This window comes from Blautia hansenii, from assembly GCF_013304445.1.
In the GTDB taxonomy this organism is placed as follows: Bacteria; Bacillota; Clostridia; order Lachnospirales; family Lachnospiraceae; genus Blautia.
On sequence record NZ_JAAITA010000017.1, the window covers coordinates 1 to 57,671 of the forward strand.

Genomic DNA, 57,671 nt, shown 5'->3' on the forward strand with positions numbered 1-57,671 from the left:
AAAATGTAAAAGAATTTTCGATTCATGTGTTCTACTGTTCAGTTATCAAGGTTCCTGTCGTTTTGACAGCTTTGATATTCTATCATATCTCTTTCAGCTTGTCAAGAACTTTTTTAAAAAGTTTTTTCAGCCATTTGGCTGAGCTGTTCTTTTTTTCGACAGCCATACCAGATTATCACATCTGTATCGCTTTGTCAAGAACTTTTTAAAACTTTTTTATCGACCGAAGTCGTCTTTCAAAGTTTCTTTGTCGCTCACAGCAACTTTTATAGATTATCATATCTTCAATCGCTTGTCAACAACTTTCCAAAACTTTTTTTGTGACAGCAGAGCTGCCAGCGGAGAAAGAGGGATTTGAACCCTCGCACGGCGCGAACCGTCTACACCCTTAGCAGGGGCGCCTCTTCAGCCACTTGAGTATTTCTCCAACGCCTGAATAAGTAATTTATTCAATTTGCCTGCTCTATGTGAGCAAAATTGATTATACCTTACCAGACGCTTATCTGTCAATCACTTTTTTACTTTTTTTTTACTTTTTTATTTCTTTTTCTTTTTTTAATATCACTGTACCGAATTTATGCAGGGTTCCTCTATATTTTTCGCCCCAGGACGTGTACATTTCTGTTGAAAGTGGGAGTTCTATATCCTTGTCTGAAAAATTCTGTATGAAAATATAAACAGCTTTTTCATTCTCTCTGCTGCTGATTTCAATTTCCACAGGAATATCTTCCATAAAGAGAGGAATGTTACATTCCTTTACAATCTTTCTGTACAAGTCGTCATAAAACTGCTGTTCCATATCGGCACAAATATAGTATGCGTTGCCTTTTCCATAGTGATTTTCTGTCAATACAGGCATTCCCTTATAAAAATCTTCTCCATATACAAAATGTGCTTTTGCTCCCTGAAGCTTTACCAATTCACAGAGGTGTGTGCATTGGTATTCCTGCTGCATATTTACAGCCTCTGCAGGCTGTTTTCCCGGATTGCAGAACACGGCTCGGTTGGATTCCCAGTCATAGAGCCCGTCAATTTCCATGCTGCGCACTCCCATAACATCCATTAACCCATGCGGGGTTCCTTCCAGAAAACATAAGTCCGTGGAATCCACAATGCCGGACCAGTATGTCATAATAAACCGGCCTCCATTTTCTGTAAACCTGCGGACTTTCTCCTCAAATCCTGCGCGGAACATATAAAGCATAGGTGCAGCTACAATTTCATAACCCTCTAGTTCCTGCTCCATATCTATTACATCTACATCCAGTCCCAGTTTGCGGAACGCACTATACGATTTTTCTACCGTTTCTTTATAATACAATCCCTGATTTCGCGGTCCCTGGGCATTTTCCATGGCCCAGCGGCTCTCCCAGTCATATACAACAGCCACTTTTGCATAGGTATTACAGCCTGCAATTTCCTTTATCTTTGCCAGACTGTCTCCTACTTCTGTCACTTCTCTAAATACACGGGTATCCTCTCCCCCATAATGGTCAATGACTGCTCCGTGAAACTTTTCGCTGGAACCTCTGCTCTGGCGAAGCTGGAAATACAATACGCCATCCGAGCCATGTGCCACAGCCTGCATAGATGCCGCATGAAGCATACCCGGTTTTTTCAGCTTACTAACCGGCTGCCAGTTGGTTGCAGAGGGACAACTTTCCATAAGTAGAAAAGGTTTCTTCTGAATACTCCTCATAATATCATGCTGCATACCACTGTCCATAGCAGTAAGATATTCTGCTTTTTTATGCCACTGGGGATAATTGTCCCAGGAAATAAAGTCCACAGTATCTTTAAATTTATGGTAATTCAGCCCCTGGTAATCATACATCATATTTACTGTGGTTGGCTTATTGGAACCTGCGTCCCGGATAGCCTGAATTTCATGTTCTGTGAAATCAACGGTTCTGTCCGTGACAAAACGCTTCCAATCCAGATTTAGTCCGTGCAGGGCAGATTCTCCCCTGTCAGACGGACTTTCTATCTGTGAAAAATCCTGATATATATGACTCCAGAAAGTAGTTGCCCAAGCTTTGTTTAAGTTTTCAACCGTTTTATATTTTTCCTTCAGCCACTTGCGAAACTCTTCCTGACACAGAGGGCAGTGACATTCTCCTCCGTACTCATTGGAAATATGCCAGGCTATGACTCCCGGATGATTTCCAAACTGTTGTGCCAGCTTTGTATTGATGATTCTGACCTTTTCCCTGTATACGGGGGAGGTATAGCAGTGATTATGCCTTCCCCCGAACAGATTTCTGTGACGGTCTGCCTCTACCCGCAGCACTTCCGGATATTTATCTGCCATCCACTTTGGCCGGGCGCCGGAAGGTGTGGCCAAAATCACAGAAATATCATTTTCATATAACCGATTAATAATTTCCTGCATCCATGCAAAATGAAACTCCCCCTCATGAGGTTCCAAAACGGCCCAGGAAAAAATGCCCAGTGATACTTCGTTAATTCCTGCTTTTTTAAAATATGCAATATCTTTTTCCAGTATTTCCGGGAAATCCAGCCATTGTTCCGGATTATAATCACCCCCGTGAATCATTTTTCCGAACTGAACGTCTTTTTTCATAAATACTCCTATCAGATTCCCTTGAATCCAAACTTAAATTCCATCTTTTCGCTGACATTCAGCAGATATTCTTCATGTGTCTTAGCGCCCCAGCTGTCATCTCCGCCTACGCCCATCTGCTGTTTGGATACTCTTACCACCGTATAATGTACCTGCGGCAATTCAAAATCATGTCTGGCATTTTCCATTTCATGCGGTGTGTACGGAAGCGCAGAGAAATTCATACTGTCACCGGTGAAGAGCATGCCCCTTCCCTTCTTATCTGTTACAGAAGCCCAGCGAACCCCTGTTTTATTGCCGCATTCCTGTGGATTTAAGTATAAAGCCATATTATCCTGCACCTTATTTTCATAAATGCCCAGTTTTGCGCCTCTTCTTCTGTCCTCATAAGTCTCTTTCGGTCCCATACCGTACCAGGAAACATGGTCGTAATCCGCGTCAAGCTTAAATATTACGCCAAATTCCGGCATATCACCCAGTTCTTTGACCGGGTCATAGGTTAATGCAGTTTCAATATAGCCATCTGCATATACCTTATAGGAAAGCTGACATTCCGCTTCCGGTGTAGTTGGCATGAAATAGGTATAAGTTATCTGTGCATAATCTTCTTTTACTTCAATTTCCGGCATTTTACTATCCGGGTAACGTCCCTCTGAAGGTCTCTTGTGAGACAAATACAGGCTGGCCAGTTTCCACTGTCCATAGCGGGCAGGCATTAAACTTCCTTCGTCATTATCCGTTGGGGTTCTCCAGAAATTAGGCTTTGGAATCATTTTAATCATTTCCACGCCTCCATAACGGTAAGAAACCAGACCTCCGTTTAAGTAGGAAAACATCACTTCAAAGTTTTCTCCCCTGACACCGAAATTGTGAATGCTGCGGATAATGTTCATCTCGCCTCTGTGGGATTCCGCTTCTCCCTCTACTTTATAAACCGCTTCACCGAAAGCCACTTCATGTCCCCTCTTGGCCCAGAGTGTATCTTCTTTCAGAGTAAAGGAAACTGTGACCGTATACTCTCCCGGCAAGGTCTGTACCGGTACCGGAAGGACATAGATATCCTCACTTAAAGGCTCTGTATGGGTTTCCATAGGCACTTCCAAAATTTGCTTTCCATCTTTTTTGAGCATAACGGTACATTGGAAAGTATCTGTGTTTACAAACAGATTTTTATTGATAACCTTAACAGACTCCTTGTCTACCTGTGCAGTGATATTCTGATAGTTGAATTTGACCTCCTGCATTTTCGGGGAAGGATTTCTGTCCTTGCCATAAACAATACCATTTCCGCTGAAATTATAATCGCATGGATGCTCATCAAAATCTCCGCCATAGGCCTGGTATTCCCTGCCATAGCGGTCTTTCTTGTCAATAGACTGGTCAATATAATCCCAGATAAAACCGCCCTGATACAAAGGTTCCGTATCTGTCAAATCTGTATATTTGTGCATGGCCCCACAGGAATTTCCCATAGCGTGTGTATATTCGCAACAGATAAACGGCTTGCTTCTGTCTTTTTCCAGAAAAGCTTTGATGTCTTCCACTGTGGTGTACATCTGGCTTTCCATATCGCTGGTATCATTGTAACGCCTGTCATGCATAACCCCTTCATAGTGCACCAGACGAGTGGGGTCTTCCTTTCTGTAGAACTGGGACATCTCATAAATATCTTTTCCACCAAAGGATTCGTTTCCACAAGACCAGATGAGGATACTTGGATGGTTTTTATCTCTCTGGTACATAGAATTTACGCGGTCCAGCATCATAGAAAGCCATTCCGGTCTGTCACAGGGCACTACGCCGTCATATTCCCCGCTTCCCTCCTGAACAGTATCCCAGGAACCATGGCTTTCCAGATTGTTTTCTGCAATCATATAAAGTCCGTATTCATCACACAAATCATAAACCATAGTATCATTTGGATAATGACTGGTTCTGATGGCGTTAATGTTATTTTGTTTCATGGTGACAATATCTTTTACAACATCTTCCCTTGCAGCATGACGTCCTGTAAGAGAACTGAATTCGTGGCGGTTTACACCCTTAAAGACTATTCTCTTTCCGTTAAGCATCATAAGATTGTCTTTCATCTCAAAATGCCGGAATCCCACTTTCTGAGGAATCATCTCTTCCAACTCTCCATCTGTATTCCAAACCTCCAGAAGCAAATCATAAAGTACCGGTGTCTCCGCACTCCAGAGTTCTGGTTTTTCCACATTCATATGAAGAATTGTTTCCTGCTGCATTTCTTCTTCCAAAGTCTGCACAGCTTTCCCGTCCTTTGACAGAGTCAGGCGCACACGTCCTTCTTTAGATGCTTTGATTTTCACTTCCAAATCTGCCGCTGTATAAGTATCATTTAAGAATGTTCTGACTCTTAAATCTTCTACATGTACTTCCGGCACTGTGAATAAATACACATCTCTGTAAATACCGGAAAAACGGAAAAAGTCCTGGTCCTCGCACCAGCTGCTGCTGGTCCACTTAAATACCTGAGCTGCCAGCTTATTTCTGCCTTCTTTCATAAACGGTGTCAGATCAAATTCTGACGGTGTAAAACTGTCCTCACTGTATCCTACAAAAGAACCGTTCAGCCAAAGAGCCAGTCCGCTCTCCGCTCCCTGGAAAGAGATAAAGATTTTTTTGCCCTTCATGCTTTCCGGTACTTCAAAATATTTTACATAGCTGGCCACCGGATTAAAATGGGTGGGAATTTCTCCCGGCTTAATCTCTTCTCTTCCTTCCCATGGATACTGCACATTGGCATACTGAGGCACATCATAACCTTCCATCTGAATATGCGCAGGAACACGGATATCGTCCCAGGACAGACAGCAGTATTCTTCTTTTTCAAATCCCTGCACCGTGCTTTCATAATTCTTTGCATAGTGGAACTTCCATAACCCGTTCAGGCTATACTTAAAGCTTTCCTCCTGCTGCATCATAGCCTCGGCTGAGGAATAATATCTGTGGCTGGAATGTGCCGGCATACAGTTGTCTTTAAAATATTCCGGATTTTTCACCATGGAATAATCGAATCTGTTCATCTCATTTCCTCCTTGAATCGTGCGTAATTATAACTTTATTGTACCATTGATAAGGCTTTTGTTGTATGATATGTTTAGCTAAATAATATAACATTTTGAAACAGGAGATTCTTATGCCTATTTATTTCAGAAACACCCCTGTAAAACAGCCTTTCCTGTTTGATTCCATAGGATATGACTGGTATCAGGAGCCTATGAACCGTCCCAAGGGATATCCTCATTTTCATTACCTGCAAACCGAGCAGGGTATGGGACAAATACATATTCAGGGAAAACATTACACGCTGAATCCGGGAGAGGGGCTGTTTATCGCCCCTTTTGTGGGACATTCTTATCAGAGCATTTCAAAGGAAGAATGGCACACCTGCTTTTTTACTCTAACCGGAACTCTGGAAAGCAGTATCGGCAGGCTTTTGGACAACCAGCAGATTATTTGTGTCGAAAAAGAACTGGGAACTCTTCTGCGAAAGGAAATTGTCCGCATAGCGGGAAAATTTGAAACTCTTCCTGTAGATGCAAAATCCCTTTCTGTAGACTGTTACAGCCTTTTGATGCATTTCGTAGATGGCGGATACACCAAAGACTTGGAAAAAGAGGTTCTTTACAAACGTTATGTGGAGCCTGTGTTAAAGAGAATTGAAACAGATTATGCCTCAGAACTGACCATACAGGAATTAAGTCAACAGGTATATGTCACACCACAGTATCTCTCCCGTCTGTTTCGCCGCTTTCTGGACTGCTCTGCCTATGAATATCTGACAGCCTGCCGCATTAATAAAGCTAAGGAACTGCTGTTGACAGACAACAGCCTGGAGATACAGGAAATTGCCATTCGTACAGGATTTTCCGATGCCAGTCATTTCATTGCCATGTTTAAAAAGGCAGCAGGATTTACGCCCCGTGAATTCCGAAAAATTAACGGCTAAAAACAGGAAAGCGAAACCACAGTGTACAATCTGCGGTTCCGCCTTCCTGTTTTCTTTATTTTCCTTCATTCTCCTGAATGACTTTTTCAATGCGCCGTTTTACTTCTGCGGCAATCTCCACGGTCTTCATATCCTTGTACTCTTCATACAGCATAGGTTGCAGAATATGAACCTGTACCTTGATTTTCTCTATGGATTTCGTGTCAAAAGACTTGTAAGAGTCAATCAGAGCCACCGGAACAATGGGACATCTGGCTTTCGTAGCGCTTTTAAAGCTTCCCCCTTTAAATTCATGTACATGGTTGGGGTCCTTGGTCCTGGTTCCTTCCGGAAATATCAGGTAGTTCCTTCCCGATATAACTTCCTTTGTCACCTGCTGAATGACCTTCATGGACTGCCTTACATCTTCCCGGTCAATGGCATAGGCTTTCATACAGGCAAATACCTGCTTTAAGAACGGAATGTTCTGCACTTCTTTCTTCATGACCACAGAAAAGGGTCTGGGGCAGGCCTGCATAATGGCAAGCACATCAAACAGTCCCTGGTGATTCGGGAAAAGCATAAAGCCGTCCTCTTTCGGAATATTGTCCTGTCCATGAATGTCAATGACAATCCGTCCGCCCTTAATGGCGCGCCGGTCAATAAAACGAAGCATTTTATAACGCTCTTCCTCTGTATACTTCTCTACATGCCTTGCATAGTAACACAATTTAAACCACATAAAGGGCACCAGCAAAATGTTGTATGCCACCATAAGTAATATTCGTTTCACTGTCTTTCTCCCCTATCTGGACAATTCTTTAAACTTATTCTGCAGACTGTTCTCGTACTTTGGATTTTTTCTGATAAACGCCTCATATTCCTTTTCGTATTTCTTGTAGTCCTCTGTTTTCACAAATTCCTGATAATTTTCCCTGGATGCCTGGCTCATCTCGTCCGTCACATCTTTTGCCGGGACTGCATAATACTTCTTGTCCTTCTCCTTCACATAATAAAAGGACAGCGCCGGGACTTCCTGGATTTCTTTTTTTATCTCCACCTCATAATTGTACCAGACGTAAACCAGCTTTTTCTTATCTGCTGTTCCAAGAGTATCTGCTTTTTCAAATTTTACTTTATCTGCCTCATGGGCTTCAAAATACTTCATGTTGTAGTTCATCTCTTTTTGCACGGCGTCATCTGTCTTCTTATCCAAATCCAGACCAAAGCACTTTTTTACCGCCTCCCCATCTTGATTCTGATAAGCGCTGATGAGAGATTTCACTACCGCTTCCGGTGTTTTATGGCTGACCTTTGTACCGCAGCCTGCGAACAGAATTGCAGTACAAAAAACTGTCCCCAATACCAACCCTCTTATTTTTCTCATCTGTATACTCTCCTAACTTCTCCAATATCTGAAACTTCCTATTCCTGCACCGGTGTCTCCCCTTCTGTTTCCTCTGCAGGTGTTTCTTCCTCTTTCTCTCTGACCTTAGCAATACTTGCAACCGTAATATCATCTTTTAAATCCATCAGTTTCACACCGGAGGTAATTCTTCCCAGAATAGAAATTCCGTCACATTCCAGACGAATGATAATTCCCTCTGTAGTAATCATCATGATTTCATTGCCGCTGTTTACCGCTTTTACTCCGATGACATTTCCGGTCTTCTCCGTAATCTTATAGCACTTCACACCTTTACCGCCGCGGTTCTGACGGGTAAATTCCCCTATGGATGTTCTCTTTCCAAGTCCTTTTTCCGATACAATCAGCAGATAGTCTCCCTGACAGGTAAGCTGCATACCGATAACCTCATCATCCTCAATGAGATTAATACCTCTTACACCCATGGAAACTCTTCCTGTGCTTCGGACATCATTTTCATGAAAGCAGATACACTGGCCGAACTTGGTTACCAGGATAATATCCTTTTTGTTGTCTGTAAACTTCACTTCAATCAGTTCATCATCTTCCCGAAGAGAAATAGCTGCCAGTCCTGTTTTTCTCACGTTGGCATAGTCTTCAATCGGAGTCTTCTTCACCAGACCGTTTCGAGTCGCCATAAAGAGATAGCTTCCCGCCTTAAATTCCCGGATAGGAATAACTGCGCTAATCTTTTCATCCGGCTGTAACTGCAGCAGGTTGATAATTGCCGTTCCCCTTGCCGTACGGCTGGCTTCAGGAATCTCATAAGCCTTGATACGGTACACTCTTCCCGCATTTGTAAAGAACATGAGGAAGTGATGAGTGGTAGTCATCAGCAGTTCTTCAATATAATCGTCATCAATGGTGGACATTCCCTTAATTCCCTTGCCGCCTCTGTTCTGGCTGCGGAAATTGTCTACCGTCATTCTCTTAATATAGCCCAGTTTTGTCATGGCAATGACTGTATTTTCTCTTGGAATCAAATCCTCCATGGAAATATCAAATTCATCATATCCGATAGAAGTTCTTCTGTCATCGCCGTATTTGTCTGCAATGGTCAGAATTTCTTCCCGGATAACTCTCAGCAGCAGGTTTCTGTCTGCCAGAATTGCCTTTAATTCCTTGATTTTCATCTGCAGTTCGTTAAATTCCCTTTCCAGACGCTCACGCTCCATGCCGGTCAGCTGGTACAGACGCATGTTGACAATTTCCTGTGCCTGTACGTCGGAAAATTCAAAGGTTTCCATCAGAGTTTCCTTTGCTTCCACTCTTGTCTTAGATGCACGGATAATGCGGATAACCTCGTCAATTACATCCAGAGCCTTTAAAAGACCGGATACAATGTGGGCTCTTGCCTCTGCCTTATTCAAATCATACTGCGTTCTTCTGGTGACAACCTCTTCCTGATGTGCCAGGTAGTGTTTCAGCATTTCCAGAAGACTCATAACTTTAGGCGTATTGCCTACCAGCGCCAGCATAATTACGCCAAAGGTATCCTGCATCTGTGTGTGCTTGTAAAGCTGATTCAAAATGACATTGGCATTGGCATCTCTTCGCAGGGTAATACAGATACGCATACCTTCCCTGTTGGAATGGTCATTGATATCCGTAATACCGTCAATTTTCTTATCTCTTACCAGTTCTGCAATTTTTTCAATAAGTCTGGCTTTATTTACCATATACGGCAGTTCTGTGACAATAATCTGGCTCTTGCCGTTTGGCATGGTTTCAATATCCGTTACCGCACGGACTCTGATTTTTCCTCTTCCTGTCCGATAAGCTTCTTCTATGCCTCTTGTTCCCAGAATGGTTGCACCGGTAGGAAAATCCGGTCCCTTGACAATGGACAGAATTTCCTCTATCTCCGTCTCTCTGCCCTCTTCAATCTGGTTGTCAATGATTTTCACCACGGCCTGAATCACTTCCCGCAGGTTGTGAGGGGGAATGTTCGCCGCCATACCGACTGCAATACCGGAAGTTCCGTTTACCAGAAGGTTCGGGTATCTGGAAGGCAGCACCGTAGGTTCTTTCTCTGTTCCGTCAAAGTTCGGCACAAAGTCAATGGTATTCTTGTTAATGTCTGCCAGCATTTCCATGGAAATCTTGCTCAGACGTGCCTCTGTATAACGCATAGCCGCCGCACCGTCTCCGTCCACAGAGCCGAAGTTTCCATGACCGTCTACCAGCGGATAACGGGTAGACCAGTCCTGTGCCATATTTACCAATGCGCCGTAGATAGAACTGTCTCCATGAGGGTGATATTTACCCATGGTATCGCCGACAATACGGGCGCATTTTCTGTGTGGTTTATCCGGTCCGTTGTTCAATTCTATCATGGAATAGAGAATTCTTCTCTGTACCGGCTTCAGACCGTCTCGAACGTCAGGAAGGGCGCGGGAGGCAATAACGCTCATGGCGTACTCAATGTAGGATTCCTCCATTTTCTTCTGTAAATCTACTTCCTGAACCTTGTCAAAAATATTTTCTTCCATTTAGCTTCTCCTTATTGTTCCGGGTTATCAGATATCAAGATTCTTGGCATATTTCGCATTCTCTTCGATAAATTCGCGTCTCGGCTCTACCTTGTCTCCCATCAGGGTGGTAAAGGTCAAATCCAACTCAGAGGTGGAATCTTCATCCATGACAACACGCATAAGAATACGTCTTTCCGGGTCCATCGTAGTTTCCCAGAGCTGGTCTGCGTCCATCTCTCCAAGTCCTTTGTATCGCTGAATACTGCAGCCCTCCAGACCGATTTCAGACAGAATATCTGCCTGCTCTTTCTCGGTATAGGCATAGTAAGTCTTACGATTCTTTTCCAGCTTGAAAAGAGGCGGTTTCGCCAGGTACACATAGCCCTGCTTAATCAGTTCCGGCATAAAACGGTACAAAAACGTCAGCAGCAAGGTTGCAATATGAGCGCCGTCCACATCCGCATCCGTCATAATGATAATCTTGTGATAACGAAGCTTGGAAATATCGAAATCCTCATGAATACCCGTTCCAAAAGCGGTAATCATGGCCTTAATCTCCGCATTGGCATAAATCTTATCCAGGCGGGCTTTTTCCACATTCAGAATCTTACCTCTAAGAGGCAGAATAGCCTGTGTGGCACGGCTTCTGGCAGTCTTTGCAGAACCGCCTGCGGAATCACCCTCTACAATATAGATTTCGCATTTGCTCGGGTCTTTGTCCACGCAGTCTGCCAGTTTTCCGGGCAGAGACATACCCTCCAGCGCGGATTTTCTTCTGGTCAGTTCTCTGGCCTTTCTAGCCGCATCTCTGGCTCTCTGGGATAAAATAGATTTCTCCACAATGATTTTTGCCACGGACGGATTCTGTTCCAGATAAATTTCCAGCTGGCTGCTCACCACATTGTCCACTGCACCTCTGGCTTCGCTGTTGCCCAGTTTCTGCTTAGTCTGTCCTTCAAACTGCGGGTCTTCGATTTTTATACTGATAATGGCAGTAATTCCCTCCCGAATATCCTCCCCGGTGAGATTCTGCTCGCTCTCTTTTAACAGTTTGTTTTTTCTTGCATAATCATTAAAGGTCTTTGTAATGGCATTACGGAATCCCATAATATGAGTTCCGCCTTCCGGCGTGGTAATGTTGTTTACAAATCCGTAAGTGTTTTCCGTATAGGCATCGTTGTGCTGCATAGCCACTTCTACCATGACGCCGTCCTTGTTGCCCTCAAAATACAGAATATCCTCATACAAAGGGGTTGCACTTCGGTTCAGATACTGTATAAACTCTTTGATACCGCCTTCATAGTGAAAAACCGCCTGGATTTCTTCTTCCTCCCGCTTGTCTCTGGCAATGATTTTCAATCCCTTTGTCAGAAACGCAAGTTCACGGAAACGGTGCTTCAAAATATTAAAGTCAAATACTGTTTCCTCAAAAATTTCCGGGTCCGGATGGAAGGTAACCATAGTTCCGGTTTTCTCCTTTTCACACTCTCCTACCACCTGCAGGCTGTACATGGTTTTGCCCCGCTCATACCGCTGTCTGTAAACCTTTCCCTCATTGTAAATGGTAACCTCCAGCCAGGTAGACAGCGCATTTACAACAGACGCACCTACCCCGTGAAGACCGCCGGATACCTTATATCCCCCGCCGCCGAATTTTCCTCCTGCGTGAAGAATGGTGAATACAACTTCAACAGCCGGAATTCCTGCTTTATGGTTGATGCCTACCGGAATTCCCCTGCCGTTATCAATAACGGTAATGGAGTTATCTTCATTGACAGACACATCGATAGTATCACAATACCCTGCTAAAGCCTCGTCTACTGCATTATCTACAATTTCATAAACCAGATGGTGAAGTCCTCTTGAAGATGTGCTGCCGATATACATACCTGGTCTTTTTCTTACGGCTTCCAGACCTTCCAGAATCTGAATCTGGTCCGCGCCGTATTCTGTCTTAATTTCTGTACTCATGCATTTCCTCCTGTTTTCCGGTATTCACCGGTGATTTGGCGGTTTACGGACAATAAACATTTCCCTCAACCACTTTAAATATCTTATTTATGTGAAATCTTCTGTCAATAAAATCGTCCAGTCCCGTACAGGTTATCATCGTTTGCACCTGGCTGATACTGTTCAGAAGATAGTTCTGCCTGTTAGAATCCAACTCGGACAATACATCATCCAAAAGAAGAATTGGCATATCCTTGATTTTTCTTTTCACCATATAAATTTCAGAAAGCTTCAGAGAAAGCGCGGCTGTCCGCTGCTGCCCCTGAGAACCGTATTTGCGGATGTCCATACCGTTTATCTTTACACACAGGTCGTCTCTGTGGGGACCTGTAGAAGTCATCTTAAAACGGCAGTCTTTTTCCCGGTTTCCGGAAAGCTCTGAAAGAAAATGTTCACTGTCTGTACTTGGCTCATAAATCAGTTCAATTTTTTCCTTTCCGCCGGTAATCTTGCTATGTATTTCCTCAATAATGCCGTTCATCTCATCTAAAAAGGCTTTCCGCCCCTCAATCACTGCGCTGCCGTAGCTTGCCATCTGCTCGTCCCAGACCTCCAAAGTTGACATAAGAGACGGCTGAAAAGAAATATCCTTCAACAGCTTATTTCTCTGATTCAAAATCCGATTATAGCTGGAAAGGTTGGACAGATACAGTTTATTAAGTTGACATAATTCCAAATCCATGAACCTCCGGCGTTCACCTGGACCGTTTTTAATAATATTTAAGTCCTCCGGTGAGAAAAACACCAGATTCAGAATCCCAAAAAGCTCCCCGGCCTTTTTAATGGGAATCCCGTCAATGGCAATTCCCTTGGCCTTTGTCTTTTTCAGATGCATGTCAATTCTCCGGGAAATCCCGTTTTTGTTCACATACATACGGATATGGGATTCATCCGAGTCAAACTTTATCATCTCTCTGTCCTTGCTGCCTCTGTGAGATTTTGTGGTTCCGCACAGATAGACAGCTTCCAGAATATTGGTCTTTCCCTGGGCATTGTCCCCATAGAAAATATTGGTTCCTTTATCAAAATTCAGCGACAGCGTTTCATAATTTCTGTAATTCTTCAGCTCTATTGATTCGATATACATAGGCCACCCTTACTGCTTCCAACTATTTTATAATTTTTACTTCCTGCCCCTGGTAAGAAAGCACGTCTCCATCGTAAAGTTTGCGTCCTCTTCGGGTATCCACTTCGCCATTTACCAGAACTTCTCCGTCCTGAATGACATATTTTGCTTCCACCCCGTCCTGCACCAGGTTTGCGGCTTTCAAAGCCTGACCTAATTTAATAAATTCATCGCGTAATTTAATAGTTTCCATGTGTACTCCTTTTATCTGCTCACGGCATTGAAGTTAACCGGAAGAATCAGGTAAATATACTGCTGATTATCGTCCCGGATAAAGCACGGAGCCTTGGCATTCATCAGATAAATGCTGACCTCCTCATCATCAATGACCTTCAGTGCGTCAATCAAAAACTTAGGGTTAAAGCCAATCATAATGTCTTTTCCCTCTTTTTCAATGTCAATGTCCTCTTTCATGGAACCAACCTGAGAATCAATCTGCAGTTCCATCTGTCCATCCTGAATGTTAATGATAATCGGTTTTTTATCCCCTTCTTTTACAAACAGAGTGGCACGGTCAATACAATCTAAAAATTCTTTTTTGTTAATTTTTACTTTTGTTTCATAATCACTGGAAAGCATCTGGTCTACCTTGAAATACTCCCCTTCAATCAGACGGGATACCACCTTTGTGTCATCAAACTCAAAGAGAATGTGGTTGGCAGACAGATAAATATCTACCATATCTTCCAGTTCTCCGGATAAAATCTTGCTGATTTCGTTCAGTGTTTTTCCCGGAACTACTACCTTACGGTTTTCACATTCGTCCTGCAAGCCGATTTTCCGGATAGAAATGCGGTGTCCGTCCAGAGAAATTACCCGCAGCATATTGTTTTCAATCTGGAAAAGCTCTCCGGTCATCAGCTTATTGTTCTCATTTACTGCAATAGAAAAGATAGTCTGACGGATAATTTCTTTTAAAGTAAACTGTGAAACCCGTATACAGTCATTCTTTTCAATTAAAGGTAAATAAGAAAAATCTTCTCCTGATTTTCCGGGAATATTGAATTTTGCTTTTTCACAGGTAATGGTAGCATTTAATTTTTCATCTGTTTCAATGGTAACATCATTATCCGGAAGCTTGCGGACAATTTCAGAAAAGATTTTTGCATCCAGTGCAAGGATACCTTTTTCCAAAACCATACCCTGAACACGGGTTTCGATGGCAAGTTCCATATCATTAGCCGTCAGTTTGATGTCATTGGTTGCTGCATCAATAAGAATACATTCCAGAATGGGCATAGTTGTTTTTCCTGGTACGGCTTTCATGACAATGCTGACACTTTTTTGAAGTTCAGATTTTGGGCAAATTATTTTCATGTGTGAATAACTTCCTTTCTGTGTGAGGTGGTTAAATATAAAAATAAATGAATAACAAATCCGTAGTAATCGCCGTAGGGGCTGTGAATATGTGAATAAGTCCCGAAACCCGTGAAAATACGGGCTTTATGGGTATGGATAACTTTGTGGGTTCATGTTGAAGTTCCAGTGTAACGGCTGTTGATAAAAATGTGGGTAAAAAACCGTAAATTTTTTCAACAGAGTTGTCCACATATAATTCACACGATATTCACTTTACGTTGTGGATAAAGTTCAGGTTATTTTGAGGGGTTTATTTTCTTCTGTAAAATATCAATAATTTCTTTGGTGGATTCGGAGGTTTCCAGTTCCGCCTCGATTTTATTAATACCATTCATAATTGTGGTATGGTCCCTTCCTCCCAGGACTTTACCGATATTTTTCAGTGTGACTTCTGTCATATGACGGCATAAGTACATCACAATCTGCCGTGGAAATACGACTTTGGAATTTCGTTTGTTGCCGGTCAGGTCAGCAGGAGATAAGTCAAAGTGTTCTGCCACAATATCAATGATAAGTTCAGGGGTAACGATGCGCTTCTGATTAGGAGAAATAATATCTTTTAATACTTTTTCAGCTAAAGGCAGATTGATTTCGCTTTTTTCCAGATTGGCGTAGGCCATAATTTTGTTTAAAGCGCCCTCAAGCTCACGGATATTGGATTTTATATTTTTGGCAATGTATTCGATGACCGCATCGTCTATCTGATAACCGTCCAGTTCTTCCTTTTTCCTTAAAATCGCCATTCTGGTTTCATAGTCAGGAGAGGAAATATCTACAATTAAGCCCCATTCAAACCGGGAACGGAGACGATCTTCCAGGATTTCCATATCTTTTGGCGGCTTATCTGAGGATATGATAATCTGCTTTTTCGCACTGTGCAGCGCATTGAACGTGTGGAAAAATTCTTCCTGTGTAGATTCCTTTCCTATAATAAACTGAATATCGTCAATGAGCAGAACATCGATGTTCCGATATTTTTCCCGGAACTTGGACATAGTGGAATTATTACCATTACGAATAGATTCAATCAGTTCGTTGGTAAAATATTCACTGGTGACGTAAAGTACTTTGGCGTCGGAATTCTGCTGCAAAACATAGTGGGCAATGGAGTGCATTAAGTGGGTTTTTCCAAGACCAACCCCTCCGTAGATAAACAGCGGATTGTAGGATTCCCCCGGAGATTCCGCTACGGCCACGGACGCGGCATGTGCCATCTTGTTGTTGTTTCCTACCACAAAGGTGTCGAAGGTATAGCGGGGATTTAAGTTGGCTTTTGCAATATTTTCGTTGTGGTCAATGGGATTTGCCACGGCTTTTTCCTTGATTTCTTCCTCAATTTCATCTGGCAGAATAAAAGAAATTTCAAAATTTTCCCCAGTAGCTTCTGCAATCGCTACTTTTAAAGGCAGGAGATACTTCTTATTAATATAATCCAAAGCAATATTTTGGTTATTAATGTTGATAGTGACCACATTTCCCTCTACTTTATAAACCTTTAAGGGCTTCAGCCAGGTGGAAAAGGAAATATCGGACACATCATGTTCGACCTTAATCATATTTAGAATCTCTGACCATTTTTCCTGAATTATGTGCATTTTCAATTCTCCTAAATCGTATTATATGCCGGTTTTCAAACACAAAAATATATGATTGACTGATTACTTCATTCAATCATAGGCAAAAAAAAGTATTATTATCTATATAATATAATAAAAAACCGTTTTTATCAATGAAAAGTTGAAGAGAAATAGAAGAATTACGGCATTGGAGACGATGTGGGTATGTGGATAAGTGTATGGATACTATTAATATAGGAAGAAATATTCTGGTGAGTGTGAAAAAATTGACAAAATGTGGGCATGTTTGTATGTGGATAGAAATGTGTGGATAATGAGGATTGTCTAAAAATAAAAGATTGTGGAAAACCTGCAATGTGAAAAATGTGTATAAGGTAAAAAACAGAATCCACATGTCGAAAACCGTTGAAAAATAAGGCTTTTTAAGATTTTGGAAAAGGAGTATGTGAATATATGGTGAGAGTTATCCACAAGTTATCCACATTTTGTGGATAAACTTACGTAAACTTAAAAAATGTGAATAAGTCGGTGTATAAAAATATGGATAAAATTAGTTAAAAGAAAAAATTCGTAAAAGTCTGTGGAAAAGAAGTGGAGAGATGTGGACAACTGAAAAAAGAGAGAAATACACAGAAAAAATGCCAGAAAAACCGCAGAAATAGAAAGAAAGGCTTGACGAACACCGACTTTATGAATATAATTGAAATGATGTTTTATCATGCATAACTAGAGGTGACATCTGAATTAAACAATATCGGAAAGATGTCCATTAATATAAGGGAGGTGCCTTGAATATGAAAATGACATTTCAGCCAAAGAAAAGACAGCGTTCCAAAGTTCACGGATTCAGAGCTAGAATGAGCAGTGCTGGCGGAAGAAAAGTTTTAGCTGCTAGAAGAGCAAAAGGAAGAAAAAAATTATCAGCATAAGACCGCAGACATGTGGTCTTTTCTTCTCTTTGCGGTAAAGGATAGGGTATGAAATATTCGGAATCATTAAAAAAGAACAGAGATTTTCAGCTGGTTTATAAAAGAGGAACATCATTTGCGAATCGTTATCTGGTTATGTACATTAAGGAAAATCAGCTGAATCGTAACAGACTTGGTATATCTGTAAGCAAGAAAGTGGGAAATAGTGTAGTAAGACATCATTTGACACGATTAATCAGAGAGAGTTACCGTCTGAATGAGGAAAAATTTTGCTGCGGATATGATATAGTAGTTATTGTCAGAGTAAGTGGAAAAGAGCAGGGGTTCCATTCTTTACAGAGTGCCTTGCTGCATTTGGGAAAACTCCACAAAATAATGAGAAGTGAAGAGAATGAAAAAAATATTAATCATCTTGATTAAAGGATATCAGAAATATTTGTCGCCGCTTAAAAGCACACGCTGCCCTTATATTCCCACCTGTTCGCAATATGGGTTGGAGGCTGTTGAAAAATACGGAGCGCTCAAAGGGGGGCTTCTGGCAGCATGGAGAATTTTAAGATGTAATCCCTTTTCAAAGGGAGGGTACGACCCGGTGCCGTAGAGCACCGAAAGAAAATAGAAGGGTGACAAAAACAGAAGGAGGAAACTGTTTTGGGTGTGTTACTGACTAAGAGTACCATGCCGATTGTAAACTGGGTAGCAGAAGTGCTGGGCTGGCTTATGAACGGCATTTATAGTATCGGAGTGCATAATTTAGGTCTGTGTATTATTATCTTTACACTGATTATCTATGCTTTTATGACTCCGCTTCAGATAAAACAGCAGAAATTTGCAAAAATGAATGCGGTTATGTCCCCTGAATTGCAGAAAATTCAGAAAAAATACAGAGGAAAAAAAGATCAGGCTTCTCAGATGAAGATGCAGGAAGAGACTATGGCCATTTACGAAAAATATGGCGTATCTCCAACAGGAAGCTGTCTGCAGATGTTAATCCAGATGCCGATTTTCTTTGCTTTGTATCAGGTTATTATTAAGATTCCGGGATATATAGGCGGAATTAGACATGTCTTTGATGCAGCTGTTGCAAATATTACAGAGGTAAAGGGATATTCTCAGATTATCCTGGACTTTGTACAGGAACACGGCATTAAAAATGCCTACCTGCCATTAGAAGGAACGTTAACGAACAATCAGGTCGTAGACTTTTTATATGCACTGTCTCCCTCTCAGTGGGACCAGCTTGCAGATGTAAATAAATTCCAGGGCTTTGCTGATGTGTTGAATCAGGCAGCAGATAAACTGCATCCCATGCAGAATTTCCTGGGTCTGAACATTGCGGACAACCCATGGGCGCTGATTCAGTCCGGATGGAATTCTCATAGCTATGTGTTGATTTTTGCAGCAGTGCTGATTCCGGTGTTGGCATGGGCGACCCAGGTTCTGAACATGAAGTTAATGCCGTCTGCAGCAAGCACCAGTGACAACGGAGCTGCGTCCTCCATGGAAGCCACTATGAAGAGCATGAACATGATTATGCCTTTATTTACAGCATTTATCTGTTTCACATTCCCGGTTGGTATTGGTATTTACTGGATTATAGGTGCGGTTATCCGAAGCGTGCAGCAGGTTGTAATTAACAGACATTTGAATAACATGGATATGGACGAATTTATCCGTAAAAACAAAGAAAAAATGGATAAAAAGCGTGCCAAGAGAGGGGTTACTACCCAGAACATCAGTCAGCAGGCAAAGATGAGTGTTCGTAATATTGAAGAGCCAAAAAGAAAGACGATTACAGAAAAGAGCAATTCTGTGAAAAATACATCAGGCTACAGCACCTCTGTACCGAAGACAAAGCCGGGCAGTCTGGCATCCAAGGCGAACATGGTGGCACAGTTTGATGAGGCGCACAAAGGAAAAAAGAAATAAGGTAAGGGGGAAAGAAGATGGAATTCAAAGAGTTTTCCGCAAAAACTGTAGACGAAGCGATTACAAAGGCAAGTCTTGAATTTGAAACATCGAGTGAAAATCTGGAGATTCAGGTAATTTCTGAGGGTAAGACAGGATTTTTAGGCTTTGGTACAAAGCCGGCGATTATTAAAGTGAAAAGAAAAGAAATCCCGGTAAAAACCACAGAAGAAAAGAAGGAAACAAAAAGAGAAGTAAAAAACGCTCCTGTAAAAGAAGAGAAAAAAGAGACTGTTGTGAAGGAAGAGGCGCCTGCTAAAGAGCCGGAACGTGTACGGGAAGAGAGAAAAGCAGTGGTAAGAAGCGAAGAAGAAATTGCGGAAATCAAGGCTGAAGCTGAGAGATTCCTTACAGGAGTATTTAAAGCCATGGAACTTCCGGTAGAAATTAAGATGCAGTACAAAGAAGCGGAAGGCAATCTGGATATTGAATTTGTTGGAGAGGATATGGGAATCCTCATCGGTAAGAGAGGACAGACTCTGGATTCACTCCAGTACCTTACAAGTCTGGTAGTCAACAAAGGCAGACAGGGATATATCCGTGTGAAGCTGGATACAGAAGACTACAGAAACAGAAGAAAAGAAACGCTGGAAAATCTTGCAAGAAGCATTGCCTACAAGGTAAGAAAGACCAGAAAGACTGTATCTTTAGAGCCTATGAATCCATATGAGAGAAGAATTATTCACTCTGCACTGCAGGGTAACCGTTATGTGGAAACCTACAGTGAAGGAAATGAACCTTACCGTCATGTGGTAGTAAAGTTAAAAAACAGATAACAACATACAGTAAAACATCATTATTCTAGGTGAAAGCGTGAATAAGAAGGGTTATCCCTGCGCTTTTGCCTGGAATATTTTTTTAGGAGGGATTTTATGACAGATACCATAGCAGCAGTTGCTACGGCCATGACTGCGTCAGGAATCGGAATTATCCGTATGAGCGGGCCGGACAGCCGGAAGATTGCCGGTAAGGTATACCGCTCGAAAGGTGGAAAGAAAAGGATAGAAGAGGTGTCTTCTCACACCATAAATTATGGTTTTATCTGTGACGGGGAGGAAACCATAGATGAAGTTCTGGTCATGGTTATGGACGGTCCCAGAAGTTATACAGGAGAGGATACCGTGGAGATTGACTGCCATGGCGGTGTGCTGGCCATGAAAAGAGTGCTGGAAACCGTGGTGAAGTACGGGGCCAGACCGGCGGAGCCGGGAGAGTTTACCAAGAGGGCCTTTTTAAACGGCAGAATGGATTTGTCCCAGGCGGAAGCCGTCATTGACGTCATCAATGCCAAAAACGAGTATGCGCTGAAAAGTTCCCTGGGGCAGTTAAAGGGAAACATTCAGAAGGCCATTCAGGAAATCCGAGAGAGGATTATTTTTCAGATTGCCTATATTGAATCTGCCCTGGATGACCCGGAACACATCAGTATAGACGGGTACGGAGAGACGTTGGGAAAAGAAGTAGAACTTCTCAAGGAAAGACTGCAGCAGCTTCTGCAGACGGTACGGGAAGGGAAACTGATGAAAGAGGGAATTAAGACCGTAATTCTGGGGAAACCCAATGCGGGAAAATCTTCTCTTTTAAATATATTGGTGGGGGAAGAAAGGGCCATTGTCACGGATATCGCAGGCACAACCAGAGATATTCTGGAAGAAAGCATTGTGCTGCACGGCATTTCCCTTCGCATGATTGACACAGCGGGAATCCGCAGCACAGAAGATGTGGTGGAAAAAATCGGTGTGAAAAAGGCCATTGAATATGCAAAAGACGCGGATTTGATTCTGTATGTGGTGGATTCTTCTGTGCCGTTAGATGAAAATGACAGGGAAATTCTCGAGCTTCTGCAGGACAAACGCGCCATTGTTATTTTGAATAAAGCAGACCTTGATCCGGTGGTCACAGAGGACATATTGAGAAAGAAAACAAAGCATGCAGTAGTGTCCATTTCAGCAAAAGAAGAAGAGGGAATTGACCTTCTGGAACAACAGATGAAAGACATGTTTTTCGATGGGGAACTGTCCTTTAATGATGAGATTTATATTACCAATGTGCGTCACAAAGCGGCTCTGGAAGAGGCAAAAAGAAGCCTGGAACTTGTGGAAAACAGTATTCAGATGCAGATGCCGGAGGACTTTTTCTCCATTGATTTGATGAATGCGTATGAGGCGCTGGGCAGTATTATCGGAGAATCTGTGGGCGAGGATTTGGTGAATGAAATTTTCTCCAAATTCTGTACAGGCAAGTAAAACAAAGGAAAAATATAGAAAGGATAGGGACAGGAATGAGTGTATTAGAAGAAAATTATGACGTTGCCATTGTAGGGGCCGGACATGCCGGCTGTGAGGCGGCTCTGGCCTGTGCAAGGCTGGGACTGGAGACGATTATGTTTACGGTCAGTGTGGAAAGCATTGCGCTGATGCCCTGTAACCCCAATATCGGAGGAACATCCAAGGGACATCTGGTGCGGGAAATTGACGCGCTGGGAGGAGAGATGGGCAGGAATATTGACAAAACATTTATTCAGTCCAAGATGCTGAATGTGTCCAAAGGGCCTGCGGTACATTCTCTTCGGGCTCAGGCGGACAAGCAGGAATACACCAGAGAAATGCGGAAAACTTTGGAAAACACAGAACATCTCACCATTCGTCAGGCAGAGGTAACGGAGATTTTGGCACAGGATGGCAAAGTACAGGGAGTGAAGACCTATTCCGGCGCCCGGTATCATACAAAGGCTGTGGTGCTCTGTACAGGAACCTATTTAAAGGCCAGATGTATTTACGGTGATGTGAGTAATTATACAGGGCCAAACGGATTGCAGGCGGCCAATTATCTCACAGATTCCCTGAAAAAACTGGGTGTGGAAATGTTCCGTTTCAAGACAGGAACACCGGCTCGAATTGACAGAAGAAGTGTGGATTTTTCCAAAATGGAAGAGCAGTTTGGAGATGAGAAAGTAGTTCCGTTTTCTTTTTCAACCAACCCGGAAGACGTACAGATTGAGCAGGAATCCTGCTGGCTGACCTATACCAATGAAAAAACCCACGAAATTATCCGGAAAAATCTGGACCGTTCCCCTTTGTATTCAGGTATGATAGAGGGTACCGGTCCCAGATACTGCCCGTCTATTGAGGATAAGGTTGTAAAATTCGCGGATAAAAACCGTCATCAGGTGTTTATTGAGCCGGAGGGACGTTACACCAATGAAATGTATGTAGGAGGTATGTCCAGTTCTTTGCCGGAAGATGTACAGTATGAGATGTATCATTCCGTGCCGGGGCTTGAGCATGCGAAAATCGTGCGGAATGCCTATGCTATAGAGTATGACTGCATCAATGCCAGACAGCTGTATCCCACACTGGAATTTAAGAACATCAAGGGCCTGTTTTCCGGCGGTCAGTTTAACGGAAGTTCCGGATATGAAGAAGCAGCGGCTCAGGGTCTTGTAGCCGGTATAAACGCGGCTATGGAGGTATTGGGAAAAGAGCAGATGATACTGGATCGTTCCGAGTCTTATATTGGTGTGCTCATTGATGATTTAGTGACAAAGGAAAACCATGAACCTTACCGTATGATGACCAGCCGGGCTGAGTACCGCCTGCTGCTGCGTCAGGACAATGCGGATTTGCGTCTGCGGGAAAAGGGATATCAGGTGGGACTGGTCAGTCAGGAACAGTATGATTATATTCAGTGGAAGAAAGAAAAAATTGCAGAAGAAGCAGAGCGCATGGAACATGTGCATGTAGGAGCAGTAAAAGAGGTGCAGGAGCTTTTGGAAAAATACGGAAGCACACCGCTGAAAAACGGAATTTCCCTGGCAGATTTAATCCGAAGACCGGAATTGACTTATGACATTGTGGCGCCATTTGATAAAAAAAGACCGGAATTGCCGGATGATGTAAGAGAACAGGTCAACATCAACATTAAGTATGACGGCTATATTAAGCGGCAGTTAAAGCAGGTAGAGGGATTTAAGAAGCTGGAAACAAAGAAACTTCCGGAAGATATGGATTATGATGCTATCAGTGGCCTGCGTATTGAGGCCAAACAGAAATTAAAAGAATACCGTCCGGTTTCCGTGGGACAGGCTTCCCGTATTGCAGGAGTGTCTCCGGCAGATATTTCCGTGCTGCTGGTTTATATGGAAACTTACAGACGAAACAGATAAGGAGACCTATCATGAATTATGATTTAACCCTTCTGAAACAGGCATGTGAAGAATACAAAATTAGCCTGACAAGTGAGCAGGAACAGCAGTTTATACAGTATTACGAGCTTCTGACAGAGTGGAATAAAGTAATGAATCTCACGGGAATTACGGAGTTTGAGGAGGTTTTGGTAAAGCATTTTGCGGATAGTCTGTCCATTGCAAAGGGACTGGATATGGAGAAAATTCACACCTGCATTGATGTGGGGACAGGAGCCGGATTTCCTGGAATCCCTCTGAAAATTGCATTTCCGCATTTAAAGGTGACGCTGCTGGATTCCTTGAATAAACGCCTGAATTTCTTAAATGAAGTTATCAGCCGGCTGGGACTTGAAGAAATCGAAACCGTTCACGGGAGAGCAGAGGACGGAGCACGCAGGGCAGAACACAGAGAACAATATGATTTGAGCGTGTCCAGAGCCGTATCCCGTCTGGCGTCCTTATGCGAGTATTGTATGCCTTATGTGAAGGTAGGAGGAGTATTTGTATCCTACAAAGCAGAAAAGGCGTCAGAAGAGCTTACAGAGGCCAAAAAAGCCATATCCGTACTGGGCGGAAAACTGGAAAAGGAAGTGACCTTTCAGCTTTGCCGGACCGATATGGAAAGAGATTTGATTGTTATTAAAAAGGTGAAGAATACCCCGAAAAAATATCCGAGAAAAGCAGGAACACCTACAAAAGAACCTATCTTATGACAAAAAGTGAGCATGCTCGATTTTTACGGTTAAGCATGCTCACTTTTATACGAAAAATCATTTCTGATTTCACAGAAAAAACACATTCTCGTCTAATTTTTATCACAAATTCCCCATAGAATAAAAAAGTCAAAGTAGCTTTATTGCGCTTGTACATAAATCAAAGGAGGGACAGTTTTGATTGAGGTAAGAAATCTAGTCAAAAAATACGGCAGTCATATGGCGGTAAATCATTTGAATTTTACCATAGAGAAAGGGAAAATTTACGGTTTTCTCGGTCCTAATGGTGCGGGAAAGTCCACAACCATGAATATGATTACCGGATATATTGCGTCTACAGAAGGAGAGATTCTCATTGACGGACACAATATATTGGAAGAACCGGAAGAGGCAAAGAAAAAAATCGGATATTTGCCGGAAATTCCACCGCTTTATGTGGATATGACAGTCAGCGAATACTTGAAATTTGTAGCTGAACTGAAATCAATACCAAAGGAGAAGAGAAGCGGAAATATCAATGAAGTTATGTCAACTACAAAACTGCAAAGTGTAAAGGACAGACTGATTAAAAATCTTTCCAAAGGATACAGGCAGAGAGTGGGACTGGCGCAGGCTCTTCTGGGTTATCCGGAAATTATTATTTTAGATGAACCTACCGTAGGTCTGGACCCGAAACAGATTATTGAAATCAGGGATTTGATTAAGAGTCTGGGAAATAAGCATACCGTTATTTTGAGTTCTCATATTCTTTCTGAGGTCAGCGCAGTATGTGATCATGTGCTCATTATAGACAAGGGAAAACTGGTGGCCAGTGACACACCTGAAAATTTGAGCAAGGTTATGGCAGGGGCAAATTCTCTGGAGCTTACGGTGAAGGGAAAAGAAGAGGTCATCCGAAAGGCTCTTGATATGGTAGAAAATATTGAAGAGCTTGTCTACCACCAGTCCATGATAAAAGACGCATGTGACTTTACAGTGAAGATTGCCGGAAATCAGGATATGAGAGAGAATATATTCTTTGCCCTGGCGGAAGTGAAATGTCCAATTCTGAAAATGCAGTCCAGTAATATGAGTCTGGAAGAAGTATTCTTAAAACTGACAGATGATGGAAGAAGCATCAGTTCGGAAGTGGATGAGATGTTTGAAGCGGATACTTCGGAAAATCTGGCAGAAGATAGCGATGCTGAGAGCGGAAAAGAGGAGGAGAAATAGTATATGCTGGCAGTTTATAAAAAAGAATTGAGAGGGTATCTTACCTCCATGATTGGATATGTGTTTGTGGCGTTTATTTTGTTAATACTGGGCATTTACTTTACTGCCTATAATCTGCAGTATGCAAGTCCGGATTTTGGCGCTACACTGAATTCTGTAACCTTTATCTTTTTGATTATTACACCGATTTTGACAATGAAAATACTGGCTGAAGAGAAAAAAAATAAGACTGACCAGCTTCTTCTGACAGCTCCGGTATCAGTTTGGAAAGTAGTTTTAGGCAAGTATCTCAGCATGGTTACCATGTATTTGATTCCGGTAGTGATAGCAGGTTTTTATCCTTTGATTATGGGAAGATACGGTACGGTGTCCTATGCAATGGCTTATACAGCGCTTTTGGGATTTTTCTTTCTGGGATGTGCACAGATTGCCGTAGGAATGTTTCTGTCTTCTGTGACAGAAAGCCAGGTGATTGCTGCAGTTCTTACTTTTGGCGTTTTGTTTTGCAGTTTTATGATGGATGGCATTACCAGTTTCTTTTCTGATACGGCCATAACTTCTATGATGGCCTTTCTGGTGTTAGTGATTATTCTGGGTGTGATTATTTACCAGATGACAAAGAGTGTCGTCCTTTCTGCAGGGGTCAGTGGGGTTTTGGCGGTAGTCACCCTGGTGGTTTATATTATAAAACCAACGGTTTATTCAGGACTGATTCAGAAAGTGCTGGGACTTCTAGCGATATCCAATCAGTTTGATAATTTTGTAGGCGGTATTTTGGATATGACAGGTATTCTTTATATGTTTTCCGTTATCTGCATTTTTGTATTTCTGACCATTCAGTGTATACAAAAACGGCGTTGGAGCTAAGGTAAACTTATTTTAGAGGAAAGGAAATGCAGATATGAAGAAAATAAATTTGAAAGAAATGATAAGCAGCTACAGGGAACAGAGAAAGCGAAATAAGAAGCTTTTGAAGCATGGAACCTATAGTATGGCGGTAACAGCCGTGGTAATTGCCATTGTTGTGGTTTTGAATCTGGTTGTGCAGGAAATTCCCTCCAAATACAGAGAAATTGATTTGAGCAGCCAGAAGTTATATACCATAGGCGAACAGACGGAAAAGATTTTAAAGAACCTGAAAAAGGATGTAACTTTGTATTACATTGCCCAGGACGGCACAGAAAGCAGTGATATAAAAAATCTGTTGGAAAAATATGAGGAAGGCAGCAAGCACATTACAGTAGAGCAAAAAGACCCGGCTGTATCTCCTAAATTTGCTTCTCAGTATACTTCTGACAATATCAGTAATAACAGTATTATTGTAGTATGCGGAGATAAGAGTAAGGTTGTAGATTACAGTTCTATGTATGAGACATCTATCAATTATCAGACCTATTCACAGGAAGTTACGGGATTTGATGGAGAGGGCCAGCTTACAAGTGCCATTAACTATGTAGTATCCGATAATATGCCGGTTTTATACAATTTGGAAGGCCATGATGAATCCTCTATGAGTGAAACTATGAAAGAAACCATAGAGAAGGCAAATATTGAAATTAAGTCTTTAAATCTGCTTTCAGAAGAAGCTGTCCCGGATGACGCAGAGTGTCTGTTTATCTTTGCTCCGGCAACAGATTTGACGAAAGAAGAGGCAGATAAGATTATTTCTTATTTGGAAAATGGCGGGAAAGCATTGATTGTTTCTAACTATACGGATGAAGATATGCCGAATTTTGAATCCGTATTGGAAAATTACGGTGTTCAGCCTGTAGATGGCATTGTTTTAGAAGGAAATACGGATAATTACGTTTCCCAAAATCCATATTATTTGCTGCCAAATATCGAAAGCGGTGAGATTAATTCTGAACTTTCCTCACAGAGCAGATACGTGCTGGTACCTCTGGCGCAGGGGATTAAAAAGGCCGATAATATAAGAGATACCCTGAATATCAGCAGCATACTGACAACTTCCGACAGTGCTTATTCCAAGACAAATCTGAAAGATATGGATACTATGGAAAAAGAAGACGGAGATATTGATGGTCCATTTGATCTGGCTGTGTCTATTACCGAAAAAGTAGGAGACGATAAGGAAACGCAGATTGCTTATTTTGCTTCCGCTTCCATTTTCAATGACAGTATAAATTCAATGGTTTCAGGAACAAACTATGAACTGCTGTCTGCTTCTCTGGCATGGATGTGCAGCACAGATGACAGCAATCAGATTTCGATTCCAAGTAAATCTTATGACACGACGACACTGACTGTGCCTACAGCAGATATTAACTTCTGGAGCATTTTTGTAACCGGTGTGCTTCCGGTATGTACCCTGTTAATTGGATTTGGTATCTGGATGAAGAGGAGAAAACAGTAATATGAAAAAAAAGAAAAAAGGACTTCTGGCAGCAATTGTTGTTCTGGTTGTTCTTGTAGGCGTATATGCAGTAATGCGTGTGGCCATACCGGATGAAGACCAGTCCACAGACACAGAAGAAAGCAAAGAAACAGCATTCGAGGAAGATGCAGCAGATATTACCAAATTGAAAATACAGTCAGGAGAAAACACATATACGTTTACTCATGAGGACGATACCTGGAAATATGCGGATGATGAAAATTTTCCATTAAGTGAATCACAGTTTTTAAATATTGTGTCTAGCATTACCTCCATTTCTTCCACAAGAGAACTGGAAAAAACGGATAATTTGGCAGATTATGGACTGCAAAACCCGGAAGTGCAGGTGGTTGTGACCGATAAAGATGGAAAAGAAACAGAACTGAAGTTCGGTGATGTCAACGATTCTGTGTCCGGCTGCTATATGAGTAAAAGTGGAAGTGATACCATTTATTTGGTGGATTCTTCAGTAAAATCCGGTCTTCAGTTTAAAATCACAGATTTAGCAGATAAAGAAGAGATTCCGTCTATTACGGCTTCTACAATCAAAAATGTGGAAATTAACAGTAATGGAACGGTGCAGACGTTGGAAACCAATGATGCATCAGAAACGGGTTGGACTTATAAAGACCGTGATGGAAATACTACGGCCGTAGATAGTTCAAAAGTGGGAGAATATATGAATAATTATTCCGGTGTTTCATGGAATGATTTTGTTACTTACCGTACAGATAATCTTTCAGAATATGGACTGGATAATCCGACTACCATTACTGTGAATTATCAGGTGACCGAAACAAAAGAAAGCTCTGATGAAGATACTGATGATGAAAGCAAGAGCAGTTCGGATTCTTCTTCAGATGAAACAGAACAGGTTACTGTAAATAAGCAGGCTGTGTTCTTAATTGGTAAGCAGGATACAGAAGGTAATTATTATGCAAAAATGCAGGACAGCAAATATATATACACACTTTCTGCTGATAAGGTAGAGAGCATGCTCAATATAAATCCAGAAGACTTGGTAAGCAGCCTGGTAGCAGATTATTCTTTTGCTGATTTGGACAAAGTAACATTTGTAAGAAACGGACAGACTTATACTGCTGTCAAGAAAGAAATTGAAGTGGAAAAAGATTCGGATGATAAAGACAGTAGTGATGACAGTACAGAAACAGAAACAAAGTATTACGTCAATGATAAAGAAATTGATAAGACAGCATTTTCTACATTCTTTAGTACAGTGACCTCTATGGAATGGCAGGAACAAAATCAGGGCATTCAGGCAGAAGGGACACCAGATATTACCATCACATTTGAAAAAGAGGGAGGTATCAACAATACAGTAGAGTATTATGCATATGATGCCAACTTCTATTTAGTCAAAGATTCAAAAGGCAATGAAATGATGGTAAATAAAATGAAGGTAAAAGAAATGTTGGATGCCTTTGATTCTATGATAAAAAACTGGGAAAGTGGAGAAACAAAATAAAGAAATACTTTAAAGAGTGTAAGACTTGAAAAAGCAGCCCCAAATGTTTCACGTGAAACATTTGGGGCTGCTCTTATATAGAAAAGAACTAAGTTACAAATAAATTTTCAAGGTTTCTGTAAACTCCTGTGGAGTTTCCAAATGTGGAAGGTGTTTTGCGCGTTTCATTTTGCATGTTTCGATTGCCGGGTTTAATTCTATATAATCGGAGGCAATTTCTTCACCTTCTGGTTCGGTTTCTCCGGTAAGAATTACAATACTCTGGTTAATACATTTCAGTGCATGAATAATGCTATTGTTGGTATACAAACCACAGAGACTGGAAAGAAGATATTTAGCACTTCCTAAATCCTTATGTGCGGTTTCATAGTAAGTGTCAATCAGTTCCGGTGTAGTATGGAAAGGATTGTATAAGTATTTTTCTGTAAAAAGTAATTGCACGTTGCTCTGGCTGGTTTTCATATTATATATCAGGGTGCTGAATACAGGAATTTCCAATAAGAATTTATACAATTTACTTCGTTTACCAGGCGCTTTATTTAAACTTGCTAAAGAAGGTGGATTAATCAAAATCAATTTACCAAACAAGTCTGATTCGCTGTGGCAGGCCAGCAATGCAAAGGAACTGGAATATCCGCAAACGGCAATGTCTGTTTTTTCATGAATTACATTCTTAATGAAGTCACAAATCAATTGTACATATAAATAATTGGTATAAGTGATTTTGGGTTTTTCTGAACGTCCGCAGCCCAGTAAGTCTAAAGCATAGACAGTGTGCTCTTTTGACAATTCATCAATCACCTGGCTCCATTCATAGGCAGAACTGTAAACAGTTAAGTCATGAATTAACAAAAGCGGAGAACCCTGTCCTTTTTTTTGATAATAAATATTACCAAATCGCCAATTATAAAAATTCTTGGCAGAAGATTTCAGTAAATTTTTTAAGACAGCGGTAGCAAAGATGACACGATTGATAACATAAATAATGCCGGTCGCCAAGGTAAAAAGTATACTTATAGTTAATAGTTTATGCTTATTTTCTTTCATGAAACAGTGCACCTCCTGATGAATTTATATGAATATTATAAAGCATTTGGCTCGATTATACAAGAAAAAGTGAGAGAATACAAAATATCACACAAAATGTTTCACGTGAAACATTTAAAAAATATATTTTTAAGAAGTGTATTTAAAAAATACATAAAATTAATGTTTCACGTGAAACATTGGTATGGCAATCAAATGGGAAAGGTGCTATAATAAGTTTTGAAATATTACACATAAAGATACTCATCATAATAAGGGGAAATTTAAGTGGGAAGAATTATTGCAATCGCAAATCAAAAAGGTGGCGTAGGAAAATCAACTACAGCCATCAATCTTTCTGCATGTCTTGCAGAATTAAATCAAAAGGTGCTGCTTATTGATATTGACCCACAGGGGAATACAACAAGCGGTGTAGGTGTTGATAAGGATAATGCAGAAGCAACACTTTATGAGTTATTGGTAGGAGAGTGCGAATTAAAAGACTGTATTGTTGAAAACGTGTACGAAAATCTATCACTAATTCCCTCAAACGTTAATCTTGCCGGCGCAGAAATTGAACTGGTGGGAGTGGAAGGCAGAGAATACCTGCTGAAAAATCAGATTGATACTATTAAGGATAAGTATGATTTTGTTATTATGGATTGTCCCCCATCGTTAAACATTTTAACTATCAATGCTATGACCACGGCAGATTCAGTGCTGGTTCCTATCCAGTGTGAATACTATGCTTTGGAAGGTTTGACACAGTTGATTCATACGATTGAACTGGTTCAGGAAAGGCTAAATTCAGAATTGATTATTGAAGGCGTTGTATTTACCATGTATGATGCAAGAACAAATTTATCTCTTCAAGTTGTAGAAAATGTAAAGAACAACTTAAATCAATCCATTTACAAAACCATTATTCCGAGAAATGTCCGTCTGGCCGAGGCACCCAGTTATGGAATGCCGATTAACCTCTATGATACGAAATCTGTAGGTGCAGAGAGTTACCGGCTTCTGGCTGAAGAGGTCTTAAATAGGGAGGAAGAAGAATGACTGTGAGAAAAGGAGGATTAGGAAGAGGGCTTGACGCTATGATTAGCGAGACAGCAGTTAAGCCCAAGACGGCAGTGACAAAGAAAGCGGCTGTCCGGACAACTAAGGTGACTAAAAAAGACACAGAAGAGAAAGTGAAAGAGGAAGGTTCTGTGCTGATTGTTAAAATGACACAGATAGAGCCCAATCGAAGCCAGCCGCGAAAACAGTTCGACGAAGACGCACTTTTAGAATTATCAGAATCCATTAAACAGTTCGGTGTGCTGCAGCCTCTTTTGGTTCAAAAAAAAGGCGATTATTATGAGATTATTGCAGGAGAGAGAAGGTGGAGAGCCTCCAAACTGGCAGGACTCAAAGAGGTTCCGGTGATTGTCAAGGATTTTTCAGAGCAGGAAACTGTGGAAATTTCATTGATTGAAAATATTCAAAGGGAAAATCTGAATCCGATTGAAGAAGCGGCTGCCTATAAGAGACTTATGGAGGAGTTTCATCTGAAACAGGATGTAATTGCAGAACGGGTGTCCAAAAGCAGAACTGCAGTCACCAATTCCATGCGTCTTTTGAAGCTGGATGAGAGAGTACAGCAAATGCTGGTGGACGAAATGCTGACCACAGGACATGCCAGAGCGTTGCTTGCCATAGAAAATAAGGATGAACAGCATGCAGCGGCTGTAAAGGTCTTTGATGAAAAGTTGAACGTAAGAGAAACGGAAAAACTGGTAAAGCTTTTGTTGAATCCGGCAGAGCCAAAGCCGGAAAAAGAGAAAAATTTTGCAGAAGATTTGGTTTACGAACAACTGGAAGAAAAAATTAAAGGGATTATAGGTTCAAAGGTAGCCATTCGCAGAAAAAATCGCGACAAAGGAAAAATAGAAATCGAATATTATTCACAGGAAGAATTGGAACGAATAGTAGAACTTTTGGAAACTGTAAAGTAAAAGGAGCGGTAAAATACATATGGAGAAATTCGTAAGCAGTCTTCAGTCCTACTCCGGTATTTTGTTACTTATGCTTTTAATAGTTGTGGTTATACTATTAGTATGCGTGTTTAATTTATCATTAGGGCTTAACAGACTGAGCAGAAAATACGCTATCTTTATGAAAGGTAAAGATGCACAGTCTCTGGAAAAATTGTTTAAGAGAAAATTTGAATTAATTGAAAAACTCACAGTGAATTCAGAGATAAATGCAGAAAATATTGCAAAGCTGGAAAAAATGCAGAATATGATTCTGGACAAGTATGGAATTGTAAAATACGATGCATTTGAAGATATGGGCGGGAAGCTGAGCTTTGTATTGGCTATGTTGGATAACAATAATACCGGATTTTTATTGAATGCCATTCACAGCCGGGAAAATTGTTTCCTCTATATTAAAGAAATTGTAAACGGGGAATCTTATGTAGCACTCAGTGATGAGGAAATTCAGGCGTTAAAGAAAGCTGTAAACTTTGGTATCGAAGAAAATGAGTTCGATATATAAGTGAAAACTGAAAAGGAGATTAAAAATGTTAGATATTAGATTTTTGAGAGAAAATCCAGAAGTGGTAAAACAAAACATCAGAAATAAATTCCAGGACAGCAAACTTCCATTAGTAGATGAAGTTATGGAACTGGATAAGAGAAATCGAGAGATTAAACAGGAAGTAGAGGCATTAAGAGCAGAGAGAAACAAGATTTCCAAAATGATTGGCGGTCTGATGAAGGAAGGCAAGAGAGAAGAGGCAGAAGAGGCTAAGAAACAGGTAACTGCTAATGCAGAAACCGTAGAAAAACTGTCAGCAGAAGAAAAAGAAGTAGAAGAAAAAATCAAAACGATTATGATGACAATTCCAAATATCATTGATCCGTCTGTACCAATCGGAAAAGACGACAGTGAAAATGTGGAGGTGCAGAAATATGGCGAGCCGGTTGTGCCGGATTACGAAATTCCGTATCATGCAGATATTATGGAAAGTTTTAACGGCATCGACCTGGACAGCGCAAGAAAAGTAGCGGGAAATGGCTTCTATTATCTGATGGGAGACATTGCGAGACTTCATTCCGCAGTGATTTCCTATGCGAGAGACTTTATGATTGACCGTGGATTTACTTACTGTATTCCTCCGTACATGATTCGCAGTGATGTGGTTACAGGCGTTATGAGTTTTGCAGAAATGGACGCCATGATGTATAAAATTGAAGGGGAAGATCTGTATCTTATTGGAACCAGTGAACATTCTATGATTGGTAAATTTATTGATACCATTATTCAGGAAGAGGAGCTTCCGAAAACTCTGACCAGCTATTCTCCATGTTTCCGTAAGGAAAAAGGCGCACATGGCCTGGAAGAGAGAGGTGTGTACAGAATCCACCAGTTTGAGAAACAGGAAATGATAGTAGTATGTAAACCGGAAGAAAGCCCAATGTGGTTTGATAAATTATGGCAGAATACCGTGGATTTATTCCGTTCTTTAGATGTTCCGGTAAGAACTCTGGAATGTTGTTCTGGAGATTTGGCTGATCTGAAAGTGAAATCTGTAGACGTAGAGGCATGGTCTCCAAGACAGAAAAAATATTTTGAGGTGGGAAGCTGCTCGAATCTGGGAGATGCTCAGGCCAGAAGACTGAAAATCCGTGTCAATGGCAAAGGTGAGAAATACCTGGCACATACACTGAATAATACAGTAGTTGCGCCACCGAGAATGTTAATCGCTTTCCTGGAAAATAACCTGCAGGCAGATGGCTCTGTGAGAATTCCGGAAGCATTGAGACCATATATGGGCGGTAAAGAAGTCATTACACCAAACAAATAGATGGAGGTGCAGATTGCACAGTTATTTAAAAGCAATTGGTTTTTCTGATATTACGGATAAGAAAAAGCTGGACCAGATTCTGAAAGAAGTCATTCATACTTATGACGAGAAAATTGTCGTTGAGGATGGAAAACATCATTTGTTTGCAGAATTGTCCAAAATGTTCGGCTGTGATTTTGGGATTACAGTGTGTGGGGAATACGATGAAAATAATGAATTCCAAATGGAATATTATTTTCCGTATTTTCGAGGCACAGGCATTACCCTGCGTGAGCAGGTGAGCATTGAAAAGCATGCAGGGAAAGAATCCTTTGCCGGCGCATGTGATGATATGCGGATAGGTGTTACCATTATCTTCTATCTGCAAAATGCAGGAGAGTATCTGACCCAGCGGGGAAGAGGAAATTTTGCTTCCGGGGGGATGTACAACGTGACGCTGTCCGGTCTGGCGAAGAAGGGAACCATTCTGCTTCCGGTGTGGAAACAGGAGGGACAGGAATCTCAGAGCCGGATAGATGCAGCCAACCGGGGACGCCTTATTGCAGCGGCCAAAAACGGAGACGAGGAGGCCATGGAAAGTCTTACAATAGAAGATATGGATACTTATGCCATGATTTCCGGAAGAATCGAAAATGAGGACATTTACAGCATTGTAGATACATATTTTATGCCCTATGGAATGGAATGTGATTTGTACAGTGTTATGGGGGAAATCCTGGAATGTTCCAAAATGCGTAATCAAAGGACAGAAGAAACCGTTTGGGAACTGCGGATTGCCTGCAATGATGTGGAACTGGATATCTGCATCAATGAAAATGATTTGATGGGGATTCCTGAAGTGGGAAGACGATTCAAGGGCATTGTGTGGCTGCAGGGATATGTGGAATTTGATATGATGTAGGAGAGAAAGGGAGTGCAGACAGGTGAAGTGCTGTGCTTCCTTTTTGCTATGGAATAAAAAACGGGAGCACAGCAGCACGCAGAAGGATATGTAAAACAGTAGAAAAAATTCCTTGAAAAAGGAGGGAAAGTATAGTATCATAGATTAGTAAAGGAAGACAGAAATCAATACTATGTTCTCTTAGTTAAATGGATATAACAAGTGCCTCCTAAGCACTAGTTGTGAGTTCGATTCTCGCAGGGAACGTTTTGATATACTAAAGTGGAATGGATAGCAATGAATGCTTATTCATCTCCACTTTTTTGTTTCTGGAAATTATAGAAGAGGGCTTTTGGTCTATGGAAGTGATAATCCGGATGCAAATGTTCATGCGCTGTAAAGTAATAAAATAATTTAAAGAACAGACGCCCAACTATTCCGAATATTGCATTCATTGAGTTATTGAAAAATTTGCAGCATGATATTGTCATGAAGGTGATAGATAGGTAGTTGCGAAACGAGTACGTAATCTTGATTCCAATAAGGCAAAAATCTGGCATAGCCTGTCTTTCAGGAGGTGTATGTAAAAAACAGAATTTCAGGACATGAAAACAAAACAGATAGGGCTATCTGCTGATAAATGAGTATGAATCGCAGGTATTTACGCAATCAAAGGCCTTAAGCTGCGGATATATTGATGCTTGTACAGTTTGTCAGCGACCATTACAGTAATGAGCTGGGTAATTCCGGCGAGAAGCAGGTCGGCATGAAGCGTTTTCTCATTCTGCGTTTTACGCCCGGCAACACAAAAACTGTTTTTGAAATGGTTAATCGATTTCTCAACATTTACTCTGACTTTATAGGTGGAATCCCATTTATCTGTACCGCGGACTGTACCAGGATAGGCACGAAGATTCTGTTCCGGATAAATGTAAATCATTCTTCCACAGGAAGAAGTGGTACATGGATGATCACAGTGGCATATGCGTTTCGATTTCTTTGTGGCGCTGTCCCATTTCCATTTCATTTTGGGGCATACGAATTTTATGGTCGGAAGGCCACAGCGCAAATGGGATTTGCTTCCTTCACGCTTCAATAACTTCTCGGAATCTCAATGAATGAGATTCTAACTGGAAATTGACAACTAAATATCGTACAGGAAAAGAAATTTGAGAAAAATGGACATAAATATTGGACATAGTGGGAACTATGCCTTGAAAAATTTTATGGTGTCGTTTAAGATATCATTATTAGGCGGCGAATCCTAATAATGATTTTTGAAATGCCTCGACTGATGGCATTTCCCAGGCATCAAGATGTTGGAGCATCATGATGCCGTAGAGGCGGCAGTACCACATCTTCGTAGAGCGGTGCCTGCCGTCTTCTAATTTATAGTCCTCTTTCTCACGCTTGTTGGAGCGTTCCACGGAAGTCCTTCCGTCATATTCCCTTTTCCATGCTGTACTGTCTCTTGGAGCCAGACTACTTCCAAGGACAGTATAAAGAACGTTTGCAAGGATGATAAATGGATAAAGTATAAATAAAGCATAAGATAATTCCAGGCGGGGAGAAAGAGGGCGAAAACAAAATACAGACAATGAAATAATCTGCGGATTGTTCAGAAATAGAAAGAATAGAATTTAAAGAAACGCATAAAAAATACGGAAACAGAGAAAAATATTGAAGAAATCAATGCTTTGTGGTATCGTTATAGTCATAGCATATAGTGTGGAATGATGGTTGTAAGGAGAAGAATAAAGATGAGAAGACTGATTGTTCGTTTGTCATCATTACAATTGACAAGTATTAAAAATGTAAAAAAAGGCACTATATATATGCCGAATACTGTAAACAAAATTTTATCAGCGGATAAAGCAGAAATACTGGGAATTTACGGACAAAATGGTTCGGGAAAAACAGCGGTTGTTGATGCATTGTATTTTTTACAAAAAGTAATGATAGGAGCCGATCTTGATCAGTCATTAGAAGATTACATGGACATGGATTCCGATACTGCTGAAATTTTTGCAGATTTCAATATTTTTATGGATAGTATCGTGTTTGAAATAGGATACAGATTAAGTCTTAGCAGAAAAGAAAAAGAGGTCGTTATCAGTCGGGAAACATTGAGTGCTGCAAAGAATGAAAATGGAATCAGAACAAATAAGACTGTATTTATGGATTACCAAAGAGATCAAACGAATGTTATTTTTAAACCACAGAAAAGACTAGATGAAGTTCTGGAAGAAAATAAAGAAATAAAAACAGATTTAATTGTAGCGCGTAAGATGGCAGAGAAAAGTAACTGCTCTTATATTTTTGGTGAAAGCAGTCGGGAAATATTCTGCAGAGAATATGAAAATGGATTTCAACAATTTTCAGCTATTATTTCTTCTTTGTTTGAATTTGCTTTGAAAGATTTATTTGTGATTCGCAATACGCATTCAGGAGTGATTTCCGCTAATTTCGTCTTGCCGATGGCATTTCGGATTGAAAATGATAACATGGGAGCAAAAGGGGATTTTACAGTATCTTTGACAGAACCAATTTTAGTGGACGAGGAAAGAAAAAATCTGTTAGAGACAATTGTTGAACAGATTAATATTGTGTTATACACAATCATTCCAGGACTGCAGGTAACGATTAAAAATTATGGGAAACAATCGTTGAATGATGGTGAAGAAGGATGGAAGCTGGAATTAATGTCAAAGCGAGAGGGCATGAAAGAGATTCCAATCAGAATGGAATCAGAGGGAATTATTAAAATCATTTCCATTCTGAATGCACTCATACAGGCTTTTGGAAATCCTTCAATCTGTCTTGTGATTGACGAACTTGATTCCGGAATTTTTGAATATATGTTGGGAGAACTGCTGGACATTTTCAAAAAGAGTGCAAAAGGACAGCTGATTTTTACATCACACAATCTACGTGCACTTGAAATGATTGATAAGGAAAGTATTATGTTTTCCACTACGAATCCGAATAATCGCTATATTCATATGAAGAATGTAAGAGAAAGTAACAATCTTCGCAATATGTATATCAGAAGCATTACATTAGGTGGTCAATCAGAAGAAATTTATGAAGAAACTGATAGTTTAAAAATTGCCAGAGCATTTAGAAAAGCAGGGCGGGGTGTCCGCGATGAATGAGAAAAAAGTAATTGCAGTCATTGTAGAAGGACCGAGTGACGAGGCTGCATTGGGATCCATCTTAAAAGAATATTTTTCGAGTGAAGAGATTCAGTTTGTAGTAGTTCATGGAGATATCACAACAAAGGATTATACATCAACAGATAATATACTTTCCAAGATTAACAATTTAATTGAATCAGTAAAACAAAAATACGGGTACAAGATAGAGGACTTTTTAAAAATCATACACATTGTTGATATGGATGGAGCTTTTTGCAATGATGCGATTGTAGAAAAAGATGTTGAGGGAGTCCACTATTATCTGGATCGTATAGAAACGAAATATCCGGATTATTTAATCCGGAAGCATACTCAAAAAGCAGAAATATTATCAAAATTATATTCTTCCGGGAAAATCAATGGTGTCAGCTATAGAATCTATTTTAATTCTTGTAATTTGGAGCATGTTCTTTTCAATGAATTGAAAGATTTCACAGATGATGAAAAGGCAGATATGGCGGATGATTTTGCAGAAAAGTTTGAAGGTAAGGTAGAGGATTTTATTGCATTTATTTCTCAAGAAGATTTAATTGCTCCGGGTACTTTTAAACAAACCTGGCGATTTATTGAAAAGGAAAAACATTCATTAGAAAGATTTACGAATATGCATTTGATTTTTAAGTGATCTAATGCTGCGAGTTTCTTACGAGTTTTTTGTGAGATAACTCGCAAGAAAACTCGTAAGAAAGTAATACTACCTAGATTATTTGCGGTGTTCCTATTTAGAAGGGAGAATGCTGGCATGATTTATATGATATGAAAAAAAGATAAGTAAGTTAGACTTGAACCATGGGCATATAATCCAATACATTTTTCAAATGATAGTGTGGGGGATAGTCTTTCAGTTGCATTATCTTTTAGTGGAAAAGAAGATGAAAGAATAGAGGAAGCAGTAGAAGAACTAATAGAAAGGGAGTTAGAGAAATAATGGTTACAGGATTTGAAGACCAATATGTAATTATCGGAGGTACAGCATGTGACTTAATTATGGAAAATGAAGAACTTCCGTTTCGTGCCACAAAAGATATAGATATTGTTTTGATTGTTGAATCCATAACAGAGGAATTTAGAAAGCAGTTTTGGAAATCTTTTAAAGCAAAAGCATAACTGGATTTGAAAGAACGTAAATCAAAAGGACAACCTGTTGACAGTAAAATATTAAAAAACATAAACATGATGTGTTTTGACGGGGACAGTTGATTACTGCAGATACAAGGCAAATACTCAGTAAGGAAATTTTAAAATATATAAGGCGCTTCCTTTCACACATGGAAGAGGAAGAAAATCAGGAAGTCTTAAAAACAGATGCTGAAATAGTACTCATATTTAATAGGAAGAAACTCTACGCAACAAAATATGTAAAAAAGTGTTGTAAATTGTATTTTTCTGTTGTAGAAGCAGGAAGTTTATGGTATAGTATAAGCACTAAAAGGCATTAATTCATAGGAAATTGCTTGAAAAATTGTAGACACTGTAATGATTGTAATTGTATGCCGACGCATGTATCGTCGGCATATTTTTATGTGAGGAAACAAATTGTGAAAAATGCCCTCCCTGGTATGTAAAATTTAGGTAAAATTTCCGGGGGGGGGTATTTGTGTATACAAATAATTATAAAGGGGGAAAAATGAAGAAAATAGACATTCACAGTCACATACTTCCCGGTTTTGATGATGGTTCTTCCAGCGAAGCAGAAAGTCTTCGGATGCTGAAAATGGCGGCAAAGCAGGGAGTGGAAGCGGTTATTGCCACACCTCATTATTCTGCAGAATACTGTCATAATAGTCCGGAAACAATTCGCCGTGCATGTGCAGAGCTGGAGGCGAGAGTCAGAGAGAAAATCAATCCTGCGTTTCGTATTTATCCAGGGCAGGAAATTATGTATACACTGGATATACTAGAAAAGCTGGAAAGGGGAGAGATTCTTACCCTGGCGGGAACTTCTTATGTATTAGTAGAATTTATGCCATGGGTACCTTATTCGGATTTGTACAGATGTGTCAGAACCCTGATGACGCAGCATTACCGTCCTGTTATCGCCCATATCGAGCGCTATGGTGCGCTTAGGGAAAAGGGAAGAGTGGAGGAGTTGACAGAAATCGGCGCTTTGATGCAGATGAACTATCGGAGAATCGGTGGAAAATGGTATGAAGAAACAACCAGATGGTGCAGGAAGATGCTGAAAGATGAGAAAATTCACTTTCTGGCAACAGACATGCACAACACAAAAGCACGGAAACCCAGCACACAGGGGGCAGAAGTGTGGATGGCAAAACATTTGGATAGTATATATATGAAAAAGCTTTGTTATAAAAATGCACTGAAGCTTATCAAACAAAATACACAGAGGAGAGAGAACGACAAATATGGAAAATATGCATGACGATGAAATGGAAATTGATTTAAGGGAAATATTTTACGCACTAAAGAAAAGAATTTTCATGATTCTGGCCGTGGGGCTGCTGTGTGGATGTTTAAGCTGTGTGTATACCAAATTTTTTATGACGCCGGTCTATACATCTACGTCAAGCATGCTGGTACTTACCAAAGAGACTACCCTGTCATCCCTTGCGGACTTACAGATGGGCAGCCAGCTTACGAAAGACTATACCGTACTGACCACAAGCAGGGAAGTACTGCAAAAGGTTATTGAGAATCAGGAACTGAACATCAGCTATAAAGCACTGAAATCCTGCATTACTTTGGATAACCCCACAGATACCCGTATTTTGAACGTGTCTGTGACTTATCCTGATGCAGAGAAGGCAAAAGCTATTGTAGATGAACTTGCCAACGTGGCTTCCTCATACATTGGAGATAAGATGGAAGTCATTCCGCCTAAGATTATCGAAGACGGTGAAATTCCTACCGTACAGACAAGCCCCAGCATGAGCCAGAATACCATGCTTGGTCTTCTGGCCGGACTGATTTTAAGCGCAGGTATTGTGGTCGTGATTACGATTATGAATGACAGCATTAAGACAGAAGACGATATTGAAAAATATCTGGGCATTTCCACCTTGGCTGTTGTACCGGACAGAAAAGATTACATTGGAAAAAAGAAAAAAAGTAAAAAGAAGAAGAGCAGCAAAGGAGGGAGAGCATAATGGAAAATAGTGTTATGATGAGGGACCCGAGAAAGTCCAACTACTATTATGAGGAGTCCATAAAAACACTGCGTACCAATATTCAGTTTTCCAGCAAGCAGGTGAAAACCATTCTGCTGACAAGCTGTTATCCCAATGAAGGAAAAAGTGATGTCGCCTTTTCTCTGGCAATGGAAATGGGAAAACTGGGGCAGAAGGTCCTTTTGATAGACGCAGATATCAGAAAGTCTACCTTTATAAATAAGTACCGTGTAAACGAAGCGGTAAACGGATTATCCCAGTACTTAAGCGGTCAGGTGGAATTACAGGACATTATCTACCACACAAACTTTCAGAACATGGATATGATTTTTGCAGGGCCTACGGCTCCCAACCCTTCGGAGCTTCTGGGAGATGCGGACTTTACAGAATTGCTTCGTCAGAAAAGAGATGATTATGCCTACATTTTCATCGATACACCGCCGGCAGCCAGTCTGATTGACGCCACGGTTGTGGCAAAAAACTGTGATGCCGGAATTCTGGTTATAGAGAGTGAAGCCATCAGCTACAAAGCGGCGCAGAAGGTAAAAACGCAGATAGAGCGAAGCGGCTGTCACCTTATCGGTGCGGTTCTGAATAAAGTAGACATGAAAAAGGGAAGATATTACAACTCCTACAAAGGATACTATAAGAAATAACTTGGCAAGGAGTGCAAGAAGTGTTTGATTTTAATAACAAGGAAAAGAAGTGGAACATTATTTTCATGGCGTTCTGTGTGATTCTGGTAGTTCTCCTGGCAGGAATGCTGATATGGAGTAAGAAAACAGAAGCAGCAGAAAGCAAAAGACTGCAGGCCATTGCAGCAGGAAAGAAAGAGGATACCGGAAACAAAGCAGAGGACGGACAGAAGAAGACAGAAAGTACAGAAGCGGAAAATACGGAGACAGAAGAGGCGTCCAAAGAGAACCCGGAAGGCATTGTATGCTGGGGGGATGATTTGATAAATGGAGAGCCGTCTGCAACGTATTCTTATAAGGTAATTTTGCAGCAGCTTCTGCAGGAAAAGGGATACAGCCTTCCGGTACAGGACAAAACGCTGCAGGGCGCAAGTACTTTGTCCATGATGACCATGGCAGGCGTACCGGCAGACCAGGTACAGCAGTATATTACAAAGCATCAGGAAGCAGCAGCAGGTGCAGAGCTTGCCATTACCGAGACGGGAATTCGGGATTTGACACCAGAACAGACCAACCGGACAGATTTGCAGTGTATTCCTGTGATTTGCATGGGATATTACGGAGGCTGGAATCATGATCCTGCAGAACTGGCAGAACAGCAGCAGAAAATTCTGGAGACCTTTCCCGATAAAGAGAAATTTATCATCATTGGGACAATGCCCATGGACGGCAGTGTAGATGCGGCAACTCTTGATGCTGCACTAAAAGCAAAATGGGGAGAACATTATATCAGTGCAGCAGAAGTGACAACTTCACCTTCCTCAACCTATGAAGCTCAGGCAGAAATTGCACAGGCTGTGCTTGATAAGCTGGAAGAGCTGAAATACATACAAAGAGAAGGATAAAAAATGAGCAGAACCGGAAAAAGACGGAAACGACAAGTGAAAAAGTGCCTGACAGCGCTGATTGCCGTGCTTGTTCTGGGAATTATAGGGACAGCGGGGTTTGGAATATGGCGCAAACAACACGCAGTACAGGAAGCGGAAACAGAATATGCAGCAGAGACAGGAGAGGCAAAGACAGCTACTTCAGGTTCTGTTACTTATGAAGGAAAAGAATATAAATACAATGACCATTTGAGTAACTTCCTCTTTATGGGCATTGATTCCAGAGAAAAAGTGGAAACTACCACCGGACAGGCCAATGCCGGACAAGCAGATGCCATTTTTATCATATCCTGGGATCGGGTGGAACACAAAATGAGTGTAGTGTCCATTCCCAGAGATACCATGGCAGAGATAGAAGTCTTTGACCAGAATGGAGACAGTCTGGGAACCACCACAGATCACATCAATCTGGCTTATGCATATGGAGACGGAAAAAATGAAAGCTGTGAGTTGATGAAGCAGGCAGTCTCCAAGCTCCTTTACGGTCTGCCCATACAAGGGTACTGTGCCTTGAACATGGATGGTATTCCTACCTTAATTGAAGGAATCGGCGGTGTGACGGTCACGGTTCCCAATGACAGTCTGGAGGAAAAAAATCCAGAGTGGAAAAAGGGAGCAGAGGCAGAACTCACCCCGGAGAATGCGGAAACCTTTGTCCGTTATCGAAATATTGAAAAAGACCAGAGCGCCATGGAACGTCTGGAGCGTCAGATGGCATTTTTGGAAGCATATGGAAACAAAGCCACAAAGGTTTACAGCAAAACGCCTTCTCTGGTAACAGAACTCTATGAAAAATTAAACGACTACATGGTCACCAATATTGGCACAGACCAGTATGTAAAGATTTTGCAGGATTTTGCCTCCGATGCAGACCGGGAAACCTGGAGTATTCCGGGGGAAGGCGTAAGCGGCGGCGAATTTGATGAATATCATGTCAATGACCAGGAACTTTATAAGCTGATGATACAGCATTTTTACAAAGAAGCAGAATAGGAGGGCATATGAAAAAGAAAAAAATTATTGCCTTTGTATGCCTTGGACTGGGTATTCTCTGCGGGATTGTAGGACTCTATAAATATATGGAAGAGAAAAATGCCGGCAAAGAATACGAAGATATCAAAAAAGAAGTGGTAAAAGAAGAAACACCGGATACGGAAGAAAACACAGAGCAGCAGGAAACGGAAGAAACACAGCCGGAACAGCCGGCTGTAGAAATTCCCATAGATTTTGCAGCCCTGCAGCAGCAGAATCCCGATGTGTATGCCTGGATAAAAGTGCCGGGGACAGCCGTAGACTATCCCATTTTACAGAGCAGCACAGATAACGGATATTATCTCAACCACACTATTGACGGAGAAGAGAAAAAAGAAGGAGCTATTTTTACTGAGAACTATAATACCAAAACCTTTGAAGACCCCAATACGGTTATCTATGGACACGATATGAAAAATGGCTCGATGTTTCAGAGTATTCACCAGTATATGGACAGAAGTTTCTTTGACGCCAACCGGGATATTACCATTTATATGACAGACAGGATACTTCATTATAAAATTTTTGCAGCATATCTGACAGACAACAAGCACCTGCTTATGACGTATAACTTCTGGGATAAAGACACCTATAAGCAGTATTTGGACGGCATTTTCTCCATGCGGGATATGAATGCCTTTATAGATACTTCCACGGAAGTGACAAATGAGGACAAAATCATTACTTTGTCCACCTGCTATGCAGGAATCTCCACTCAGAGATATCTGGTACAAGCTGTACTGGTATCTATAGAAAAATAAAAAGAAAGGAAAGGTGATACCGATGAAAAAAAGACTTTTGGGAACTCTTTTAGCTGCAGCTTTGGTCGTTACTCAGGCAGTCAGTGTATTCGCCGCAGGCAGCAAGACAACACAGGCTACTCCATCAGGAGACTCTGTAGGCAAGTATGAAATGACAGAAGGTACCAAAGAAAACTTTTCAGAAGTGACGTCTCAGGAAGTCCTGGACAAAATCCTGGCTGTTAATGAGGGAACTGCTACACTGGAAAGTATTGCAGAACAGGCAGAAGAGCTGAAAACAGAGTTACAGGGCAAAACGCTTGTAACCAAGTTTTTTGACTTAACACCTGTTGACGGCGGAGTGAAGACAGAAGACGGAAAGTACAAAGTTACTTTTAACGTACCAAATCTGACTGAATCTCTGAAAAATGTGAAAGTAGTTCACTACAGCACAGCACGCAGTGTTTGGGAAGTAATTACACCATCTGATGTAAATTACACAAACAAGCAGATTACTGCAGAGTTCACAGACCTGTCTCCTGTAGCAGTTATTGCTGAAAAAGACGGGACAGCTGCTGACTCAACAACCTCAACCTCAGGTACAGCGCCTAAGACAGGCGTAAGCTCTGACTGGGGTCTCTATGCAGGTGCATCTGTATTGCTTCTGGGAGCAGCCGTTGTTGTTTTGGGAAGAAACAGAAGAAGAGCATAAGGTAATACCTGGGAGCTGTCTGCGGGCAGCTCCTGCACTATCAATAAGGAGGGGCAGCCGTTGTATCGGGAAATTTCAAGCAGTTGGTTTAAACACTGGGATTTTATTTTGCTGGATTTGATTGTCCTGCAGGTTATTTATGTAGTTTCTATTATGTGCAGAAATGGGTTTGTGAATCCCTATGGGCAGGATATTTATCGGCAGGAAGCAATTATTTTGTGCCTTGCTGACATCTGTACTGTATTCTTTACAGAAGAATACAGCGGTATTATGAGAAGAGGATATTTTCAGGAATTTAAGGCAGCATTAAAACATGTTGTGATTGTGTATCTGATGATGATTTCCTACCTGTTTCTGATGAAAAGGGGAGAAGACTTTTCGCGAATTTCATTGGTTATCTTTGTAATTTTTGGTTTTGCAGGATTGTATCTGGAAAGACTCCTCTGGAAAATATATTTATTAAAGCATAAAAAAGTTTTTTATGCAAAAAGAGCTATTTTGATTTTGACTACAAGGGACAGGGCTGAGAGAGTAGTACAGACTGTTCTTAAAAATACATATAACGAACTGGAAGTAAGAGGTGTAATCCTTGCTGATGATGACAGCCTGGTAGGAGCGAATATAGCAGGGGTTCCCGTTGTCTGTAAAGTGACGGAAATACCAGATTATATACAGACCAGATGGGTTGACAGCATGCTTATCAATGTCAGAGAAGGGATGGTTCTTCCCAGAAATCTGGAACTGACCTGTATCACCATGGGACTTACGGTACACAGAAAGCTGGCAAGAGTAGGAGAAAATACCAGAAATCAGCAGTTGGACAGCTTTGGCGGGTATGTAGTGCTGTCTACCAATATTCGTATGGCAACTTCCAGGCAGTTGATTCTGAAGAGGCTTATGGATATCTGCGGCGCGGTAGTAGGGCTTATCTTCACGGCGATTTTGGGTATCTTTATTGCTCCCGCCATCTATATTGCTTCTCCGGGACCTGTGCTTTTCTCTCAGGTGCGTGTGGGAAGAAATGGAAGAAAGTTCAAGATTTACAAATTCCGCAGTATGTATATGGACGCGGAGAAGAGAAAAAAAGAATTGATGGAAAAGAATGAGATGAAAGGCTTTATGTTTAAGATGGATGCAGACCCCAGAATCATTGGCAGCGGACCGGATGGAACAAAGCACGGTCTGGGGTGGTTTATCCGTAAGACCTCCATTGATGAATTTCCACAGTTCTGGAATATTTTAAAAGGTGATATGAGTCTGGTAGGAACCAGACCGCCGACTGTAGACGAATGGGAGCAGTATGAACCGCACCACAGAGGAAGAATGGCAATGAAACCGGGACTTACTGGTATGTGGCAGGTGAGTGGCAGAAGTGATATCACAGACTTTGAGGAAGTTGTAAAGTTGGATATGGATTATATTCAGAAGTGGAATATAGGGATGGATATTAAGATTCTTTTGAAGACGGTAATGGTGGTGTTTAAAGGGTCTGGGTCGAAATAAGGAAAGGAAGGAAAAGAGTTTGAAAATAGCAATGCTGGGACATAAACGGATTCCGTCCAGAGAAGGCGGAATAGAAATTGTAGTAGAGGAATTATGTACCAGAATGGTAGGGCAGGGGCATGATGTTACTTGTTATAATAGAAAAGGACATCATGTCAGTGGAAAAGATTTTGATAATGAAGTTTCTAACACTTATAAGGGAATCAAAATAAAAAATGTTTTTACCATAGATAAGAGAGGAATTGCTGCTATGACAGCTTCTTTAACAGGCGCTATTGCAGCGGCTTTCGGAAAATTTGATGTGGTACACTTTCATGCAGAAGGGCCATGTGCAATGCTGTGGCTGCCAAAGCTTTTTGGAAAATGCTGTATTGCAACCATTCATGGGTTAGACCACCAGCGGGCAAAGTGGGGAAAACTTGCCAGTACCTATATTATGTTGGGAGAAAAATGTGCCGTAAAGTTTGCAGATGAGATTATTGTGTTAAGTGAAGGTGTTCAAAAGTATTTTATGGATACCTATGGACGAAAAACACGGTTTATTCCTAATGGTGTGAACAGACCCGTTTTGAGAAAGGCAGATGTTATAAAAGAAAAATTTGGTCTTGAAAAGGACAGTTATCTTCTTTTTCTGGGGAGATTGGTGCCGGAGAAAGGAATTCGATATCTGATTGAGGCTTTCAAACAGGTACAGACAGATAAAAAATTGGTCATTGCTGGAGGAAGTTCCGATACAGAGGAGTTTGCAGAGGAATTGAAGCAATTAGCGGAGGGTGATGACAGGATTCTTTTCACTGGTTTTGTGCAGGGAGAAGAGTTAGATGAGCTTTATAGTAATACTTATATTTATATATTACCCAGTGATTTGGAAGGAATGCCGCTTAGCTTGCTAGAGGCCATGAGCTATGGAAATTGTTGCCTGGTGTCGGATATAGAAGAGTGTGCTTCTGTGGTGGAAGATAAGGCGATGATTTTCAAAAAATCTGATGTGAAGGATTTGAAAGAAAAGTTGCAAGAAGCCTGCAGTCAGCCTGAAGAAGTAGAAAATTTAAAGGAACAAGCAGCAGATTTTATCTGCAAAAAGTATAATTGGAATGATGTAGTAGAGGAAACATTAGAGTTGTATAGAGGAAAAAGAAAATGATTCGAGTATTACAGTGTGTAAATGATATGCATCGTGCAGGTCTAGAAACGATGTTAATGAATTATTATCGGAATATAAATCGGACAGAAATTCAGTTTGATTTTTTGACACACAGACCATATAAAAGTGATTATGATGATGAAATTGTAAGTCTAGGTGGAAAAGTATATTATGCACCTAGGCTTTATCCGCAGAATTATCCTAAATATTTTAAATGGATGGAACAATTTTTTCAAGAACATCCAGAATATAAAATCCTACATTCTCACATTGACACTATGAGTTATTTGCCATTAAAGGCGGCAAAAAAAGCAGGGGTTCCTGTTCGAATTGCACATAGTCATAATACCTCTATTGATAAGGACTTTAAATATATTTTAAAACAATATTTTCGTTCTAGAATTAATCAGGTAGCAACAGATTTTTGCGCTTGTGGTGAAGAAGCAGGAAAATTTTTATTTGGAAATGTAGATTATACGATTATTCCCAATGCAATTGATATTTCAAAATTTTTATTTAATCCTGATACAAGAAAGAAGAAACGTGAGAAATTAGGTTTAAAAGATGAATATGTGATTGGTCATGTAGGAAGGTTATCTTATCAAAAGAATCATAAATTATTAATTCAGATTTTTCATGAGTTTCTGAATCAACATGATAATTCGCTTTTGTTGTTGATTGGTGTGGGAGAAAAAGAAGAGGAAATTAAGAAGCAGGTAGCAGATTTTGGATTAGAACAAAAGGTAAGATTTTTGGGAAACCGCAAGGATGTGAATGAATTGTATCAGGCAATGGATATTTTTGTAATGCCTTCCTTCTTCGAAGGAGTTCCAGTCGTAGGAATTGAAGCTCAGTTTGCTGATTTGCCGTGCATTTTTTCTAATAAGGTGCCAAAAGAAGTTAAATTTCATTCAAAAACAGAATTTGTTAATTTAGGGGCTCCGTTAAGTCAATGGATAGAAATGATTGAAAAGTATCGGACAAGTAAGAGAATAGAAATATCAAATGAATTAGAACAAAGTCCGTATAATATAAAAACAGCACATGGGATATTGGAAAATTATTATTTAGATTTGAAAGCCAAAGAGGGATTGTGATTATGGCAGGTCATAAAAGTATTAAAAGAATTGTTCATCGTTGTATGGAAGAGATAGATGCAACACGAAGAATTGCAAAGGTTACATCTTTAAAAGAAGGATTAGAAACATTTCGTGCAAAAGTCGATATCCAAATCATGAATCGTAATGGTTACTATGAAAATGAATCTAGAAAAAAACATTTGTTAAGAAAACATGATATCATGCTTCGCTATTATGAAAAAACCTTTGGAGACTTTCTACAAACATATGATTATAATCATAGTGGTCAGGAATTACCAAAATCAGAATATGCAGACTGTATTTGGATTTGTTGGTGGCAAGGGTTAGATAAGGCCCCTGATTTGGTTAAAGTATGTGTGGATTCCATTAAAAGAAATGCAGAAAATCACCGAGTGATTGTTTTGACAGAAGATAATTATAAACAGTATGTAGAAATACCGAAATGGGTGGAAGAAAAGAAAAATAAAGGAATTATAACAAGAACAAACTATTCAGACTTGTTAAGATTATCTCTTTTAGCAAAACATGGGGGAATGTGGATTGATTCCACATTTTTCTGTACAGCACCAGTGTTAAGTGAATATTTTCAACAACCGTTATGGTCTATTAAAAGACCAGATTATTTTCATGCGTCTATAGCTTCTGGCTATTTTGCTGGATATTCGTTATCCTGTAATGAAGAAAATAGATTTGTATTCATGACAATTCGTGATTTCTTCCTTAATTATTGGAGACATAATGATACAATGGTAGATTATTTAATGGTTGACTATATGATTGCATTAGCACAAAAATATGATAAAAGAATTGAAAAGGCATTTCAACAAATTAAGCCAAATAATTCAGAATGCGATGAATTATACAAAATTATGGGACATCCATATGATGAAAATGTATGGAATAAGATGAAAGCAGAGACTGCTTTATTCAAATTAAGTTGGAAGTATCAGTATCCAGTTGAAAAAGATGGAAAATCAACATTTTATGGAATGTTATTGAAAAGAAAGTTATCGTAATTGTTAGATAAGGGAGAAATCAATGAAGCCAAAGGTAAGTGTAATAGTACCGATATACAATGCAGAACTTTATTTGGAAGAATGCATCCAATCAGTATTGCATCAAACATTAAGGGATATTGAATTATTATTAATTGATGACGGTTCAACGGATAACTCACTTAGAATTTGTAAGGAATATAGTAAAAAGGATAATAGAGTTCAGGTATTTTCAAATACAAATGTTGGCCAAGGCTTAGAAAGAAATTTTGGTGTGAAGAGAGCTGTAGGAGAATACATTGCTTTTTTAGATTCAGATGATCAATACAAAGAGGATATGTTAGAGAAGCTTTATCAAAAAGCAGTTGAAACGAATGCCGATATGGTTTCTGGCGGATATGCTGATGTATACAATGGAAATGTTATAGAGAAACATCTACTGGGCAATGAGATATTAGATAGCAATGAAAAAATTAAGACCGCAATGTCAAATTTAATTGCATATGAAAAAAAAGATGGATATGTCGGATGTATTGCCGTATGGGATAGTATTTTTAGAAGAGATTTAATTATAAGTAATGATATTCAATTTCTGTCCGAGCGAGAAGTATATTCAGAAGATTTGTTATACAAATTAACATTTATGTCTTATTCTCAGAAAATTGTTTTTTGTAGTGATATTACATATTTATATCGTGTAAATGATACTTCATTTACTAATAAGATTAGCGAATCTGTGTTGATAAGGATAATTACTTTGTATGATTCTATTAATATAAGATTTGGAAGCACTTTGAAAGAGTATAACTTGAAGCAAAGGATAACAAATCGAACTTTTTTTACTTTGAGGTTCAATATAAAAAAAGCTTCGAAGTTAAGTGATGCTAAGAAATTTTATAGAATGGTTGTGCATAATCAGAGACTGATGGATACTATTAAATCATATCAACCCACTAATTTAAAGAATTTCGCTGTATATTATTTACTTAGATGGAAAATGATTGGAATATTGCAGATATTGTGTAAAAGAAGTTAATTTGTAGGAGTAGAGTGATGAAAACAGGAATTATTACATTTCACAGAGCTATTAATTATGGAGCAGTTTTGCAAACCTATGCGTTACAGATGTATTTGAATAATTATGGATATGATGCTGAGGTTATTGATTATCGATGTGATTATATGGAGAATTTTTATAAAATTTTCAGTGTAAAAAATAAGTCTATCAAACAGGTCATCAGAGGACTGATGAATTTTGGATATGCATATAAGAAAAAAAAGGCATTTTACAGATTTTTAAATCAGAATGTTAAGATGAGTGCAAAAGTTTACAACAAGTCTAACATTAGGGAATCAAATTATCAATATGATAAATTTATTACAGGAAGTGACCAAGTTTTTAATTATGCGTGTTCAAGATTTGATAAAAACTATTTTTTAGATTTTGTTGAAAGTTCTGATAAAAAACTTTCTTATGCGGCTTCGTTTGGAATGCAATCAGTTCCTGGTGAATATGTAGAGGAATACAAAAGGTTGTTATCAACATTTTATGAATTATCAATTCGTGAAACTGATGGGCAACAAATTGTGAAAAATTTGCTTGGAAAAGAAACTGAGTTATCAGTGGATCCGGTCTTTTTATTGAAGGCAGAGGATTGGGAACGACTTGCAAAGAAGCCTAAAATGGAACATTATATATTAATATATAAATTGAATACTTCAAACTTAATTTTTGATTTTGCAAGAAAATTAGCTAAGTTAACAGGAGCTAAAATAGTTGCGTTGAATTTTGATGTTGTGGATCAAATAAAAACACCGGACATTAAAGGATTGCATTCAGCTTCAATAGAAGAATTTCTGGGATATTTTAAATATGCAGATTATGTTGTGACAAATTCCTTTCATGGAACTGCATTTTCTGTTATTTTTCATAAGAATTTTTATGTAGAAGCATTGCAAAAAGATTTCAAGCCTAATGACAGAGTAGAATCATTATTAAATTTAACAGAATTGAATACATGTAAAATAAAAACATTAGATGATTGTAAGTTAAATGTTAATAGAGATTTTGATGTTGCAGATTCTCAAATCACTAAACAACGAGTTAAGGCAAAACAGTATTTCGAGAGGGTTTTGAATGAAAACTAAAGAATGTTTTGATTTAAAAGAAAATAGAATACCAGAAATATTAATTGCATTGCTAATTAATTTAATTATTTTTTCAGCGAATAATAAATTGATGATGTATACAAAACATTTATCGTTATTTGTAGTCGTTCTGTGCCTGGGATTGTTTATTTCAAAAAAGGAATACCTAATAAAAATAAATAGATATAAAGTAATATATTTTGCATTTGTGATGACGATAATGGTTAGTTGTGTATGGGTTAGCAGTGTAAGTGCAATTTTGGACTACAGTTTATATTTTATTTCTGGAATATGCATTATTTTTTCGGATTTTTCAAAATCGTTTTACCATTATTTGCTGAAAATATTTAAGGTTATATTTGGGATATTTATATTTTCAATGTTTTTAGAAGCTTTGGTACCGAATGTGTTTCATATTATATTTGGATTTGCCTCCTTTGGTGATGTGGAAATGCGTGCACTTACATCGGGCGGTGCAATTGCAGGTTTAGCTTTTGAAAAAGCATATGCAGCATTTATATGCAATGTAGGACTTGGCATAATTTTCGCAGAATTTGTGGCAAATAAATCATATAAATATATCATTGAAAGTATAGTTGTGATGTTGGCGCTAATGATGACAGGTAAACGTACGTTATTTATTATTCCAATAGCCGTTTTGTTGATTTATGTAATATTATTTAGTAAAAATAATAAGTTTATAAAATTAGCAGGGGTTGGATTAGGAGTTACTGGATTTGTTATTATCGCATATACGGTAATTCCAGGGGCATCTTTGATTATTGATCGAATTATCAATAATGAAGGAGATGTCTTGTCTGGAAGAGAAAATTTTTGGAATTATGCTATGGAGATGTTCCATCAAAACCCACTTGTTGGAAAGGGATTTATGTCCTTTAATGATTACGTTTTTAATCAGGGATTTCGTTATTATGGAGAACGATGGAATTATCAAGCACATAATGTATATATTCAACTTTTAGGCGAAACAGGTATTATAGGATGTGCGTTAATTGTAATACTTATTGTATTAATAGCAATCAAGGCAATATCTATAGCAAAAAAAGAGTCCAATTTTTGGAATGTACTTTTAGTTTATTGGATAGTTTTGTTTGGAATTTACAGTCTTACTGGAAATACATTATATTATCCATGCCAATTGATTATTTTGGTTTTAGAAATTTTGCTTATTTCGAATATAAAAAAAATAAAGGATGTTTCTTATAAAGTTGGAAAATCAATAAAATGGAAGTTGTAGATTTGTATGGAGGTGTTAAAGTGAATCCGTTAGTAAGTATTATTACTCCATCATATAATTCAGGGAAATATTTAGAGGCATATTTTACTTCAATTTTAGAACAGGATTATCAAAATTATGAAATTATTTTTATAAATGATGGATCGACAGATAATACAGAAAGTATTGTGGCTAAATATAAAGCAAAATTTGAAGAAAAAAACATCCGTTTTGTTTATTTAAAACAAGACAATGGTGGACAAGCGAAAGCTATGAATTTAGGTTTCCCATATATTAAAGGAAAATACTTTATTTGGCCAGATTCTGATGACGAACTTTATCCAGATAATATTAGTGAAAAAGTAACATATATGGAAAATCATCCGGATATTGCATTGGCAATGTCTGGAGCAGACTATGTGGATGAGAGTGGAAATAAATTAGAACATTTACAGAGAATTCAACCAGAAAAAGATAATTTTTTTGAGGACTTATTATTAAGTAAAAATGTTGTGTTTTGTCCTGGCATTTATATAATGAGAACAGAATCATTTTTTAGGTGTGTAACTGATGGACAAATTAATGAAAGTCGGATAGGCCAGAATTATCAAATTTTATTGCCAGTGGTATATCGTGAAAAATATGGGTATATCGATAAAATTCTTTATAAATATATTTTACACAACAATAGTCATTCAAACAAAGATAACAATAAATACGAAAAAACAGTAGAAAGATTTCAAAGACATGAAAAAACGTTATATATTCTTCTAAGAGAGATTTGCAATTCAGAAGATGAAGCAATTTATCATGCAAAAGTTTATGAACATTTTTATAAATTTTATTTGCGTTTAGCAAATAAATATGGAAAGCGAAAAGACTTAAGGTATTATTACAAACAGTTAAAAAACGCTAATGCGAATGGAATTAAGGAAAAGGTGTATTATGCATTAGGTTTAATGGGAATAAAAAAGAGGTAAGATATGGGTCGATCAAAGAAATTTATGTATAATTCAATTACGACAGCATTGTTACAAGTTGTGACGATGATTGCTGGATTTATTACACCTAGGTTCATGTTAACAGCATATGGTTCGGAAATTAACGGTTTAGTATCTTCTATTTTGCAATTTATTAGTTATTTTAATTTAGTAGAAGCAGGTTTGTCTAGTGCAGCTGTTTATTCCTTGTATAAACCTATTGCAGATAAAGATCATGATAGGATTAATAGAATTGTAACTGCAGCGAAACATTTCTACATAAAATCAGGATTTATTTTTGTAGGTTTGGTGGTAGTTTTAGCGTTATGTTATCCGTTTATTACCAATTCAACTGTATTAGATCAAACAAGTATTTTTGTGCTTGTTCTTGTATTAGGTGTCAATGGTTCTTTGGAGTTCTTTACTTTAGCAAAATATAGAGCATTACTTACAGCTGATCAAAAGACATATGTGATTTCATTAGCTTCGATAGTATACACTGTTTTAAATACAGTCATTGTTGTGATTTTATCAACAATGCACATTAATATTGTATTATTGAGAATTATTGCATTGTTATCTATATTTGTAAGAACACTAATATTGTGTGTATATGTTAGAATGAATTATCGTTTTATTCGCTATGATGTAAATCCTGATTATGCAGCAATGGATAAAAGATGGAGTGCATTGTATTTGCAAATTGTACAAACAGTGCAAAATGCATCACCAGCAGTTTTGACTACTATTTTTTCTTCATTAAAAATGGTAAGTGTTTATTCGGTTTACAATATGGTCATGTCAGGAATTAATGGAGTCATGTCTGTATTTTCAACAGGTGTATCAGCTGGCTTTGGTGAATTGATTGTAAAAGGAGATAAGAAAGTATTTCAGAAAGCATATAATGATTTTGAATATATTTATTATTTTATGGTTAGCATTGTTTATTCCATTACATTAATTACAATCTTACCTTTTGTAGAAGTCTATACAAGTGGAGTTAATGATATTCAATATACGAGTTTAGTGTTTGCAATCTTGTTTGTTGCTAATGGAATTTTGTTTAATTTAAAAACACCTCAAGGAATGTTAGTCATAGCAGCTGGTTTATATAAGGAAACAAGGATTCAAAGTACTATTCAGGCAGCTATCTTAGTTGTAGGAGGTATCATTTTTGGAGCAAAAGATGGACTGGTCGGAATCATGTTTGCATCCTGTTTGTCGAATTTATATCGTTGTATTGATTTGTATTTTTTTATACCAAGAAGGGTAACACATATGGGTAGAAAAACTACTTTGAAAAATATTTTTATTACAATTTTAATGATTGTAGTAACTTATTTTACAGCACCGAAAATAATAAAATTTCATCCATCAAGTCTTGTTACATGGGTTATTTACGCAACTTGTGTTGGCATGTATTGTTTAGTATTGATTAGCTTTTTCCATATAATATTTGAACGAAAGAATTTTAAAACGATACTTGTAAGAATAAAAAATATGAAAGGAAAATAAAATGAAAAAGTTATACACAAGAAAAGAAGAATGCTGTGGATGTTCAGCATGTGTTAATATATGCCAAAAACATGCAATTCATATGGAACAAGATGAAAAAGGATATTTATATCCAGCCATTGCACAAGAGTTATGTGTAGATTGTAGGTTGTGCGAAAAGGTATGCCCGTTAAAAGAAGGGGAAAAAGAAAAGGTATTTGAAAAAAAGGCATATGGTGTTAAAAATAATAATCAGATTGAACGAACGAAAAGTAGTTCAGGAAGTGTGTTTATAGAAGTAGCAAAATATATTTTAGATAAACATGGTGTTGTGTATGGAGTTGAGTTGACTTCTGATTTTCAAGTAAAACATGGAAGAGCAACATCACTTGAAGCGGTAAGAAAATTTCAAGGATCTAAATACGTTCAAAGTGACAAGAATGAAAGTTTTCGTTTGATACAACAAGATTTAAAAGCGGGAAAAGAAGTTTTATTTACGGGGACACCATGTGAAGTGGCTGGGTTAAAGAGGTTTTTGAGAAAAGAATATGACAATCTTTATACTTTAGATTTAATCTGTCATGGCGTTCCAAGTATGAAATTACTGAAATCATGTTTGAAAGAAAAGGAAAATGAGAATTCTTCAAAGGTAAAAGAATTAAGATTTCGTGATAAAGCGTATGGATGGAGAAACCAGGAAATATATATAAAACTTGAAAATGGAACAATCTATCATGCTCCAATATGGGTAGATAATTTTTATAGATTATTTACTAATAATTATATATTAAGAGATTCTTGTTATACGTGTAAATTTGCAAATATGGAACGACAAGGAGACATTACAATTGGAGATTTTTGGAATATAAAAAATGTGAATGAAACATTTGAAGATAAATTGGGGGTATCTTCTATTATTATTAATTCGAAAAAGGGAGAACAGTTATTTGAAATTTTAAAGGATAATTTTCAAGTGATAGAATGCTCATTAAGTGATATTACTCAACCTAATTTACATAATCCTTCACCTCGTCCAGAGCGATATGAAGAATTTCAAAAGGACTGTTCACAAAAAGGGCTTGATTATTGCTTGAAAAAATATGGTTCAATGAGAATATCCGAGAAAATTCGAAGAAAACTATCTCCTATAAAGAAAAAATTGAAAAAATTATTAGGAAAATAACAAACGGCAATCTAATTAATAAAAAGAAGAATCAATATGAATTATAGATTGTTGAAAGCATATTTGAATATGTGGCGGATAGTCCCATTTTATATGCTGTGTATACATTATAAATTTAAAGACAAAGTGAGATTAGATATAGCAATGTGGAAATAAAAAACTAAAAGAATATTCTGAACTGTTTCAGTTTGGATATTTTTCAATAAATATTATTGAATTTAGAAATGCCATGTTGAATAGATTACATCGTAATAAAATGAGTTATGTAATCTCAAGAATTTTATTTAAACCTTTAGAAAGTTTATATATTAATATGCCACCCGAAAAAATCGGAGGGGGT

Annotated in this window: 50 protein-coding genes, 2 tRNA genes and 1 pseudogene; 39 read left to right on the top strand and 14 right to left on the bottom strand. The window is 39.2% G+C overall.

Going from position 1 to position 57,671, the window contains the following annotated elements:
- Nucleotides 1-339: 339 nt before the first annotated feature.
- The 3 genes from G5A70_RS11645 to G5A70_RS11655 form a co-directional block, all read right to left on the bottom strand.
- Nucleotides 340-427, bottom strand: a tRNA-Ser gene (locus G5A70_RS11645).
- Between the two features lie 102 nt (nucleotides 428-529).
- Nucleotides 530-2,584: a beta-galactosidase gene (locus G5A70_RS11650; protein ID WP_173749810.1), complete on the bottom strand. Its 2,055-nt coding sequence runs from the start codon at nucleotides 2,582-2,584 to the stop codon at nucleotides 530-532.
- Between the two features lie 11 nt (nucleotides 2,585-2,595).
- On the bottom strand, nucleotides 2,596-5,631 hold the full coding sequence (locus G5A70_RS11655) for a glycoside hydrolase family 2 TIM barrel-domain containing protein (protein ID WP_173749811.1): 3,036 nt from the start codon (nucleotides 5,629-5,631) through the stop codon (nucleotides 2,596-2,598).
- Nucleotides 5,632-5,744: 113 nt separating this feature from the next.
- On the opposite strand from G5A70_RS11655, the gene G5A70_RS11660 reads away from it, so the two are divergent.
- Nucleotides 5,745-6,557 (top strand): AraC family transcriptional regulator, encoded by an 813-nt coding sequence (locus G5A70_RS11660; RefSeq protein ID WP_173749812.1) that lies wholly within the window; start codon nucleotides 5,745-5,747, stop codon nucleotides 6,555-6,557.
- A 55-nt stretch (nucleotides 6,558-6,612) separates the two neighbouring features.
- Here the strand turns inward: G5A70_RS11660 and G5A70_RS11665 are convergent, their stop codons facing one another.
- The 8 genes from G5A70_RS11665 to dnaA form a co-directional block, all read right to left on the bottom strand.
- Nucleotides 6,613-7,329, bottom strand: coding sequence for a lysophospholipid acyltransferase family protein (locus G5A70_RS11665; RefSeq protein ID WP_173749813.1), 717 nt, complete (start codon nucleotides 7,327-7,329; stop codon nucleotides 6,613-6,615).
- Nucleotides 7,330-7,341: 12 nt separating this feature from the next.
- A complete protein-coding gene (locus tag G5A70_RS11670; protein WP_173749814.1) occupies nucleotides 7,342-7,923 on the bottom strand; it encodes a hypothetical protein in 582 nt (193 codons plus the stop codon).
- A 38-nt stretch (nucleotides 7,924-7,961) separates the two neighbouring features.
- On the bottom strand, nucleotides 7,962-10,454 hold the full coding sequence (gyrA, locus tag G5A70_RS11675; protein ID WP_173749815.1) for a DNA gyrase subunit A: 2,493 nt from the start codon (nucleotides 10,452-10,454) through the stop codon (nucleotides 7,962-7,964).
- A 27-nt stretch (nucleotides 10,455-10,481) separates the two neighbouring features.
- On the bottom strand, nucleotides 10,482-12,407 hold the full coding sequence (gene gyrB, locus G5A70_RS11680; protein ID WP_173749816.1) for a DNA topoisomerase (ATP-hydrolyzing) subunit B: 1,926 nt from the start codon (nucleotides 12,405-12,407) through the stop codon (nucleotides 10,482-10,484).
- Between the two features lie 43 nt (nucleotides 12,408-12,450).
- Entirely contained in the window at nucleotides 12,451-13,533 is a 1,083-nt protein-coding gene (gene recF, locus G5A70_RS11685) for a DNA replication/repair protein RecF (protein WP_173749817.1), read from the bottom strand.
- Between the two features lie 22 nt (nucleotides 13,534-13,555).
- Complete coding sequence (locus G5A70_RS11690; protein WP_173749818.1) at nucleotides 13,556-13,765, bottom strand: RNA-binding S4 domain-containing protein; 210 nt, start codon at nucleotides 13,763-13,765, stop codon at nucleotides 13,556-13,558.
- 11 nt (nucleotides 13,766-13,776) lie between these two features.
- On the bottom strand, nucleotides 13,777-14,889 hold the full coding sequence (gene dnaN / locus G5A70_RS11695; RefSeq protein ID WP_173749819.1) for a DNA polymerase III subunit beta: 1,113 nt from the start codon (nucleotides 14,887-14,889) through the stop codon (nucleotides 13,777-13,779).
- Nucleotides 14,890-15,167: 278 nt separating this feature from the next.
- Complete coding sequence (dnaA, locus tag G5A70_RS11700) at nucleotides 15,168-16,526, bottom strand: chromosomal replication initiator protein DnaA (RefSeq protein WP_173749820.1); 1,359 nt, start codon at nucleotides 16,524-16,526, stop codon at nucleotides 15,168-15,170.
- A 776-nt stretch (nucleotides 16,527-17,302) separates the two neighbouring features.
- Here dnaA and rpmH point away from each other — a divergent pair.
- From rpmH to G5A70_RS11760, 12 genes are all read left to right on the top strand, one after another.
- Nucleotides 17,303-17,437: a 50S ribosomal protein L34 gene (rpmH, locus tag G5A70_RS11705; RefSeq protein WP_003021823.1), complete on the top strand. Its 135-nt coding sequence runs from the start codon at nucleotides 17,303-17,305 to the stop codon at nucleotides 17,435-17,437.
- Between the two features lie 48 nt (nucleotides 17,438-17,485).
- Entirely contained in the window at nucleotides 17,486-17,857 is a 372-nt protein-coding gene (gene rnpA, locus G5A70_RS11710; RefSeq protein WP_173749821.1) for a ribonuclease P protein component, read from the top strand.
- Nucleotides 17,829-18,038: a membrane protein insertion efficiency factor YidD gene (yidD, locus tag G5A70_RS11715; protein WP_173749822.1), complete on the top strand. Its 210-nt coding sequence runs from the start codon at nucleotides 17,829-17,831 to the stop codon at nucleotides 18,036-18,038. Before rnpA ends, yidD begins: the two co-directional genes overlap by 29 nt.
- A gap of 56 nt (nucleotides 18,039-18,094) precedes the next feature.
- On the top strand, nucleotides 18,095-19,366 hold the full coding sequence (locus G5A70_RS11720; protein ID WP_308781666.1) for a YidC/Oxa1 family membrane protein insertase: 1,272 nt from the start codon (nucleotides 18,095-18,097) through the stop codon (nucleotides 19,364-19,366).
- 17 nt (nucleotides 19,367-19,383) lie between these two features.
- A complete protein-coding gene (jag, locus tag G5A70_RS11725) occupies nucleotides 19,384-20,181 on the top strand; it encodes an RNA-binding cell elongation regulator Jag/EloR (protein WP_173749823.1) in 798 nt (265 codons plus the stop codon).
- Nucleotides 20,182-20,277: 96 nt separating this feature from the next.
- Nucleotides 20,278-21,651 carry a tRNA uridine-5-carboxymethylaminomethyl(34) synthesis GTPase MnmE gene (gene mnmE / locus G5A70_RS11730; RefSeq protein ID WP_173749824.1) on the top strand — a complete coding sequence of 458 codons (1,374 nt, stop codon included), beginning with the start codon at nucleotides 20,278-20,280 and terminating at the stop codon, nucleotides 21,649-21,651.
- Nucleotides 21,652-21,686: 35 nt separating this feature from the next.
- On the top strand, nucleotides 21,687-23,570 hold the full coding sequence (mnmG, locus tag G5A70_RS11735) for a tRNA uridine-5-carboxymethylaminomethyl(34) synthesis enzyme MnmG (protein ID WP_173749825.1): 1,884 nt from the start codon (nucleotides 21,687-21,689) through the stop codon (nucleotides 23,568-23,570).
- Between the two features lie 11 nt (nucleotides 23,571-23,581).
- Nucleotides 23,582-24,304 (top strand): 16S rRNA (guanine(527)-N(7))-methyltransferase RsmG, encoded by a 723-nt coding sequence (rsmG, locus tag G5A70_RS11740; RefSeq protein WP_173749826.1) that lies wholly within the window; start codon nucleotides 23,582-23,584, stop codon nucleotides 24,302-24,304.
- A 177-nt stretch (nucleotides 24,305-24,481) separates the two neighbouring features.
- On the top strand, nucleotides 24,482-25,516 hold the full coding sequence (locus G5A70_RS11745; protein WP_173749827.1) for an ABC transporter ATP-binding protein: 1,035 nt from the start codon (nucleotides 24,482-24,484) through the stop codon (nucleotides 25,514-25,516).
- A 3-nt stretch (nucleotides 25,517-25,519) separates the two neighbouring features.
- On the top strand, nucleotides 25,520-26,383 hold the full coding sequence (locus G5A70_RS11750; protein ID WP_173749828.1) for an ABC transporter permease: 864 nt from the start codon (nucleotides 25,520-25,522) through the stop codon (nucleotides 26,381-26,383).
- Nucleotides 26,384-26,417: 34 nt separating this feature from the next.
- Complete coding sequence (locus tag G5A70_RS11755; protein ID WP_173749829.1) at nucleotides 26,418-27,890, top strand: GldG family protein; 1,473 nt, start codon at nucleotides 26,418-26,420, stop codon at nucleotides 27,888-27,890.
- 1 nt (nucleotide 27,891) lies between these two features.
- A complete protein-coding gene (locus G5A70_RS11760; protein ID WP_173749830.1) occupies nucleotides 27,892-29,397 on the top strand; it encodes a DUF4340 domain-containing protein in 1,506 nt (501 codons plus the stop codon).
- A gap of 93 nt (nucleotides 29,398-29,490) precedes the next feature.
- On the opposite strand, the gene G5A70_RS11765 is transcribed toward G5A70_RS11760, so the two are convergent.
- The gene (locus G5A70_RS11765) at nucleotides 29,491-30,444 is read right to left on the bottom strand and encodes an alpha/beta fold hydrolase (RefSeq protein WP_173749831.1); all 954 of its coding nucleotides are present in this window, start codon (nucleotides 30,442-30,444) and stop codon (nucleotides 29,491-29,493) included.
- A gap of 267 nt (nucleotides 30,445-30,711) precedes the next feature.
- Between G5A70_RS11765 and G5A70_RS11770 the strand changes: the two genes are divergently transcribed.
- The 6 genes from G5A70_RS11770 to G5A70_RS11795 all read left to right on the top strand — a co-directional run bounded on the left by G5A70_RS11770 (nucleotide 30,712) and on the right by G5A70_RS11795 (nucleotide 35,423).
- The gene (locus G5A70_RS11770; protein WP_173749832.1) at nucleotides 30,712-31,482 is read left to right on the top strand and encodes a ParA family protein; all 771 of its coding nucleotides are present in this window, start codon (nucleotides 30,712-30,714) and stop codon (nucleotides 31,480-31,482) included.
- Nucleotides 31,479-32,420 carry a ParB/RepB/Spo0J family partition protein gene (locus G5A70_RS11775; protein WP_173749833.1) on the top strand — a complete coding sequence of 314 codons (942 nt, stop codon included), beginning with the start codon at nucleotides 31,479-31,481 and terminating at the stop codon, nucleotides 32,418-32,420. Before G5A70_RS11770 ends, G5A70_RS11775 begins: the two co-directional genes overlap by 4 nt.
- 19 nt (nucleotides 32,421-32,439) lie before the next feature.
- A complete protein-coding gene (locus tag G5A70_RS11780; protein ID WP_173749834.1) occupies nucleotides 32,440-32,964 on the top strand; it encodes a DUF4446 family protein in 525 nt (174 codons plus the stop codon).
- A 25-nt stretch (nucleotides 32,965-32,989) separates the two neighbouring features.
- Nucleotides 32,990-34,276 (top strand): serine--tRNA ligase, encoded by a 1,287-nt coding sequence (gene serS, locus G5A70_RS11785; protein WP_173749835.1) that lies wholly within the window; start codon nucleotides 32,990-32,992, stop codon nucleotides 34,274-34,276.
- A gap of 13 nt (nucleotides 34,277-34,289) precedes the next feature.
- The gene (locus G5A70_RS11790) at nucleotides 34,290-35,177 is read left to right on the top strand and encodes a DUF3881 family protein (protein ID WP_173749836.1); all 888 of its coding nucleotides are present in this window, start codon (nucleotides 34,290-34,292) and stop codon (nucleotides 35,175-35,177) included.
- 174 nt (nucleotides 35,178-35,351) lie between these two features.
- Nucleotides 35,352-35,423: transfer RNA gene (locus tag G5A70_RS11795), tRNA-Arg, on the top strand.
- Nucleotides 35,424-35,879: 456 nt separating this feature from the next.
- Here the strand turns inward: G5A70_RS11795 and G5A70_RS11800 are convergent.
- Nucleotides 35,880-36,252 (bottom strand): annotated as a pseudogene (locus G5A70_RS11800) (hypothetical protein); the annotation flags it as partial.
- Nucleotides 36,253-36,406: 154 nt separating this feature from the next.
- Nucleotides 36,407-36,583: a hypothetical protein gene (locus G5A70_RS11805; protein WP_226853686.1), complete on the bottom strand. Its 177-nt coding sequence runs from the start codon at nucleotides 36,581-36,583 to the stop codon at nucleotides 36,407-36,409.
- 333 nt (nucleotides 36,584-36,916) lie between these two features.
- Between G5A70_RS11805 and G5A70_RS11810 the strand changes: the two genes are divergently transcribed.
- From G5A70_RS11810 to G5A70_RS11905, 20 genes are all read left to right on the top strand, one after another.
- A complete protein-coding gene (locus G5A70_RS11810) occupies nucleotides 36,917-38,311 on the top strand; it encodes an AAA family ATPase (RefSeq protein ID WP_173749837.1) in 1,395 nt (464 codons plus the stop codon).
- Nucleotides 38,304-38,978 (top strand): hypothetical protein, encoded by a 675-nt coding sequence (locus tag G5A70_RS11815; RefSeq protein ID WP_180211147.1) that lies wholly within the window; start codon nucleotides 38,304-38,306, stop codon nucleotides 38,976-38,978. The genes G5A70_RS11810 and G5A70_RS11815 overlap by 8 nt, the downstream gene beginning before the upstream one ends.
- Nucleotides 38,979-39,280: 302 nt before the next feature.
- Nucleotides 39,281-39,460 carry a hypothetical protein gene (locus G5A70_RS15615; protein WP_202031327.1) on the top strand — a complete coding sequence of 60 codons (180 nt, stop codon included), beginning with the start codon at nucleotides 39,281-39,283 and terminating at the stop codon, nucleotides 39,458-39,460.
- A gap of 520 nt (nucleotides 39,461-39,980) precedes the next feature.
- Nucleotides 39,981-40,736 (top strand): CpsB/CapC family capsule biosynthesis tyrosine phosphatase, encoded by a 756-nt coding sequence (locus G5A70_RS11825; RefSeq protein WP_173749839.1) that lies wholly within the window; start codon nucleotides 39,981-39,983, stop codon nucleotides 40,734-40,736.
- Complete coding sequence (locus G5A70_RS11830) at nucleotides 40,720-41,460, top strand: YveK family protein (RefSeq protein WP_173749840.1); 741 nt, start codon at nucleotides 40,720-40,722, stop codon at nucleotides 41,458-41,460. Before G5A70_RS11825 ends, G5A70_RS11830 begins: the two co-directional genes overlap by 17 nt.
- Nucleotides 41,460-42,137 carry a CpsD/CapB family tyrosine-protein kinase gene (locus tag G5A70_RS11835; protein WP_173749841.1) on the top strand — a complete coding sequence of 226 codons (678 nt, stop codon included), beginning with the start codon at nucleotides 41,460-41,462 and terminating at the stop codon, nucleotides 42,135-42,137. Before G5A70_RS11830 ends, G5A70_RS11835 begins: the two co-directional genes overlap by 1 nt.
- Nucleotides 42,138-42,157: 20 nt before the next feature.
- Complete coding sequence (locus G5A70_RS11840; RefSeq protein WP_173749842.1) at nucleotides 42,158-43,021, top strand: hypothetical protein; 864 nt, start codon at nucleotides 42,158-42,160, stop codon at nucleotides 43,019-43,021.
- Nucleotides 43,022-43,024: 3 nt separating this feature from the next.
- A complete protein-coding gene (locus G5A70_RS11845) occupies nucleotides 43,025-44,056 on the top strand; it encodes an LCP family protein (protein ID WP_173749843.1) in 1,032 nt (343 codons plus the stop codon).
- An 8-nt stretch (nucleotides 44,057-44,064) separates the two neighbouring features.
- Nucleotides 44,065-44,856: a class B sortase gene (gene srtB, locus G5A70_RS11850; protein WP_173749844.1), complete on the top strand. Its 792-nt coding sequence runs from the start codon at nucleotides 44,065-44,067 to the stop codon at nucleotides 44,854-44,856.
- 22 nt (nucleotides 44,857-44,878) lie between these two features.
- Entirely contained in the window at nucleotides 44,879-45,547 is a 669-nt protein-coding gene (locus G5A70_RS11855) for an LPXTG cell wall anchor domain-containing protein (protein WP_173749845.1), read from the top strand.
- Between the two features lie 60 nt (nucleotides 45,548-45,607).
- A complete protein-coding gene (locus tag G5A70_RS11860) occupies nucleotides 45,608-47,050 on the top strand; it encodes a sugar transferase (protein WP_173749846.1) in 1,443 nt (480 codons plus the stop codon).
- Between the two features lie 31 nt (nucleotides 47,051-47,081).
- On the top strand, nucleotides 47,082-48,194 hold the full coding sequence (locus G5A70_RS11865; protein ID WP_173749856.1) for a glycosyltransferase family 4 protein: 1,113 nt from the start codon (nucleotides 47,082-47,084) through the stop codon (nucleotides 48,192-48,194).
- The gene (locus tag G5A70_RS11870; protein WP_173749847.1) at nucleotides 48,191-49,291 is read left to right on the top strand and encodes a glycosyltransferase family 1 protein; all 1,101 of its coding nucleotides are present in this window, start codon (nucleotides 48,191-48,193) and stop codon (nucleotides 49,289-49,291) included. The genes G5A70_RS11865 and G5A70_RS11870 overlap by 4 nt, the downstream gene beginning before the upstream one ends.
- A gap of 2 nt (nucleotides 49,292-49,293) precedes the next feature.
- Complete coding sequence (locus tag G5A70_RS11875; RefSeq protein WP_173749848.1) at nucleotides 49,294-50,310, top strand: capsular polysaccharide synthesis protein; 1,017 nt, start codon at nucleotides 49,294-49,296, stop codon at nucleotides 50,308-50,310.
- Nucleotides 50,311-50,332: 22 nt separating this feature from the next.
- The gene (locus G5A70_RS11880) at nucleotides 50,333-51,325 is read left to right on the top strand and encodes a glycosyltransferase family 2 protein (RefSeq protein WP_173749849.1); all 993 of its coding nucleotides are present in this window, start codon (nucleotides 50,333-50,335) and stop codon (nucleotides 51,323-51,325) included.
- A gap of 17 nt (nucleotides 51,326-51,342) precedes the next feature.
- Nucleotides 51,343-52,437 carry a polysaccharide pyruvyl transferase family protein gene (locus G5A70_RS11885; protein WP_173749850.1) on the top strand — a complete coding sequence of 365 codons (1,095 nt, stop codon included), beginning with the start codon at nucleotides 51,343-51,345 and terminating at the stop codon, nucleotides 52,435-52,437.
- On the top strand, nucleotides 52,427-53,695 hold the full coding sequence (locus tag G5A70_RS11890) for an O-antigen ligase family protein (protein WP_173749851.1): 1,269 nt from the start codon (nucleotides 52,427-52,429) through the stop codon (nucleotides 53,693-53,695). The genes G5A70_RS11885 and G5A70_RS11890 overlap by 11 nt, the downstream gene beginning before the upstream one ends.
- A complete protein-coding gene (locus G5A70_RS11895; protein ID WP_180211148.1) occupies nucleotides 53,683-54,654 on the top strand; it encodes a glycosyltransferase family 2 protein in 972 nt (323 codons plus the stop codon). The genes G5A70_RS11890 and G5A70_RS11895 overlap by 13 nt, the downstream gene beginning before the upstream one ends.
- Nucleotides 54,655-54,657: 3 nt before the next feature.
- Nucleotides 54,658-56,169 (top strand): lipopolysaccharide biosynthesis protein, encoded by a 1,512-nt coding sequence (locus G5A70_RS11900; protein ID WP_173749852.1) that lies wholly within the window; start codon nucleotides 54,658-54,660, stop codon nucleotides 56,167-56,169.
- A 1-nt stretch (nucleotide 56,170) separates the two neighbouring features.
- Nucleotides 56,171-57,331, top strand: coding sequence for a Coenzyme F420 hydrogenase/dehydrogenase, beta subunit C-terminal domain (locus G5A70_RS11905; RefSeq protein ID WP_173749853.1), 1,161 nt, complete (start codon nucleotides 56,171-56,173; stop codon nucleotides 57,329-57,331).
- The last annotated feature ends 340 nt before the right edge of the window (nucleotides 57,332-57,671 follow it).

Excerpts from the sequence above, each read along its gene's own strand:
- G5A70_RS11650 (WP_173749810.1), bottom strand. The coding sequence starts at position 2,584 with ATGAAAAAAGACGTTCAGTTCGGAAAAATGATTCACGGGGGTGATTAT.
- G5A70_RS11655 (WP_173749811.1), bottom strand. The coding sequence starts at position 5,631 with ATGAACAGATTCGATTATTCCATGGTGAAAAATCCGGAATATTTTAAA.
- G5A70_RS11660 (WP_173749812.1), top strand. The coding sequence starts at position 5,745 with ATGCCTATTTATTTCAGAAACACCCCTGTAAAACAGCCTTTCCTGTTT.
- G5A70_RS11670 (WP_173749814.1), bottom strand. The coding sequence starts at position 7,923 with ATGAGAAAAATAAGAGGGTTGGTATTGGGGACAGTTTTTTGTACTGCA.
- gyrA (WP_173749815.1), bottom strand. The coding sequence starts at position 10,454 with ATGGAAGAAAATATTTTTGACAAGGTTCAGGAAGTAGATTTACAGAAG.
- gyrB (WP_173749816.1), bottom strand. The coding sequence starts at position 12,407 with ATGAGTACAGAAATTAAGACAGAATACGGCGCGGACCAGATTCAGATT.
- recF (WP_173749817.1), bottom strand. The coding sequence starts at position 13,533 with ATGTATATCGAATCAATAGAGCTGAAGAATTACAGAAATTATGAAACG.
- G5A70_RS11690 (WP_173749818.1), bottom strand. The coding sequence starts at position 13,765 with ATGGAAACTATTAAATTACGCGATGAATTTATTAAATTAGGTCAGGCT.
- dnaN (WP_173749819.1), bottom strand. The coding sequence starts at position 14,889 with ATGAAAATAATTTGCCCAAAATCTGAACTTCAAAAAAGTGTCAGCATT.
- dnaA (WP_173749820.1), bottom strand. The coding sequence starts at position 16,526 with ATGCACATAATTCAGGAAAAATGGTCAGAGATTCTAAATATGATTAAG.
- rpmH (WP_003021823.1), top strand. The coding sequence starts at position 17,303 with ATGAAAATGACATTTCAGCCAAAGAAAAGACAGCGTTCCAAAGTTCAC.
- rnpA (WP_173749821.1), top strand. The coding sequence starts at position 17,486 with ATGAAATATTCGGAATCATTAAAAAAGAACAGAGATTTTCAGCTGGTT.
- yidD (WP_173749822.1), top strand. The coding sequence starts at position 17,829 with ATGAAAAAAATATTAATCATCTTGATTAAAGGATATCAGAAATATTTG.
- jag (WP_173749823.1), top strand. The coding sequence starts at position 19,384 with ATGGAATTCAAAGAGTTTTCCGCAAAAACTGTAGACGAAGCGATTACA.
- mnmE (WP_173749824.1), top strand. The coding sequence starts at position 20,278 with ATGACAGATACCATAGCAGCAGTTGCTACGGCCATGACTGCGTCAGGA.
- mnmG (WP_173749825.1), top strand. The coding sequence starts at position 21,687 with ATGAGTGTATTAGAAGAAAATTATGACGTTGCCATTGTAGGGGCCGGA.
- rsmG (WP_173749826.1), top strand. The coding sequence starts at position 23,582 with ATGAATTATGATTTAACCCTTCTGAAACAGGCATGTGAAGAATACAAA.
- G5A70_RS11750 (WP_173749828.1), top strand. The coding sequence starts at position 25,520 with ATGCTGGCAGTTTATAAAAAAGAATTGAGAGGGTATCTTACCTCCATG.
- G5A70_RS11755 (WP_173749829.1), top strand. The coding sequence starts at position 26,418 with ATGAAGAAAATAAATTTGAAAGAAATGATAAGCAGCTACAGGGAACAG.
- G5A70_RS11760 (WP_173749830.1), top strand. The coding sequence starts at position 27,892 with ATGAAAAAAAAGAAAAAAGGACTTCTGGCAGCAATTGTTGTTCTGGTT.
- G5A70_RS11765 (WP_173749831.1), bottom strand. The coding sequence starts at position 30,444 with ATGAAAGAAAATAAGCATAAACTATTAACTATAAGTATACTTTTTACC.
- G5A70_RS11775 (WP_173749833.1), top strand. The coding sequence starts at position 31,479 with ATGACTGTGAGAAAAGGAGGATTAGGAAGAGGGCTTGACGCTATGATT.
- G5A70_RS11780 (WP_173749834.1), top strand. The coding sequence starts at position 32,440 with ATGGAGAAATTCGTAAGCAGTCTTCAGTCCTACTCCGGTATTTTGTTA.
- serS (WP_173749835.1), top strand. The coding sequence starts at position 32,990 with ATGTTAGATATTAGATTTTTGAGAGAAAATCCAGAAGTGGTAAAACAA.
- G5A70_RS11810 (WP_173749837.1), top strand. The coding sequence starts at position 36,917 with ATGAGAAGACTGATTGTTCGTTTGTCATCATTACAATTGACAAGTATT.
- G5A70_RS11815 (WP_180211147.1), top strand. The coding sequence starts at position 38,304 with ATGAATGAGAAAAAAGTAATTGCAGTCATTGTAGAAGGACCGAGTGAC.
- G5A70_RS15615 (WP_202031327.1), top strand. The coding sequence starts at position 39,281 with ATGGTTACAGGATTTGAAGACCAATATGTAATTATCGGAGGTACAGCA.
- G5A70_RS11825 (WP_173749839.1), top strand. The coding sequence starts at position 39,981 with ATGAAGAAAATAGACATTCACAGTCACATACTTCCCGGTTTTGATGAT.
- G5A70_RS11830 (WP_173749840.1), top strand. The coding sequence starts at position 40,720 with ATGGAAAATATGCATGACGATGAAATGGAAATTGATTTAAGGGAAATA.
- G5A70_RS11835 (WP_173749841.1), top strand. The coding sequence starts at position 41,460 with ATGGAAAATAGTGTTATGATGAGGGACCCGAGAAAGTCCAACTACTAT.
- G5A70_RS11845 (WP_173749843.1), top strand. The coding sequence starts at position 43,025 with ATGAGCAGAACCGGAAAAAGACGGAAACGACAAGTGAAAAAGTGCCTG.
- srtB (WP_173749844.1), top strand. The coding sequence starts at position 44,065 with ATGAAAAAGAAAAAAATTATTGCCTTTGTATGCCTTGGACTGGGTATT.
- G5A70_RS11855 (WP_173749845.1), top strand. The coding sequence starts at position 44,879 with ATGAAAAAAAGACTTTTGGGAACTCTTTTAGCTGCAGCTTTGGTCGTT.
- G5A70_RS11865 (WP_173749856.1), top strand. The coding sequence starts at position 47,082 with ATGCTGGGACATAAACGGATTCCGTCCAGAGAAGGCGGAATAGAAATT.
- G5A70_RS11870 (WP_173749847.1), top strand. The coding sequence starts at position 48,191 with ATGATTCGAGTATTACAGTGTGTAAATGATATGCATCGTGCAGGTCTA.
- G5A70_RS11875 (WP_173749848.1), top strand. The coding sequence starts at position 49,294 with ATGGCAGGTCATAAAAGTATTAAAAGAATTGTTCATCGTTGTATGGAA.
- G5A70_RS11880 (WP_173749849.1), top strand. The coding sequence starts at position 50,333 with ATGAAGCCAAAGGTAAGTGTAATAGTACCGATATACAATGCAGAACTT.
- G5A70_RS11885 (WP_173749850.1), top strand. The coding sequence starts at position 51,343 with ATGAAAACAGGAATTATTACATTTCACAGAGCTATTAATTATGGAGCA.
- G5A70_RS11890 (WP_173749851.1), top strand. The coding sequence starts at position 52,427 with ATGAAAACTAAAGAATGTTTTGATTTAAAAGAAAATAGAATACCAGAA.
- G5A70_RS11895 (WP_180211148.1), top strand. The coding sequence starts at position 53,683 with ATGGAAGTTGTAGATTTGTATGGAGGTGTTAAAGTGAATCCGTTAGTA.
- G5A70_RS11900 (WP_173749852.1), top strand. The coding sequence starts at position 54,658 with ATGGGTCGATCAAAGAAATTTATGTATAATTCAATTACGACAGCATTG.
- G5A70_RS11905 (WP_173749853.1), top strand. The coding sequence starts at position 56,171 with ATGAAAAAGTTATACACAAGAAAAGAAGAATGCTGTGGATGTTCAGCA.